Below are 57671 nucleotides of genomic sequence, written 5' to 3' on the forward strand. Positions count from 1 at the left end.
AAAAGCGGTGACGCAAGTGTTGCAGCAACACCCCAAGGTTCGACACCTGATTCACGGCCACACCCATCGCCCCGGGCATCACGCCGTAAAGGTCGGCGGCGAAAGCAAACATCGCTGGGTATTGGGCGATTGGCGGCCACAAACGCAGGTTTTAAGAATCGATCATGATCAGACGGTGCAGCTGGTTGTCTACCCAAACCCTGAACACTCGCCGCTTATTCTACCTCAAACAACAGAGGCCAATACTGAGAAACCCAACTAGGCCTCCAGCTTAAGAAACTTGAATTCAATCTCGGCATCATCACTCAAGGTGAAACGCACTTTTTCCGAAACCCTTCCCGCTTCCTGAGTGCCCGAACAGGTCCAGGCGATGTGCCAGCCATAAGAATAGTCGCATCGGTAAAGATTGTCTTTCAGGAACTTTACCTGATCGACCTTCATGTCCCCCGAAAAAACCGCGGCCTGGCTGATGTGAGAGAGATCCTGCACAAAGGCCTCCTGAAGTTCTGTGTCTTCAAGCTGTTTTTCAATGACCTGCTTCAAATCCGTAACCAATTCATCGCCATGTTGCAGATCGCGACCGATCCATTCCGTCAAAACCCGTTTCATTCTTTCCTTCTCAAAACCAGCAGGCCTGGTTAAAAGCATGCTTAGACAAACTGACCAGGCCTGTTCAAATTATTAATGGATTGCAAAACTTAAAAGTGCTTGGAAACCAATACATCCTTTTCGCCTTCGGACTTGGCGATGACCACCGCACCGACTGAATCGCTGAAAATATTCACTGCGGTTCGCATCATATCCAGAAGTCGATCCACCACCAATAGCAAACCGATCGCTTCGGCCGGCAAGCCGACCGCCACCAAAATAATACTGATGGCCACCAGGCTCGCAGATGGAATCCCGGCCACCCCAATCGAAGTCGTCAGGGCAATGACCACAATCAACAACTGGGTGGCGAAGTCCAAAGGCACGCCGAACAGTTGCGCGATAAAGACCGCCGCCACACACTCATATAAAGCCGTACCGTCCATATTCACCGTCGCCCCCAACGGTAACACGAAACTGGCGACCCTGTTGGAGACGCCGGCGCGTTTTTCCAGCGCGTTCATCGAGATCGGCAAGGTGGACGAAGACGAGCTGGTTGAAAACGCGGTCAACAAGGCCGGAGCCATGGCCTGAAAATGCAGCCATGGGTTTTTGACCCCACCGAAAAAACGTAAAATCAACGGCATCACCACCAACAGGTGAATCGCCAAAGCCAATACGACCGTGACAAAAAACAGCGCCAGATTGCCAAACTGGTCAAACCCGGTTTTGGCGACCGAAGCCGCCACCAAACCAAACACCCCCAAAGGCGCGAACTTCATAATCCAGGCGGTGATCAACATCATCACGTCAAACACCCCCTGCCAGAAATCCATCAAGGTCTCTCGCGGGGAGCCTTCAATCAATGTCATGAAATACCCGAACAGCAAACTGAAGAAGATCAAGCCCAGCATCTGTCCCTGAGCGGCGGCATCGACAATGTTGGTCGGCACCATGCGAAGGAACACATCCACCACGTCACCGGCGGATTTTCCCGCCACGGCTTGAGTGACCTGTTCATTGGCCTCAATGACCGGTGCCGGATTATCGGAAACGCCCGGCTGAATCACATTGACCAGTACCAACCCGATGAGAATGGCGATAAAACTGGTGGCCACATAATAAGTCAGCGTCTTGCCTCCCAAACGACCGAATCCACCTTGTGTGCCGATATTACCGATACCGGTGATGATGGCCGAGACCACCAACGGCACCACAATCATCTTCAAGGCGTTTAAAAACAGGGTTCCAATAAAGGTGTAAACCGCCAACCAGTGAATACCCAGAACCGTGCCTTCCGTGCCGGTCAGACTTCCCATGATCGCCGCCAAAGCCAGCGCAATTAAAATTTGCCAATGCAAAGCCATTTTCATATCGTTTCTTCTCTGTTAGTTCGACAAACGTTTTCTTATGCCGCCAGTCTATACAAAAAAAGCGCCTTAGGCGCTTTTAGTTACTATCACAATCCAGTCTAGATATCCGGGCATTGCTGCCAGGCCATAAAGGAGCCCAAGTTGTAGACTTCATCAAAACTCTGCGACAACAAAATCTGCATGGCCATGTGTGAACGCTGACCGGAACGACAGAACACGATTACAGGACGGTCTTTATCCAACATACTTTCGCCAACACGGTCAATGTCTTGCAATGGAATGTTGACGGCCCCTGGTAGCTTGCTCATGGCAAATTCTTCTGGGGTACGCACGTCAACCAACTGTGCATTTTTTTCTTTAATTAGACGCTTGGCGTCATCGCAAGGAATAAACATTTTCTACTCAAACTCCACTTGTTCTGTTTTTTATTATGGTGCGTAATATACCGCAAGGGTTTCAAAACAACCAATTCAAACTGATTGTCGTTGCCCAAATAAATCCTATGGCCATAATCGCGGCAAGGACATCGTCAAGCATGATGCCGAAACCGCTTGATACTTTCTCGTCCGCCCAACCAATCGGCCAGGGTTTGGCGATATCGAAAACCCGGAAAGCCACAAAGGCAAACAGCCAATAATGAAATGTCTGTTCAGGCAAACACAACAATACCAGCCAAATTCCGACAAACTCATCCCAAACAATCCCGCCATGGTCATGAACACCAAGAAGTTCGGATGCTCGCCCGCAAATCCACACACCCGCAATGGTCGAGACTGCTAACAGCGCCCATGCCAAGGGTTGACTCCACAGCAAAAGAGGCAAAAAGAGCAATAAACCAACCAGGGTGCCTGCGGTGCCCGGCCCTTTTGGAGCAAGACCCGAGCCAAAACCAAAACCCAGCAACAAGGCTGGGTTTTGGAAAAGCGCTCTGAACGTTGGCCGGGATTGTCCCATAAAACGGTTATTTAGACTGTGAACGTTTTTTTGCAGCCGTTCTTAGACGCAACGCATTCAGCTTGATAAAGCCTTCAGCATCCTTATGGTCATAGGCTCCACCGTCTTCTTCAAAGGTTGCGATGGCTTCGTCAAACAAACTGTTTTCAGACGTACGGCCCACCACAATGACATTGCCTTTATACAATTTAAGACGCACATTACCAGAAACATTGGCTTGCGACTGGTCAATCAAAGCCTGCAACATTTCCCTTTCTGGTGCAAACCAGAACCCGTTATAGATCATTTCTGCATATTTCGGCATCAATTCATCTTTAAGATGGGCCGCATTGCGATCCAAAGTCAAAGACTCCATCGCGCGGTGTGCTTTCAACATAATGGTTCCGGCCGGGGTTTCATAACAACCACGTGCTTTCATGCCGACAAAACGGTTTTCAACGATGTCATCACGCCCGATACCGTTTTCACCGCCCACTTTGTTCAAAAACTCCATTACGGTTGCCGGAGACATGGCTTCACCATTAATGGAGACGATGTCACCTTTTTCGTAGCCGATATCCAAGTAAGTCGGCTCATCCGGTGCGTTTTCCGGTGAAACGCTCCACAACCACATATCTTCTTCCGGTTCATTGGCCGGATCTTCGATAATGCCACCTTCATAGGAGATGTGCAGTAAGTTGGCATCCATTGAATAAGGTGACTTCTTGCCTTTTTTCTTCTCGATCGCAATGCCATGCTCTTCGGCGTAGGCCATCAGCTTTTCACGCGAAAGCAGATCCCACTCACGCCATGGCGCGATCACCTTGACATCCGGCATCAATGCATAGGCGTTCAATTCAAAACGAACCTGGTCATTGCCCTTACCGGTGGCGCCGTGAGAGATGGCATCGGCACCAGTTTCCTGGGCGATTTCTACCAAACGTTTGGAAATCAACGGACGGGCAATAGAGGTTCCAAGACGGTACTCGCCTTCATAGATGGCATTGGCGCGCATCATCGGAAAAACAAAATCACGTGCGAATTCTTCACGCAGGTCTTCGATATAGATCTCTTTAATGCCCATGGCTTCGGCTTTGGCGCGAGCCGGTTCAACTTCTTCACCCTGTCCGATATCAGCGGTAAAGGTCACCACTTCACACTGATATTCATCCTGTAACCACTTAGCAATAATTGAGGTATCCAAACCACCCGAATAAGCCAATACGACCTTTTTTACTTCAGACATAATTGTTTTCCTTAATGCGTTCTATTATTTGCGCGGATTATACATTAAAATCACCTTTTAAGATTAATAAAAAGATGGTTCATCATGAAGTTATTCGACTTTTTCAAGGTCGCTCCGCAATACCTGCTCCCTAAACATATGCTATCAGAAGGCATGCACTGGTTTATGCAGGTGGAAACCCCTTGGATCAAAAACAACACCATCAAACTGCTCAGCAAAGTCTATAAAATTGACGTCAGCGAAGCACTTGAAGAAGACATCACCGCCTACCCACATTTCAACGCTTTTTTCACCCGCGCATTAAAAGCCGACGCCCGACCGATTGACGAAGAAGCCAATAGCTGGGTGAGCCCGGCGGATGGCTTGATCAGCCAATCCAGCAGCATTGAAAACAACCGCATCATTCAGGCAAAATGCCATGACTATACGGTGGAGGCCTTGGTGGGCGGAGACATCGAATACGCCAAAAAATTCCATAACGGCGAAACCGCCGTCATTTACCTGTCTCCCAAAGATTATCACCGCGTTCACATGCCGGTTGATGCCAAACTGCTTTCGATGACTTATGTGCCCGGTGACCTGTTTGCCGTCAACCCGGCGACGGTGCGCAATATCGACGGTTTGTTTGCCCGCAACGAGCGTGTGGTGATCCGTTTTGAAAATGAACACGGCCCCTTCTGCCTGATTTTGGTTGGAGCGATTTTTGTGGGCAGTATGGAAACCGTCTGGGAAGGAAAAATCACCCCCGATTACGAGCCGTTGATCAAACATTGGGACTATGCCGAAAAAAATCTCACTTTCGACAAAGGCGATGAGATTGGGCGCTTTAACATGGGCTCAACCGTGGTATTATTAACCCCAAATGGTCAAGTGCCCGAACTCGGTCAGATTCGTCAAAACACGCCAATCAAGATGGGAGAGAGAATCGCATCCTACCCGTCTGACATGGTGTCTGCCGACTCTGCTGACAGTAACGACTTCAATTTTTCAACTGAGGAATAAATATGAAACAGATTACCGCAATCATTAAACCGTTTAAGTTAGACGATGTCCGTGATGCCCTGCACGAAATCGGCATCCACGGGATGACTGTAACCGAAGTAAAAGGCTACGGCCGTCAGAAAGGCCACACTGAGATGTACCGTGGTGCGGAATACGTGGTCGACTTTCTTCCTAAGTTGAAATTGGAAATTGCGATAGCGGAAAATGTGGTTGAACCGGCGATTGAAGCCATTATCAATGCGGCCCAAACCGGTAAAATCGGTGATGGTAAAATCTTTGTGACCAACATTGAACAGACCATCCGTATCCGTACTGGCGAAACGGGTGAGGAAGCGCTTTAATCTCAAGCGTCAAGATAATCCGTTATCGATATCAACGCCGCTTAAGCGGCGTTTTTTATGCTCGAAATCAATATTTCCCGACATTGAAACTTGCGAAAAATTCTCAGTGTTTTTTTCTTGAACGGCTCTTGTCCGAATTTTTCGACGCGGCATACTCTTCCTGCAACTGCGTCAACTTCTCCACTCTTTGCGCCACCTTGGCATTAAACGTATCTTGCGGATAATGACCTTTTTCATCGGCGACTCCAGCCTCTATGCCGCTTAACAGCGCCAGAACCTCATCAATGCGAGTGACCGCATAAACCGCGAACTCACCGCGCTCCACGGCCTGAACCACCGATGCCTTCAACATCAGGTGTTTAACATTCGAAGAAGGAATAATCACCCCCTGCTCGCCAGTCAATCCACGTGCTGAACAGATATCGAAAAACCCTTCGATCTTCTCATTCACTCCGCCAATCGCCTGAATCTCACCGTGCTGGTTTACCGAACCAGTTACCGCCAAACTCTGTTTCAAGGGCACCTCTGCCAAGGCGGAAAGCAAGGCACACAATTCAGCCGCCGATGCACTGTCTCCCTCGATCATGCCGTAGGACTGTTCAAACACCAAACTGGCTGACAGAGCCAAAGGACGCTCCTTAGCGTAACGATAAGCCAAGTAAGAGGAGAGAATCATCACCCCTTTGGAATGGGTGGGGCCGCCCAACTCCACTTCCCGCTCGATATCAATCACCTTACCACTTCCCAATCGAGCGGTGGCGGTGATTCGAGAGGGGCGCCCAAATGCATAATCATCGAGCTGAATGACACTCAAACCATTAACCTGCGCGACTTCTTCTCCGCTGGTGTTGACCAAATAGGTGCCACGCAAAATCGCTTCCTGAACCCTGTCTCGAATTTGATCCATGCGTTCAAGTCGGCTATCAATGACTTTTTGTACGTCCTCTCGTTGTACCTGGCTACGCCCCACTTCACGCGCCCAATAGTCGGCCTCTTTCAGCAAGTCTGCCAGATGTCCCATATGCAACGAGAGTTTTTCGGAGTCCTGAGCCATACGCGATGAGTGCTCAATCACTCGTTCAACCGCACTTTTGTCCAGCGACAACAAGTTGTTCTGTTTCTGCAGCGTGGCGATTAAACGCACATAAAGTCCCATTGACGAATCGTCACGCTCCATGTCTTCCGAGAAATCGACCGCCACCTTAAACAATAAATCAAATTCTTGGTCGTACTGTTTCAATAAATAGTAAAGCAGGCGACTTCCGGTCAGCACCACCTTGACATCCACCGGGATCGGTTCGGGCTGCAACGAGGTCGTGCTGGCCAGGCTCAACACTTGTTCAAGAGATTCGATTTTCACTTCTCGCGAACGCAATATACGCTTCAACCCTTCCCAAGCGTAAGGAGAAGTGAGCACTTTACGGGCATCCAAGACCAGATAACCGCCATTGGCGAGATGCACCGCACCGGGTTTGATCAGCGAGAAGTCGGTAATCAGGGTACCAAACTGGGCGATGTGCTCAATACGTCCAATCAAATTCTGATAAGTGGGGTTATCTTCGAAGATGACCGGCGCCCCTTCGGTCTGGCCATTGTCGACCAAGACATTTACCTGATAACCGGTAAACTCCTCCGGAAAATTGCTGGGAGTCTGGTTGCCCGCCTTTTTTTCCGCTCCGTATTTACGGAAGAGTTCAACGTTGTCGATAATATCTTGTTTGGATTTTTCTATGTAGGCCTTAACACTTTCAAGTTCCGCATAGTTGGCCTGCAGCTCTTCCGAAAAATGCGTGACCGTCGTGTGAGTGACTTCCCGGTTGAGTTGTTTGACTTTCTGACGGGTCTCTTTCTGCCAAACCGGAATCTTCAGCAGCAAACGCTTCAAATCGTCTTGCATCTCTTCCACGACTTGGGTGATTGCCTGCTTTTCCTCATCTGGGAGCTTTTGGAACTCTTCCGGCTGCATCGCTTTGCCGTCTTTGTTTTTAGGCCCAAGATTCCACCCGGTCGAGGTACGCAGCATGACAATATTATTGCTTTCGGCCTTTGCTGCAATCTCTTCAAGAGCGGAATCTTCACGGCGCACGTATTCGTCGTGAAGTGCCTGAAAGGCCGAATGGTACTCATCACTTTCAAACGCCGCCGGTATCGCGGCCAGGATATCCAGCACAAACTGTTGCATGTCTTGCTGTAATTTTCGGCCAATTCCCTTAGGCAATTTTAAAACCATGGGTTTATGCGGGTGCTCAAAGTTATTGACGTAACACCAGTCAAACGCGGCTTCGGCGTGTTTGGCTTGCTCCTCCAAGTGCTCTTTAACGGTGGTGTGCTTTCCCAGTCCGGTCGAGCCTAATGCAAATAGGTTATAACCTTCATGTTTTATGTCGACACCGAACTTCAAAGCCTTCATGGCGCGTGACTGCCCGATGTGTTCGGAAATTCCCTCAATTTCATCAGTGCTCGTAAACTTCAAGCCCGAAAGTTCACAGACATGATACAAATCGGCTGCAGTCACTGAAAGTTCATGCGTCTTTACTGTCTTGTTGTTTTTCATAACACTCCGGTTTCAGGCACAATTTTCAAAATTTGATGTCTCATGAATACAATTTAAACCGCTTTGACTGGCTTGTAAACACATCCAACCAAGCGTCTGTATTTAAGGGTTTATTGCAAAACCAACAGGCCTGTTAAAAACGCAGGAATAACGGCTTTGCAAATTCATGCAACCTACATTCAACCTAAGCGCTCTTAGAAAGTACGGCCAAAGAATAGAATAATCGCAACCGTGATGACTGCAATGACCAAGGTTTTCAACCCAGACCACAACCAGAAGGTCTGACTGATTTTCCCCAAGAAAACGCCCAGAACAAAAATACACATCAGCGCAACGGCAATTGAACTCAAAAACGGATTCATCGACCAGGCATAGAGAGAGTCGGCAAAGAACAACGGCATCAAAATAAGCAACGACAGTACAAAAGGCGAAAAGCCATTCACCAAAGCTACCAACACGGGTAAATAACGGCTCGCCTGGCCGTAATCACTCTGTTTAAGGTCCGTGACCAATGCTTGTTCCAAACCGTGTAATTCTTTTTCGCGCTCGGCTTTCTCACTCAAATAAGCACTGCTGATGCCGCTGATAAATAGGGCAATCGTCGCGCCCATGCATGCGCTCAAAGCCACCTCCAGATCCGTCATGCCGCTGATGAAGAACCCCGTCACCATCCCAAGAATCGTCAAGGCGCCGTCGAAACCATTAGTCACCATATAACGCCGTGCAATGCTTGTTGCACGTAGCAGATGCATTTTAAAATGGGGCTGTTTGGGGGCTTTCATAGACTTAAAACTCAATCATATTGAGAGCAAAAAAACTAGCCCTGTTCAGAACCGGTCACTTCGACTTCATCGATACTGTGGATGGAGCCCCCCATCCTTTCGATCGCCGCCGCCAGTTCTTCAAAACGGATGTCATCGCCTTCTATGGTGATGACAGTGGTCTCTGTTTTCTCGTCCATTTCGGTTACATCCAGGCTGACCCAGTAATCGGCAGAAAAATCCGCCAAGGTGGATGCAAACACGATAGCACTGGGTTGGTGGGGTTTGAGTACATCCAGTACTAATCTGCGAATGGTTGCCATGCTGTTCTCCTCGATTATTAAAAGCTGAGCCTGATAGACAGTCATTCAGCCTCTATCGGCAGTGCTCTATCAGCAATACTTTATCTGCAACAGGATCATCCGTCATTATACATAGCCCTCCACAAAAAAAACCGCGATTCAAAAATATTGAACAGGCCTGTTTATTTTGCTGGCGGAGCCTGGTGTGAATGGTTATGATGAATCAGCGGTAATAAATCAACCTTCCACCGACAAGTGAGCAGAGATGCACAAAACGCAAGATTTGATTGCAGAAATCAAACGACTCGAAGCCGAGTTACTTCTGGAAATTCAAAAACAGGAAGAGACGTTTTTTTATAAAACAAAAGGCCGCAAGATCGTGTTTGACGAGGCCACCGTAACAAAACAAAAGTCCGAAGCCACGGGGATGATCGCGTATCTCCTCGACGTGCCGATATTGAATTTTCTGACCTTTCCAATCATCTGGTTCGGCATTTTCCCAGCGATGTTTATGGATTTGGTCGTGAGCCTCTATCACTCGATCTGCTTTCGGGTTTATGGCATTCCGCTGGTCAAACGCAGCGACTATATCGTGATCGATCGCCATAGCTTGCGTTATCTTAACGTCATCGAGCGCCTTAACTGCATCTACTGCGGCTATTTCAACGGTTTAATGGCTTATGTGCAGGAAATTTCGGCCAGAACCGAACAGTACTGGTGCCCGATTAAACACGCCAGAAAACTCACAAGCATGCACAAGCATTATCATAAGTTTGTGGCATTTGGCGATTATGAGAACTACCAGAACAAACTGGTAAAAATTCGCAAGGATTTCGAGGGACTCCAAGCCAAACCCGAAAAGAAAAAGCATAAACCGACATAATTTATCAACTATGAAAGCTTGTTATTGACCTGAAGGAGGCTGACATGGCAACAAAACGCATTGTAATCATTCAGGGCCACCCCGACCCACAGAAATCCCATTACGGCCACGCCTTGGCCAAGGCTTATGCCACAGGCGCAGAAGCCGCCGGGCATAGTGTTGAATGGATATCCGTAGCGGAATTGGATTTTCCGCTACTACGCAGCGATGAGGAATTCAACCACGGTGAGACCCCAGAGGCAATTCGCGGAGCACAGGAAAAAATACATAAAGCGGACCATCTGGTTCTGTTCTATCCGCTTTGGCTGGGCACTATGCCGGCGCTGCTCAAAGGCTTTATCGAGCAGGTCTTTCGGCCCGGCTTTGCGTTCAGCTATGAGGGCAAACAAGGCTTTCCCAAAAAACAGCTCAAAGGGAAAAGCGCCCGAGTGGTCATCACCATGGGCATGCCGGGATTCTTCTATCGCTGGTTTTATTGCGCGCACAGTCTGAAAAACCTCAAACGCAACATTCTCGGGTTCTGCGGCATCGCACCGGTAAGAAATAGTTTAATTGGCATGGTTGAAGACATGAAACAGCCCCAACGCGAAAAATGGCTAAAAAAACTGCACGACTTGGGAAAAAAAGGGCTTTGAGGGATGGTCTTTACACACCGGCTTTGAGAAGAGTCTGAATCAAAGGATGGTGACACCGACCCGATGGATTTGACTGTAACGGTTCGAGGCTTCTCCGAGCGGCATTACCTGCCAATCCCATTCCTGTTGAATCACTGGTTGCGGCACATCCCACCAAGGATCAAATTCTTTGATTAGCTGACCCTCGCAATCAAATCGTTGCACCCAACGGTCAGCAATCAGGCACACCACCGTGTCTTTTTTGGCTTTGAATTTTTGCAGATATTGAAGATGCGAATTGATCAAATCCTGTCCCAACTTCTCGGTTTGATGTTCATTGAAGTTGCCATGGGACTCCAGCCATTTGACCGGCATCAATGGCAGTTGCGTAAGCAAGTTAAGCGAAACGACCAAATCAATTTCCGGGTCATCCAACCAATGCACGGGATCGCAAACTTTCAACGTACCGGCGTTAATATCGACTAGGGATTCACTGACATCGCGCTCCCTCAAACACACATTCGGATACAATGCCGCCTTGGATCGAGCAGCACTCAAAAAAACCAGGTCAACCAAGGTAATCCGCTCGAAGCGCTTGCTTAAGATATCCAGTGGGATATCTTGCAGGGAACCCGCCCCGAAGATCAGCAGATGGCGATGCCGAGGACACGCGTCTGCAGCCCGTAAAATCGAATTTCGGCAGGCCTGGTAATGCGGCGACCAGTGTTTTTGACAACGTTTGCCACGCGCGGCGGTAGCAATGACCTCTTTTAAGAATCCCATCGACTTCACATAAGGCAACGCAACAGGGGTGGTGGCATATTGCCAAACTTCCCAAATCATCTCTTACTCAATCAGGTTTGAGATTATGGGCAGGCCTGCCCAAATCAGTCATCCAATCCCAAAGCCTGGGTTTTTCGAGTCAGCGTATTGCGACCCCAGCCAAGCAGAATGGCGGCTTTTTGGCGATGATTGTGACTCATTTTCAAAGCTTCTTCAATCAACACCTTTTCAAACATCGGCTCGGCTACGGTGTGTAGCCCCTCTTTTCCGGTCAGCAAAAAAGCTTCCGCCCAACGGCGCAAAGGGGTTTGCCAGTCGTCACCTTCGCAACTCTCATCGCCAGCACTCAAGTTCGGTTCGCGCAGTTCCAAGGGCAGGTCTTCCATATGCACGACTTTATCGGGCGCCATAATGGTTAACCAGGCGCACAAACTTCTAAGCTGACGCACGTTACCGGGCCACGGCAAACTGCTCAGGAAACGTTCAACTTCCTTGCTGAGTTGTTTTTCTTCCAGATTGAGGATTTTGGATTCCTTGTCCAGATAAAAACGCAACAGCAATGGAATGTCTTCGCGACGCTCTCGCAGAGCTGGTACCTTGATGCGAATAATGTTCAAACGATACAGCAAATCCTCACGAAAACTTCCTTCACGAACCAGCTGCTCCATGTTCTGGTGGGTCGCTGCGACAATGCGCACATCGGTTTTAATGGGGTTCTTGCCCCCTACCCGATAAAAACTGCCGTCATTTAACACACGCAATAAGCGGGTCTGTAAATCCACCGGCATGTCGCCGATTTCGTCCAAAAACAAGGTTCCGCCGTTGGCTTGCTCAAAACGCCCGATCCGCTGGGAATGCGCACCGGTAAAGGCACCTTTTTCATGTCCAAACAGTTCCGATTCCAACAGTTCGCGCGGAATGGCGGCGGTGTTCAACGCCACAAATGGGCGATCGGCTCGCGGGCTGAGTTCATGCAGTGCTTGAGCCACTAACTCCTTACCTGTACCGGTTTCCCCATTGATGAGTACGGTCACGTCAAGTTGGGATACACGCCCCAAGACGCGAAACACTTCCTGCATGGCTGGCGCCACACCGATGATGTTCAAAGGCTGTTTATCAGCACTGCGTTTTCTGCGGCTTTTCTGCACGCCACCGGAGAGTTTGCGTTTGATGGCGCGTTCGATCAGAGTGGTGGCTTCATCGATATCAAACGGCTTTGGCAGATACTCAAACGCCTTGCTTTGATAGGATTTCACCGCCGTATCCAAGTCAGCATGGGCAGTCATAATAATGACCGGTACGTTCTTGTCTTTCTCATGAATCGCTTCCATAAAGGTCAAGCCATCCATATCCGGCATACGCACATCGCTGACAATCACCGATGGCGAATCCTCATCAAAAGATTTCAGTGCAAGCAGAGGCGAATCAAATGCCTTGACGACATAAGGTTTATCTTCCAAAGCGGTTTCCAACACCCATCGAATCGAAGCATCGTCATCGACAATCCAAACAATAGGGACTATTTCTTCTTCATTCTGCACTAATCTAATCCTCTGTATTTAAAGGCAAATACATATTGAATACGGTTTTGCCCGGCTCGCTCTCGGCCACAATCAAACCGCCATGCTGACGCAACACATTTTGCGCAACCGGCAAGCCCAATCCGGATCCCTCTTTCTTACTGCTGACCATCGGATAAAAAATAGAATCGAACACCTCTTCCGGAATGCCCTCACCTTCATCCATAATGCTGATGACCGCCACCAGCGGAAAGGTTTTGGTACCCAGGGTAAACTTACGTTCGACACGCGTTTTGATGGTCAGGATGCCACCATGTTTTTCCATCGCCTGTATGGCGTTTTTCACCAGGTTGAGCACCGCTTGAACCATGGCTTCAAAATCGATCTCGACTTCCGGAATACTGGGGTCGTAATCGAGTTTGATAAACACATTTTCAGGCTTTTCACCTTCGACAATCTGCAGTACATAACGGATCAATTCGTGGATGTTATGCGCTTCCTTATGTGCGGTTTGCTTGGGACCCAGCATACGATCCACCAAATTCTTCAGACGCGACACCTCTTTGGCGATAATGTCTAAAAACTCTTGTTCCTTATCGCCTTGCGCATAACGTCTCTGCAAAAGCTGGGTGGCGCCCAAAATGCCCGCCAAGGGGTTTTTGACCTCATGAGCCAGTGTTCTGACCAGCAGGTTCCCGGCTTCATATTGATGCCAGCGTTCATCCTCTTCCACAATACGGTGGTGGCGTTCGGTATTAAAAATCTCCATCAACCATCCCTGCTCATGGTCAATCTCATAAGGCGATAGAGTACAACTCACGCGAACTTTGGTAAAATCGGGCAGAACTAAAGAATATTCGTGAATGGTCAATCTCTGCTCATCGGCCTTATGCAAATCGTCCACCAGGTTCGGCATAATAACCGACCAATTCATCCCGATGATGCGGCTGGTGCTGGTCTGAAACAACTCGCCGGCGGCGATATTCATATAGCGGATTGTTTCATCACCTCTAATCCAAACGACTGCTGTGGTCAAACCCTCCAACAGTTCTTGAAACTTTTGACAATTCATTAAGACTCACTCACCATTAAAGCCAAGGCCAAGCGGTAATCAATCGCATGGCGCTCGTCACCATTTATTTCAACCAAAAGCGGCCCGTTCAACGGAGCCATATTTTTAATCGCTACGGAAACGCCTGTGGTCAGACCAATCGAAGCCAAATAACGCAACTCTTCCGGACTGCGATTTTTGATTCTTTTGACCTTGACTGCCTGATGAGGTGGAATGTCGGTCAAAGGCACCCAATCGTGCGTCGCCACCACTCCCTCAGCGGAAGGAATCGGAGATCCGTGCGGGTCATGCGTAGGCCGCCCTAAATCTTCCCACATGCGATCGACTAACTTGTCGGAGATGGAGTGCTCCAAGACTTCGGCCTCCTCATCCACCTCGTCCCACGAATAACCGAGCCGCTCCACCAAATACTGTTCCAAAACCCGATGTTTGCGCACCATATTCAACGCAATCTTGCGGCCGGACTCGGTCAGACTCACACCATAATAGGGTGCATACTCAATAAACCCTTGCTCGGCCAATTTCTTGATCATATTGGAAACCGACGCCTGTGAAATCGACAAACGTTCGGCAATCACCGAAGTCTGCACCCCTTTATCTTCGGCAGACTGGCCCTCTAATTTGTAAATGATCTTCAGATAATCTTCCAGCGCTTTTGAAACCATAAAACTCAACTTATTCCGCCATCATTTGACGAATCACGTCAGCTTCGGGAAAAGCAAATACATACAGAATCGTAAACAGGATCAAAAACACAAAACGCCCGACCCCCTGAAACTTCAGAACCGGGTGGCACAAAATCGCAAACGCCAAGGCCGACACCACCCCACCAATAGAACCGACGGTACCCGCCAGCATCGCCATCAAAGCACCAAAGGCCATGCCATAGTAATGCCATGTAAACTTTGCTTTTTGCTGATTCACTGCTAATATCCTGTGCTATCGAATTTAACGTATTTTATCAACAAATCGGCAGCAAAAGGAGCCTCTTTCCATTTTGGTGCAATAATTATTAAACGAGGTCAAACAGATGAACGATCCTATTATCGTAGTGGGTTTAGGTGAACTGGGCAGCGTCTTCGCCAGAGGTTTTTTAAAGACTGGGCATCCTGTCTACCCGGTAACACGCGACATGGACATCCACTCTTCGGCGCAGGCTTACCCTAACCCAAAAGCGGTGGTGATTGCGGTAGGCGAAGCGGACATTCACAGCGTGCTCGAAAATTGTCCGCAAAAGTGGAAAGACAAACTGGTTTTACTGCAAAACGAGCTGTTGCCGCGCGATTGGCAAAACGCCGGCATTTTAGAACCAACAGTGATCTCCGTCTGGTTTGAAAAGAAAAAAGGCATGGACAGCAAAGTGGTGCTGCCCTCCCCGATTTACGGCCCGAATGCACGCCAGGTCTTCAACGCCCTGGCGAGTTTGGACATTCCAAGCTATCTGGTCGATTCTGAAGAAGAGTTGGCCTATGAACTGGTACGCAAAAACCTATACATTCTCACCACCAATATCGCAGGGCTAGAAGTGGGCGGTAACGTCGAAAATTTAATGAAAAACCATTCTGCCATCATGCAAGCGGTTGCCGAGAATGTACTCGATATCCAGGACTGGCTCACAGGTCGGAAAAACAACCGTGATCGACTGATGGAAGGCTTGATTGAAGCGATTAACGGTGATTTGCAGCACGGCTGCATGGGACGTTCGGCTCCGGCACGTTTGACCCGGGCCTTGGGTTTTGCCGAACAGGCGAATCTGCCAGTGAGCACCTTAAAAGAGATCGCATCCAAGCACTTGAAAAGCTGAAACAACCTAAACGCTTAACAAAACAGGCAGGCCTGACGGGTTTGCCGGTTAAGCACGAATCCCTGAAAAACAAAAAAGCCCCGCAATGAGATGTCATTGCGGGGCTTTAAATGTAATGGTGGGTCGTGAGCGATTCGAACGCTCGACCAATTGGTTAAAAGCCAACTGCTCTACCAGCTGAGCTAACGACCCGAAACAGTTTTTGCCTCACCGTTTGGTGAAGCGAGTTTATGCGCCACTGGAATCTGGCATAAACGGGTTATTTGAAATGGATTAAATCCTTCAAACAACCGGGAATATGGTGGGTCGTGAGCGATTCGAACGCTCGACCAATTGGTTAAAAGCCAACTGCTCTACCGGCTGAGCTAACGACCCTTTCGGAATGGGGCGTATTATACAAGGCTGGCCAATCTGTGCAAGCCTTTTTTATCGACTTTTTACAGATTTCTTACATTCTATCTTTATTTCATTCGCTTACGACTGGTAGCGAGTTGGATCTTCAATCCCGGCCGCTTCAAAACCTTGCTTTCTTAGGCGACACGAATCGCACACACCACAAGCCCGGCCCTGACTGTCGGCCTGATAACAGGAAACCGTCAAACTGTAATCCACACCCAATTCGCTTCCGGTCTGAATGATCTGCGCCTTGGTCAAATCGATCAGAGGAGTACGCACATGCAGAACCTGCCCTTCCACCCCGACTTTGGTCGCCAGATTGGCCATTTTTTCAAAGGCATCAATAAACTCTGGACGGCAATCCGGGTAGCCCGAATAATCCACCGCATTGACCCCGATGAAAATATCGTTGGCCTGCAGCACCTCCGCCAGGGCCAGAGCATAAGACAAAAAAACCGTATTGCGTGCCGGCACATAAGTCACTGGAATCTGTCCACTCTCAACTCCGGAAATCGGGACATCAATACGTGTATCGGTCAAGGCAGAACCGCCAATCTGACTCATATCGACGCTAACCACTCGGTGAGAAGCCGCTTGTTGCTGCTTGGACAGTTTCTCCGCAAATTCCAGTTCGGCACGGTGACGTTGCCCATAGTCAAAACTGATCGTGTGACACTCATAGCCTTCGGATTGGGCAATGGCGAGAACGGTGGCCGAATCCAGACCACCGGAAAGTAAAATGACCGCTTTTTTGCGGTCTACTGTATTTTGCATGACGAAAAAACTTTATCGTTATTTTGTAGTTATAGAAGGTAGGGATGCTTTCGTTTTTATGGATTAAGGCGTTTGGCCGCGCTCTCGGCCGCCCTCGAATCCGGATAAGACTCAATCAACTTTTTATAGAGCTGGGTCGCCTTTTCATTCTTTTTCAACTGAATCAAACTGTCCGCCGCCCGCAACATGGCATCCGGCTCTTTGGACGAACCCGGGTATTGCAGCATAATGCGTTCAAAAGCGTTCAATGCCTTGTCATAATCCTTGAGAATCAAATAACCTTCCCCCGCCCAATAGCTGGCGTTACTCGCCAGACTGCTAGCGGGAGATTGCTTGATGAAAGCTTCAAATGCGGCAATCGATTCACGATATTGAGCCGCACGCATCAACGCAAAGGCTTTTTGATACTGTGCATTTTCATCAGCAGTAGCGGGATAGGTTGCAATGACTTGACTGACTTCTGAATCTGTAGCATGGCCTGAAGCGGGCGTGGTTACCGACTGAGCCGGTAGCGAGGGCGTGAGCGCGGGAACCGTGGCGCTCGAAACACCCGATTCATAAGATTTGAGTTTCGTTTCCAACGCACTGATACGCTGGTCGGTTTCCGCCTCACGTCCCTTGGCGCGTTCCAGAAAGTTGCTCTGTGCACGTTTCAGGCGATCAATCTCGTCATGCAGACGCTGAATTTCGCGCTGTTGCTCGCCCAGTCGTTGACTGAGTTGCAACAACACCGGATTGTCCGCCATGCGTTCCAACCTTAGAATCCTGTCTTCGATAGAACCGGCCGGTGCCGCATGGGCACTGCTGAATGACAACACGAGTGAACTGATGACGGCCAATTGAATTCGCTTTTTCATGCTCCAACCTGTTTGAATTAAACGTTTTTTAAAAGGTTTTGACGGACACCTATTGCGTCTCGCCATGACACCTGACAATTAATGGATCTTGATTTCAACCCGACGGTTTTTCAACCAGGCCTGCTCATTATGTTCGAAGGCTTGGGGTTGCTCTTCTCCAAAGCTGATCAACTCAATGCGGGATTCCTGAACACCAAACAACATCATCACCTGGGCAACCGATTTGGCGCGTCGCTCACCTAAAGCCAGGTTGTATTCCGGTGAACCTCTTTCATCGGTATGCCCGACCAAAGTCACGTTTTTCTCCGGTGCATCCACCAACACTTGGGCGTAATGTTTGACCAGTTCGGTATTGGCTTCACTCAAATCCGCCTGATCAAATTCAAAATAGACAATCGGCTCGTACAGTTTGACACCATCCGCCATACTGTCCTCCCCCAAGGCGCTTCCCGGGTAACGACCCTCTTCAACCTCAACCCCCATGATTTCGACGCCCAAATCCAGATCCTCACCGTTCTCCGTGGCACGCGGAGCGCCTTCCGGGCCATACTGCGGCTCTGCAAGCGGATCCAGATCCGTGTTCTGTGAACGATCGATTTCAGAGGTGGTGCTACAGGCTCCCAGCCCCAACAACATGACTAAGGCAAATACAGAAGTTAAACGTGTCATCAAAACTATCCTTTTTCTTAACTAAAAGAGAAAAATCGTGTTATTCATTTTACCGCAATCAGCGATTCAGGTAAGGCCCCCAGGCCGGTTCTCTAACTTGTCCATCACGCACACTCAAAGTTTGTGAGGTGGTGCCGTCCACCGATACCACTGCCAGCTTTCCAATCGATCCCTGGTTCATCGCATACAGGATCATCTCACCATTCGGGGAAAAAGTCGGCGACTCGTCCAGGAAGCTCTGAGTCAAAACATTAAACTGATTGGTCATCAAATCCAACAAGCCGATATGGAAGCCGCCCTGCCCATGCACCATTGCCAGATAGCGGCCATCCGGAGAAATTTCGGGATTGGCATTGTAGCGCCCCTCAAAGCTGACACGCTGAATCTCTCCTGTATCCAAAAATACCTGAAAAATTTGCGGCTGACCACGACGGTCGGAGTTGAAGAACAACGAACGGCCGTCTGCCGCCCAAGCCGCTTCAGTTTCAATCGACCAGTGGCGCGTCAAACGCTTGAGGCTACGATTTGCCATATCCATCACGTAGATGTCGGCACTGCCGTCTTTGGATAGCGTCAAGGCCATCTTCTGGCCATCCGGCGACCAGGCCGGCGCACCGTTGATGCCTTTGTAACTGGCAATGGTTTCGCGATATTTTCCATCCAAACTCTGCACGATAATGTGCGAGCGCCCTTTTTCAAAGGAGACATAAGCCAGTTTTTTACCATCCGGCGACCAGGATGGCGACATGATCGGTTGTGGTGAACGCAAAATCGGTTGAGGATTGAAGCCATCCGCATCGGCGACTTCTAGAGTGTATTTGCGTTTACCATCCCGTGTTTTCAAAGTCACATAGGCGATCTGGGTATTAAAAGCACCTTTAATTCCAGTCAGCTCCTGGTAAATCAAGTCGCTCATGATGTGTGCGATCTGGCGCAGCTGTTTGCCTGGAATATTGCTCCAACGTTTGCCAATGACCTGAACCTTACGCAACACATCCAAAAAACGCATTTCGATCATATAACGGTCATTACCTTGGTCGGTGATTTTTCCGATCAATAGATTATCCACATCCAACTGTCGCCATTGATCGAAGTTGACCTCTTCCACCAACGTCGGTCGAGCCGGCAATTGTGACAACTCCACCGGCTTGAATTTACCGCTGCGGCGCAGGTTATTGCGGATAATCTCAGAGAGGTCTTGCGGGGGCTGTTGCGTCTGTCCCTTCCAATCCAATGGCACAATCGCAATCGGCAAGGCATTCTCGTAACTCTCATTGATTTCGATCGTCAACTGAGCCTGAGCTGAAAACGGCATAACGAACAACACCGAAACCAGCAGGCCTGTCCAAAATGGAGCTTTATTGACGCACATCGCTGTTAGCTTTTTAAACATAAATCATCTCTAGGTGTTAGGGTTTGAATACAAACTTGATATTTCGTTCAAACAATTCTGGAACCGGCGGTTTCGGCAAAGGTTCTGAACGATACACCGCCTTTTCCGCAGCCTGCTTGAACTGCTCATTAGCAAATTGGTTGCAATTAAGCACCTTGACGCTGGTAACACTGCCATTTGGTGATTGAGTAATGTCCAATTCACACTGCGCCTGATCGGATATCCGCGCCGGCGTGCGCCAGTTATCCTTGACCTTGGCCGCTATTGAGGAAATATAGGTCTCTTTCAGAGTCAGCAACTGCTGACGTTTCTGACGCTCACGACGCGCGGCCTCTTCGGCCGCCATTTGTTTTTCCAAAGCCGCTTTCTGTTGTGCTTGTTCGCGTTCCAATTGAGCCTGCAAGGTGGCTTCCTGCAACTGTTGTTTTTCCACGGCCTTGCTGGCGATTTCCGCCTCCAAAGCTTTCTTGGCCTGCTCCTGCTCCTTACGCTGCGCTTCAGCCTTGGCTATCTGCGCTTTGGCTTCCTGTTTTTTCTTCTCGGCCAGCAAGGCTTCTTTCTGAGCTTTTTCTGCTTTAGCCTTTTCGGCGGCGGCGCGTTTCTTTTCCGCTTCCACGCGCTGCTTTTGAATGTCCGCTAAACGTTTGGCTTCTGCCGCCTTACGTTTTTCAGCATCCGCTTTGCGTTTTTGCTGTTCGGCCTGACGTTTTGCTTCCAGTGTTTTTTTCTGTTCCAGCTCTTGCTGTTTTTTAAGTTCGGCCAATTTACGGCGTTCTTTTTCGGAAAGCGCCGCCAAACGCTGCTGTTCTTTTTTCTTGGCCTCCTCCTCGGCTTTGATACGAGCAATCTTCTCCTGCACGCTTGCCGCATCCACCGCAAAGGTTTTCATCGGCTCCATCTGCCGAACCGCCTGGGTAGTCTCTGGCTGATTATCCGTACCGCTGATCTGAATGGCGTGCGGTGTCGACTGCCACTGCATGACGACAGCGGCCACCACTCCGATGTGAATAAACACCGCAATCAAAACCGAATAGGGATGTCTGAGTATGAACGCGATCATTGATCGACCTCCTGTTCCGGTTCGGTCATCAAGGAAACATTGCCCACTCCGTTGGCCTTGAGCAATGTAAACAGGTGCACGACCTTGCCATAAGGTGCGGCGCGGTCGCCCTGAATGTAAATGAGCTGGGCCTGATTCAGCTGGGTGCGCGCCACCACTTCGGCAACCAAATCGGCCAGGTCTTTATTGCTCAATACCAGATTGGGTTGTTCGGAAGTTTTATAGCGCCCTTCCTTGGTCACGGTAATCACAAACGGAGTGGGTTCATCCGCCTGCGAGGCCGTCGCTTTTTTATCGACTATCTCCGGGGTCTGAGGCAATTCTACGCTGACCGCCTGTTGCACAATCGGAGCTGTGACCATAAAAATGATCAACAACACCAAGGTGACATCAATGTAGGGCACCACATTGATTTCCGCCATTAAACGTTTTTTCTGTCGCTGACTTCTAAAACCGTTGTTCATGCTTGCAATCCACTCATATTTACGCGTTGTTTTGCCCGCTGGCTCCGGTTTCCAGGCTGTGCGCCTGTCTTTGCATAATGGTCAAAAAACCTTCTGCAAAATTTTCATATTCACCCAATAAACGATCCACCTGGTTGGTCAGACGGTTATAAGCGATGACGGCTGGAATAGCGGCAAATAGACCGATGGCGGTGGCGATCAAGGCCTCCGAAATCCCGGGGGCAACCGCCGCCAGAGTGGCATTTTGAACATTGCCCAAAGACTGAAAGGCGTGCATCACCCCCCAAACCGTTCCGAACAGTCCGATATAAGGTGCGGAAGAACCCACCGTGGCCAGCAGAGCCAGGCGGTTTTCCAATTGCTCGGACTCTTTTGAGTAAGCCACCTTCATCGCACGTTGCGTTCCGGCCATCAGATCCGAGGTGTGAGCCACGCCCTGCTTTTTGAGGCGTACAAACTCGCGAAAACCAGCTTCGAAAATCGAGGCCATGCCTTTGGGTTTCTCGCCACTTTGCACGACTTGATTGAACAATGAGGTCAACTCCTGCGTCTGCCAAAAGGTCTGGTCAAACTGTTTGGCCACTTTGCCGGCTTGACGAACCTGATAGGATTTTGAGATCGCCACCGACCAGGCCGCAATCGACATCAGCGCCAGAATCACCATCACAGCCTGTACGACCGGACTTGCCATTAATACCAGATCAATCAGTTCACTATTCATACTTAATTACCCTTTTGCGGATAGATTCTTCCTAAATGTTCATAAGCACGGCGCGAAGCCATACGCCCCCTGGGACTTCTAATCAAAAAGCCCTGCTGAACCAAAAATGGTTCAATCACATCCTCGATGGTGCCACGTTCTTCACCCAACGCAGTCGCCAAACTGTCAATGCCCACCGGACCGCCGTCAAACTTATCTATCAAGGTTTCAAGGTAGCGGCCGTCCATTTTATCCAATCCCAAGGGATCCACCTCAAGCAAATTCAGTGCGGCATCGGCAATGGTTGCGGTGATGATACCATCTCCTTTCACTTGGGCATAGTCACGCACCCGGCGCAACAAACGGTTGGCAATTCTGGGTGTACCGCGTGACCGTTTGGCGATTTCCAGGGCACCCGATAATTCAGAATGCATGCCCAGAATGTTCGACGAGCGACTGACGATTTGCGTCAACTCCTCATCGGTATAGAATTCCAGTCTTTGCACCAGGCCGAAACGATCTCGCAATGGCGAAGTCAGCAGGCCTGCCCGTGTTGTCGCTCCGACCAATGTAAAAGGCGGAATGTCGATTTTCACGCTCTGTGCAGCCGGACCGTCGCCGATGACAATGTCAATCTGGAAATCTTCCATCGCCGGATAAAGCACCTCTTCAACAATCGGGCTTAAACGGTGGATTTCATCCACAAACAAAACATCATGCGGCTCCAAACGAGTCAGAATCGCGGCCAAGTCACCGGGTTTTTCCAATACTGGCCCTGAAGTCTGTCTGAGCGTAACCCCCATTTCATGGGCGATGATATTCGACAAGGTGGTTTTTCCCAAGCCTGGTGGTCCATACAACAGGACATGGTCCAACTGCTCGGATCGCATTTTGGCGGCGTCCATCGACAGCTGCAACTGATCGCGCACCGCCTGTTGCCCGATATAGTCCCGAATCTGACTTGGACGCACGGACGGCGGTATATAGATGTCGTCCTCTTGTTCCTGATTGCCGATAATACGATCTGTTTCAATCATTTAGAGCTTAATTCCTTGAAGGGCGCGCTTAATCACTTCCTCGAGAGAAAGACTTTCATCAAACACGGATTGCACCATCTTTTCTGCCTGAGGCGGCTTGTAACCTAACGCCATCAGGGCATCACACGCCGATTGCTGAACTGTGCTCAATATCGGCGCGGCTTTTTGACCGGTCGCCGTCTGCCCACCTGAAACCGGTTCGTACTGCAACAACCCGGATTCCATAATCGGTTTTAAACGATCTCGCATCTCAATCTGAAGGCGTTCCGCCGTTTTTTTGCCCACACCGGGAATACGTGTCAAGGCCGTCACATCGGCCGCGTCCACATAAGAACAAAACTCGTTGACCGACATGGCCGATAAAATACCCAGCGCCATTTTTGCGCCCACACCGTTGACCTTAATCAAGGTCTTAAAGAGGATGCGTTCTGATTCCGAGGCAAACCCAAACAACAACATGGCGTCTTCGCGAACATGCATGTGCGTCAGGATGGTCACACTATCATCAGAGTTTTCCAGCTGGTAAAAAGTGGACATCGGCGCTTCGATTTCATAACCGACACCGTTTACGTCCAACACCAACATCGGCGGTTGCTTCTGGACCAGTGAACCTCTTAAAAATCCGATCATTCAGTTTCCTTAAAATTTGGTGCCCTTTGACAGGGTTTCCGGATCAATTCCCAGCGTCATATAACGGTCATGACATAAAGCGCACGCCAAGGCATCGGCGGCATCTTCTTGCGGCGATTCAGTCAGTTTGAGAAGGTTTTGAACCATGTACTGAACCTGCGATTTTCCAGCATGACCTTTACCGACGATGGTACTTTTAATCTGTGTAGGAGTATATTCCATTATAGGAACATTTTTAATGGCCGCAGCACATAATATCACGCCGCGCGCTTGACCCAGCTTAATCGCTGAATTGGGATTTTTGTAAACAAAGACCTTTTCGATCGCCATTACACTGGGCTGGTACTGATCGATGATCTGACAAACCGATTCAAAAATCATCTTGAGGCGTTCCGCTCCGGAATATTTCTCAACGCGAATCACCCCGCTGACCAGATAATTAGGGTAATAACGGCCCGATTCAATTAAGCCGAAACCGGTTTTTCGAGAACCCGGATCAATCCCTAATACACGTTTAATGGCGGTCAAAACACACCTCATTTTTAAAACCAGCAGGCCTGGTCATTTTATGCCTCAATCAACTGAACAGAGGCCCATTAAAATCAACTTTCAATCAGTCCGAGGCATCCTGATGTTTGCCAGACACCAGGCCATGTTCTCTTGAAAAGGTCAGCATGCGCTCCACCGATTGCAACGCTTTTTTCTGAACCGCAGGGTCGATGAGGATTTCTCCGCTCTGCTTTTCCAAACAATCGGCCAAGTTCTGCAAATTGTTCATAGCCATCCACGGACAATGCGCACAGCTGACGCATTGATGCTCACGGTCAGAGGTCGGCGCGACAATCAACTGCTTCTTGGGCGCGGCCTGCTGCATTTTGTAAAATAGCCCATAATCGGTCGCCACAATAAAAGTATCGTCCGGCAGACTGGTTATGGCGTTCAACATCACCTTGGTCGATCCCACGACATCAGCCAGGGCCACCACTTCAGCGGGGGACTCTGGGTGCACCAACACTTTCGCATCCGGGTGTTGCTTGATCAGCTGCTCAAGTTCATAGGCTTTGAACTCGTCATGTACAATGCAATGACCCTGCCAACGAATCATCTCGATACCGGTCTGTTTTTCAATCCAGTCGCCCAGATGACGGTCTGGTGCCCAAATGATCTTTTCGCCTTTTTCTTTAAGGTGGCTGACAATCTGCAATGCATTGCCGGACGTCACCACCCAATCGGCCACCGCTTTGACTTCAGCACTGGTATTAGCATAGACCACCACAGTGTGATCAGGATGCTGCGCACAAAACTCCGCAAACTCCTTGGCGGGACAGCCCACATCCAAAGAACAGGTCGCGTCCAGATCCGGCATCAGCACGGTTTTTTCAGGGCTCAACAACTTAGCCGTCTCCCCCATAAAACGCACTCCGCAGACCACCAATTCATCGGCATCCGAATGCGCGCCAAAATTGGCCATCTCCAAAGAGTCTGCAACAACCCCACCGGTCTCTTCAGCCAACGCCTGCAAATCATCGTCCACATAATAATGCGCAACCAATTGTGCATTATGCTGCTTCAAGAGTTGTTTGATTTTAGCTTTTAACGCTTCCTTCTCGGCTTGTTCAAGAGGCGGCAATATCGTCGCCTCTTGGGCAAGCGTGTTGATCCGGTTAACCAAACCAACGGGAATATCATAAGATTGTTCAGACATAGACAGGACTCTTAAGTTTTGTTTAAAAGAGTCCTCATCACAAAGACTCTTCCCAAAAGGCTTTCCAAATTTGGTTTATTGAGCGTTAGGATTTTTCTTCGGCAAACTTTCTGAAACGCAACGCCAGCTCGGCTAACTGCGCATCGTCAACCATTCCCGGTGCTTCCGTCAACGGACAGGCCGCAGATTGGGTTTTCGGGAAAGCGATAACGTCACGAATCGAATCGATTTTGCCCAGTATCATCACCAAACGATCCAAACCAAAAGCCATACCTGCATGCGGAGGGCAACCGTACTTTAAGGCATCCAACAAGAAACCGAACTTGTCTTGCGCTTCTTCATCGGAAATGCCCAATAATTTAAACACCGCCGCCTGCATATGCGTATCGTGGATACGCACCGAACCGCCACCGACTTCCAAACCATTGATGACCAAATCATAAGCCTTTGAAAGCATCTGATGCGGCTCATCATGGTTTAGAATTTCTTCCGTGCTCGCTTTCGGCTGAGTAAACGGATGGTGAATCGCAGTCATGCGAGCGGTCTTCTCATCTTCCTCGAACATTGGAAAATCAACGATCCAGACCGGCTTCCATTCGCCGTTCAACATGCCCAAATCTTCACCAATCTTGACACGCAAGGCGCCCAAAGCTTCATTAACGACTTTAGCACTATCAGCACCAAAGAAAACGATATCACCGTCTTGCGCACCGACTCGTTGCATGATCTCCATCACCTGATCGGGGAAGAACTTGACGATCGGCGACTGCAAACCATCGATACCGGCTGACAAGTCATTGACCTTGATGTACGCTAAACCTTTGGCCCCATAGATGCCAACAAATTTGGTGTATTCGTCGATCTCTTTACGACTCATGGAGCCCGCTCCCGGCACCTTCAACGCAGCAACGCGCCCTTTAGGGTCTTTAGCAGGTCCGGCAAACACCTTAAAGTCGATGTTTTGCAGAAGATCGGCAACGTCAACAAGTTGCATGTCGATACGCAGATCCGGACGGTCGATACCGTACTTTTGAATCGCTTCGGAATATGGCATGCGAGGGAAATCGTAATCAAACTCAACACCTATGGTTTCTTTGAACAGGGTTTTGGTCAATCCTTCCATCAGGTTCATTACCGCATCCTCTTCCATAAAAGAGGTCTCGATATCCAGCTGAGTGAATTCAGGCTGACGGTCGGCACGCAAATCTTCGTCACGGAAACAGCGGGTAATCTGATAATAACGGTCAAAACCGGACATCATCAGCAACTGCTTGAACAGCTGCGGTGACTGCGGCAAAGCGAAAAACTTGTTCTGATGGGTACGACTGGGCACCAGATAATCACGTGCACCTTCTGGAGTGGATTTGGTCAGAATTGGAGTTTCGATGTCCATGAACATATTGTCGTCAAGGTAACGACGCATGCTGCGCGTCACTTGATAACGAAGCATCAAAGTTTTCTGCATCTCTTCACGACGCAGGTCAATGTAACGATATTTCAAGCGTGTCTCTTCACCGACATTTTTCTCATCCAACTGAAACGGAATCGGCTCCGCCATGCTCAACACATCCAAATCGGTGGCGACCACTTCGATTTTACCGGTGGCCATATTCGGGTTGACGGTTGCTTCGGTTCGGGGAATCACTTTTCCGGTGATTTTCAGCACACATTCGGCACGCAAACGTTCCGCTTTGGCAAAAATCTCAGCGGTATCCGGATTGACCACAATCTGCACCAGCCCCTCACGGTCACGCAAATCGATGAAAATCACCCCACCGTGGTCACGACGGCGATGCACCCAGCCGGCTACCGTGACTTGCTGATCAATCAATGCTTCTGTTACCTGCCCACAATAATGTGTACGCATAATCTTTATTACCCTTTACTCTAAAATAACGTTTAACTGTCGGAAAACCAGGTTTTACCCTAGCCTCCCTTTAATTCTGTTTTGATTCGGTTTTGCCCTGATTCTCTGATGGTATATGCTCAAGGCCCTGTTCAGCCTCATGCGCTTTTTGTTGCTCTCTCAACTTATCCCAGGGCGGCACCACCACCCCGCCGGAAATGACCATCTTCAAAGCGTCGTCCACATTCAGGTCAAGTTCGATAATCTCGTTTCTGGAGGCCATAATAAAAAAACCAGACGTCGGATTGGGCGTGGTCGGCACAAACAAATTCACCACTTCATTGAGGCCGGTCCTGGCTTGCGCCTCACCCATCTGTGTGCTGGTCTGAAAGGCGATGGTCCACAATCCCACACGCGGGTACTGGACCATATAAGCTTTCTGAAAGGTCTGATCTCCGGAACCGAATACCGCCTCGGCAATCTGTTTAACCGCCAGATAAATCGATCTGACCAACGGAATTCTCGCCAAAAACGACTCCCATATGCGGATCATCTTAGACCCGAGGAAGTTGGCGACCAGCATCCCGGTCAACAGAATCATCGCTAATGAGAGCAAGATACCCAACCCAGGGATATTGAAACCCAACAGCGCCTCCGGACGATAATCCGCTGGCAACAATAACAAGCTCCGGTCAAAAAAGTTCACCAGAAAAATCAGCGCTGCAATCGTCACACCCAGAGGTAACCAGAGCAACAGCCCCGCAATCAGATACCGCTTAAAAATCGCCATTTGTCTTACCCATCCATAATCGCTTGCGCAGAACAACAAGACCAAACGCACTATTATAAATGAATTTAAAGGGAATTTGACAACGAAAGTAACGGAAAAAGGAAGAGATTCAAAAAGCAAACAGAGACATCAAAACCGGCAGGCCTGCCGGTTTTGATGAAGTTTGTATAAACAGGCGGGATGTCTAAGTAACGTTTACCAAACGAGCGATAAGGTGCTCATTACCCAAGGTATCGATCACCTTAAGGCGAATCAAATAGGTGCCGCTGACCGCAATCGGCAAAACGGTGGTGGCCGATTCGACCGTCAAACGGTAGATAGCCTCTTCCGCAACCTCTCCGCTAGTGCCGTCAAGCGGATAGACCTCCCAAATATAGTGGTCAGCCCCGGCAGCAATCGTGCTCGAGGAAGCGTCCACATCAATATTAACGGGGGCAGCACCCGAAACGGCGACGGAAAAATCGGCCACCAAAGCGGATCCCGTCCCTACCGAAAACATCTTTTCAGTGACGGCGGTATTATCTCCTTCATCCACGATGGTCAGACGCGCCACATAAATACCGTCCTGATTGACCGTCACATTAGTCGTCGGACTATTTGTAGGCCCTACGGTATCGACTAATGTTTCATCATTATCATCCTGCTTAAGTCGTATCTGCCAGGTATAAGTAGAGATATCCCCTGCCTCTCCCTTGGTAGAGGGGGTGGCGTCCAAAAATACATCAAACGAATTGGCCACGTCGCTTGAGGTGGTGAAGTTGAAATCCGCACTCAAGTACACACTATTGGCAAGCAACTGAGGAACTGCAATCAAAAACTTCTGATCTTCCGCCACCAAGGAGTTGGCATCAGTCGCGGTCAGCTTAATGCGATAGGCTCCCGCCCCACTAGCCAGCTGAAACTGCTTGGTACCGCAGCCCAGAATGGTATCCACCACTGCATCGTTATAAGACAAAGTGGTTGAGCAGGTGACACTGCTTCCCAATGAACCGACCGCACTGGCGTTGACCGTGACGATGGCGTCCTCTTCGTAATAACCTTGTGAATCGGCCACCGGCAAGGCACTCTGGATACTGACCGAAGCGGTGGGTTCCATCAAGTTGGTTGGCGCGCTGTCGCTGCCGCCGTCTGCACTGTTGGCCATATTACACCCAGACAAAAAAGCCGCAGCACTTAAACCCAGGACTACCCCACTTAAAAGCATTTTGTATTTCATTTTTATCCCAATCAACCTCACTGAATTCGATATAGATGCCAAGCAACATATATGCCGTTAAAATGCGAAACCTTATAAAATCGAACATTGGAGTTCAGCCTAATTTTAATTTAGACTAACCGCCAACCCAAACAAGCCCTAAAAGACAGCCTAACGACTATGAAATGTACACTTTTGCCACCCAGCCGCATCCTCATCACCGGCTGCTCAAGCGGAATCGGTCACCATACCGCACACACCCTAAACAAACTGGGCTATCAAGTCATTGCCACCTGCCGAAAAGCCGAAGACGTTGAGAAATTGCAGCAAGAGGGTCTAAGCTGTTTTCAACTGGATTTGGCCGACAGCGACTCGATTCGCATAGGCTTGGAAGCGATATTGCAGGCCACCGACGGTAAAATCGATGCTTTGTTCAATAACGGCGCCTTCGGATTGCCAGGGGCCGTGGAGGACTTGAGCCGGGAAGCCATGCTCCATCAATTCCAAACCAATGTCTTTGGCACCCAGGAGTTGACTAATGCGGTAGTCAAAATCATGCGCCAACAGGGGTACGGCAAAATCCTCTATAACAGTTCGATCCTAGGCTTTGCCGCCATGCAATATCGGGGAGCTTATAATGCCAGCAAATTTGCCATAGAAGGCTTTGCCGACACCTTAAGGCTGGAGGTGAAACAGGACAATATTCAGGTGAGTTTGATTGAACCGGGGCCGATCCTGTCCGATTTTAGAAAAAACGCCTATGCCCAGTTCAAAGATTGGATTACGGTAGAAGGCAGCGCCCATCAGGCCAACTACCAGGCAATGATTGAACGTCTTGAAACGGTTGGCCCAAGCGCGCCCTTCACCTTAGGGCCGGAAGCGGTCAGCGACTGCGTAATCCATGCCCTGCAAAAACCGCACGCTAAGATTCGTTATCGGGTCACTGTGCCAACCAAGGTGTTTGCGGTATTGAAACGGCTGCTGCCCAACCGCTGGCTGGACAGCCTTTTAATTAAAGCCGGAGGCGACGGCAAACGTTAAAAGTATCGTTCCTTTCAGTCAGAAAACACCATTGAATAGGGACGCGCCAAATCCTGCATGACTTTTTGCAGACTGAAGCTGCGCACTTCCTCAATAAAACGCTGGCCGGTAAAAAATACCTGCAACGTCGGCAAAGTAAACACCCCGTTTTGCGAACAGATGTCTGTGACCACATGGCAATCGACATACACCATTTTTACTTTCGGATAGTTTTCCTCAATCAATTCAATAAGTTTGGGTTTGATGGAGTGACACACATTGCACTCCTTGCCTCCAAACAAAACCAACAAAGCGTCTTGCGACTGTTTTAACTGATCCAACTCTTCAAGCGTTTCGATATTCTGCATCACACGGGTTCCAATCATTTATCTGTACGGGCTTAGAAAAGCGCCAAGCATACTGCGCTTGCAGGCTTTACACAAGCCTATTAATCATCGGTAATGGTGTCAGTTGGTTGGCATTTTTTTCGGCGGATATTGCGCCAACACCTTACCGACCACCGCATTCACCAAAGCGGTGGTTTTTTCGGGTGTCTCCTGCTCGACCAAATAGGTATTACTGGAACCACGCCACAGCAAATTACCTTGCCGATCAATGATGTCAATAATCAAGGTGCCGTCTTCATATTCGTAAATTTCGTGTGGAGTATGGAACATCACCCCGGTATGACGCCCCCAAAACCCGAAACCAACACTGGGACTGACGGGCTCGGAACGCAGCATGGTTTTCACCACCACATGATAGGTGATAAACGCGTCTGCCTGAGAGGGCAATAACTGCATGCCTTTGGCTCCCAGGCTGGAAGCGATGGCCTGATTGATTCGTTTGGCGATCAAGGGCTGCTGCTTGGCGAAATCACTGGCTTTAGGCGTCACCTGCTTAGTCTCCGGCAACCATTGGAGCGTTCGAATATGGGTAAAATCGGCATTAACATCATAATCCTGCTTTACCGGTATGCCGCTACAGCCACTCAGAACAAAACTGAACACCACTATGGAAAACCCCATAGCCCATTGATAAATAGCCCGCATAATTTTCCCCCAGCTAAAGAATTTTAATGCTTTAAGTGAATCTTTCATTTCATTTTAGACTTTTTGTGCGCGCTTGTACAAACCGTTGCCTGACTAAGTACTGGAAACACTTCTGTATGATGGTTTCAAAAAGCACATAAGCGGGCATTCAAATTAATAAAACCGTTGCCTGAATTTCAAATCTGATAGCATCAGATAAACCGTGCACAACTTGGTAACAATGACTAAAATGTGAATTGCAAACAATGTGATTGGCTTGGGCGAAAACAAATTTATCCTCCATCTCAACAGGCCTGCTCATTTTCAAAAGCGAGTTTTATTTATGCATCAGCCAAATACACCAGCGGGACTGATCCACGCTTTTCTACTTGACGGTCAAGGCAGTGGACGCTATTTAAATTGGGACGAAGTTCAACAATGGACTGCGGATTCGGGTCGGCTCTGGTTGCACTTTGACTATACCGAAGCCTTTGCCATAAACTGGATAAACAACCAAAGCGGCTTGGATGATTTGATTACCGAAGCGCTTCTGACCGAAGAGACGCGACCACGTGCGGTCAGTATTGGTGACGGCTTATTGATGGCTTTGCGTGGGGTCAACAAAAACCCGGACTCCGACCCGGAGGACATGGTTTCCTTACGCATCTGGGTCGATGACAACCGGATTATCAGCACCCGCAAGCGCACGCTTATTTCAGTTCAGGATCTCTTGAATCAATTGCAGGCAGGAAAAGGGCCGGTCAATTCTGCGGAATTCGTGGTCAACCTGGCTGATAGACTGGTTTGGCGTATGGGCGATACCGTCGACCAGTTTGAGGATCGTATCGGCGAACTGGAAGACAACGCCCTCTCTGAGGATCGTTCCACCCTGCGTTTTGATCTGGCTACCCTGCGTCGCCAAACCATTACCTTAAGGCGCTATCTAGCGCCGCAACGCGAGGCGTTTTCACGGTTAATGGTCGAAAAAGTCAGCTGGTTCGATGATAATGACCGCATGCGTATGCGCGAAGTCAGCGATCGTCTAATTCGGCACATCGAAGACATCGATGCGGTCCGGGAACGTGCGGCCGTCACCCATGAAGAGCTCATCAGTCGAATGTCGGAACAACTCAATGAACGCATGTATGTGTTGTCTATCGTCGCGGCCGTTTTTCTACCGCTTGGATTTTTTACCGGGCTGCTCGGCATCAATGTGGGCGGCATCCCCGGAGCGGAAAACCCCCAAGCCTTCCTGGTTTTCAGTGCTATCCTGATTATCGTGGTAATCATGCAGATTGCCTTTTTCAAATGGAAAAAGTGGCTATAACCGTGCTCTCGAAAGATGTATTTTCAGCTCCTGCAACCATTGGCAGTAATCGGCTTCCAATCCCACCTCCTTTTCATCGTAGGCTTTCATCGTGCTAAACACGGATTTCATTGATTTACTCAAGGCACTGGTACGACAGCCTAGTGTGGTCGGTGCCGAGCACTCCTTTTTCAGGGTTCTTCAGCGAGAACTGGAAGAACGCGGCGCTAAAGTCACTTGGTATGAAGGATTGTTGGTTGCTCAGGGCAGCGATCCCTTCAGCACCATGTTTTCAGCCCACATTGATCGCCACGGCCTGGTGTGCACCGGACCCAATGAATTTCAATATGCGGCCTTCATCTCCGCCAACCGAACCGACCTGCTGGACAGTGCCGTATCGGAGGAACTGATGTCCAAAATCACCGAACGTTTTCAATCGGTTCCGGTATTTGCCTACGAGCCTTGGTCAGGCAGTTATCGCGGTAAAGGCTTCATCAAGAACTCTTACATTTGTGAATTCCGCAACAACCTGATTTTTGAAATCGATGGCCTTGACAGCGTTGTCGCGGGAACTCCGGTCGCGTTTGAAGACAAACTCAAAATCAACGGCGACCGACTGGAAGGTCAACTTGATAATGTGCTGACGGCCGCGGCCATTGTGCACCTATTCAGTCAGGGCTTTCAGGGCACCGCCTTTTTCACAGCCCAGGAGGAAGCGGGCAAAAGCTGGCGTTACCTACTGGAATGGTTCCGTCGTTTTGGAGGTTCCACCAATAAGCTGTTTGTGGTCGATACCAGCCCTTTTCCGACAGTCGAAGCCGCCAATAATCAGTTGATTATTCTGCGTGAAAAAGACGCCAATGCGGCTTTTAATGCACAATCGACTCAATTGGTTGCCGAACTCTGCCAGCAGCATGATTTGAGTTATCTCTACAAAGACCATTATGTTGAAAAGCAAAATGCCCAACTGATGCAAACCGGTAAAACACCCCGCTCACTGGGAAGTACGGAGATGGGTCGTATCATCGCAGCATCCAATGGTTTGGTCGATGGCACCACCATACAGGTTCCAACCACCGGCTACCACACCATGGCCGAATCGGCTTCCATCGAATCAGTTGAGGCGTTTCTTAAGTTACTGAGAATTCTGGCCGATGAGTTTGCATAATTAAGCATCGGCCCTTTATTAGGAGTCACTTCCGATAAAAATCTCGTGTTTGCACCCCAGACTGGGGTAAATTGAACACTTAGGCGCAAAATCACATTAAAAGGAGCTTTTCATGTCACACTTCACCCAAGAAATGCTTGACGAGCATTTAATCAGCGATCATTACAGCCATCGCATGGGCTGGTTACGAGCGGCGGTGCTGGGCGCCAATGATGGCATCATTTCAGTCGTCAGTTTGCTGGTTGGGGTCATCGCCTCAGGTGCCGGAAAAGAAGATATCCTGCTGGTCGCGGTGGCCGCCCTCGTGGCCGGTGCCCTATCGATGGCGGCCGGAGAATATGTATCCGTGAGCTCTCAGGCCGACACCGAAGCGGCTGACCTGGCGCTTGAGAAAAAAGCGCTGGAAGAAGACTGGGACACCGAACATGCTGAATTGGCTCGTATCTATATCCAGCGCGGCGTGAGCGAGGAAACCGCACATCAAGTGGCTTTGGAATTGATGGAGCATGACGCCTTAGGTGCACATGCGCATGACGAACTTGGTTTGACCGAAGTGCACTCGGCCCGCCCGTTGCAAGCCGCTTTCGCCTCGGCAGCCTCATTCGTGTCCGGCGCTTCGATTCCGGTGATCTTGGTGGCGGTTCTGCCAATGGAGAACCTTGGTTATATTGTGGCAGCAAGTTCCTTGTTATTACTGGCAATTCTCGGCGCGTTGGCGGCCAGAACGGGGGGTGCCAATATGTTCAAGGGGGCTATGCGCATGCTTTTATGGGGCTTCATCGCCATGGCCTTAACCACTTATGTGGGATTGATGTTCGGCACACACGCATAGTTAACTGGGTGCCGTCCGATTTGGCGCCCTTCACATCCGACCGCCCAGACCATGCCCACTTCCTTGCAAGCATAACAAATTCCATTAAAAATCAATCAATTAAAACCATTTAAAAACCGACTTTCCTTGCAAACACTCACCCAACAGTGCTTTACTACTGAGTAACAGTCTTGTTTTACAAGACTCCAGCATGGAGGTCTTATGCCAAGCTTATCTGAGCATTCCAGCCCAGCTCATACACACCAGAGCACGAGTGCAAAACACTCGCACACACACTCGGAACATCACCAGATGATGATTCATGATTTCCGAAGACGCTTCCGAATATCTGTGTTGATCAGCCTTCCCATTTTGCTTTTATCCCCTATGATCCAAGAATTATTGGGATTCAGCATTCGCTTCCCTGGTGATCAATACGTTTTGCTCGGGTTTTCCAGCCTGATTTATTTCTACGGCGGCTGGCCATTTTTAACAGGCCTGGTAAGCGAATTGTACAATCGGCAACCGGGCATGATGACCTTGATTTCGGTGGCGATCAGTGTTGCTTTCGGCTACAGCGTTGCCACTACCCTAGGACTGGACGGTAAAACCTTTTTCTGGGAACTGGCGACACTGATCGACATTATGTTGTTGGGGCACTGGATCGAAATGAAATCCGTGCTCAAGGCTTCTGATTCATTGCAAAAACTGGCGGAAATGATGCCTACCGAGGCCAACCGACTGCATCACGGAAAAGCCCAGAAGGTGGGCATAGACGAACTCAACAAGGGTGACCAAGTTTTGGTGCATCCCGGGGAAAAAGTTCCGGTTGACGGTAAGATTATTGACGGAGTGAGCACTCTTAACGAAGCGATGGTAACCGGCGAGTCCAAACCGGTTAAGAAGTCCACGGGAGATCCCGTCATCGGCGGCACCCTCAACGGCAATGGTTCCATCACCATCCGCGTTGAACAGCTTGGCGAAAACGCCTATCTGAATAAAGTCATTCACATGGTTGAGCAGGCTCAATCTGAAAAATCCAAAACTCAGAACCTGGCAGATCGGATCGCCTTCTGGCTGACACTCACCGCTCTCACTGTCGGCTTTTCCACCCTGTTCACATGGTTGATTTTAGGCACCCCCTTTGTATTTGCTCTGGAGCGCATGGTCAGTGTAATGGTCATCACCTGCCCGCATGCGCTGGGACTCGCCGTTCCTTTAGTGGTGGCGATCTCCACCTCCAGCTCTGCTCAAAGAGGCTTGTTGATTCGCAACCGTAGCGCTTTTGAAAATGCCCGTAAAGTCACTTCGGTGGTCTTTGACAAAACCGGAACCCTAACCCTGGGAAACTTCGGTGTCACGCATGTTGTCTCATTTGACAAGCGTTTTTCAGATCAACAGATATTAAGCATGGCCGCATCCTTAGAAGCACATTCCGAACATCCTCTGGCTCAGGGGATTCTGCAAAAGGCCGACACCGAACATATAGAAATTCAGATGGTGCAGGATTTCAAAGCAATGACCGGAAAAGGTATCCGCGCCCAGCTCGGCAAACATCAAATAAAAATAGTCGGTGGAGGTTATCTACTGGCACATGATTTTCACCCTCCCGAAACAGCCGTTAATGACAAGGAGGCAACACTGGTGTATCTGCTTGTCGATGACAAACTTGCCGGCTATATAACACTCGCCGATGAAATACGGCCGGAGTCTTATGAAGCCGTCCAGACTTTGCAAGCTTTGGGGCTTAAAGTCTACATGATGACCGGCGATAATGAATCGGTTTCCCAAAGTGTTGCCCAAAAACTTGGTTTAGATGGCTATTATGCGAACCTGTTGCCCGAACATAAATGCGAGAAGATAAGACAATTACAACACCAAGGTGAAATAGTCGCCATGGTGGGTGACGGGATCAATGATGCACCGGCACTGGCGACTGCCGAGGTGGGAATTGCAATAGGTTCAGGAACCGATGTCGCCGCCGAAACCGCCGACATCATATTGGTCAACAGCAATCCAAAGGACATCGTCTATCTAATGAGGGCGGGACGACAAACCTATCGAAAGATGATTCAGAATTTCGTTTGGGCTAGCGGCTACAATGTGGTTGCCATACCGCTGGCAACCGGCATTTTCCTACCTTGGGGTTGGGTCATCAACCCCGCGATGGGGGCGGTGCTGATGAGTCTCAGCACAGTGATCGTGGCCATTAACGCGCAACTGTTGAAATACACACTGCGCCACTAGTCCGTCACCACCATCTGCTGTTTAATCTGCTTGGCCGCCATCGCGTAACCGCCTTCGGCGCTGTCGACAAAATGCACATGTTCCACACCGGTTTTGGAGACCAAACAGGTAATCACCGCCGAATGGGTCTGATGGCAGCCGTAATACCAGCGTCCTTGCTGGTAACCTTCCTCCAACCATTGCAGAAGTTGCGTTACCGCGTTGCGATCACCCGCCATGACCGTTCGATACATATCATCCAGTTTCAGGTAATCCGAGTTTTCCACCAAATCCGCTTTGTAACGCCCCCAGTCCACATTGATTGCACGCTTGCCAAAAGCCATCCAATAGCTTCCAATCACATTCTGCAATCGAATCACTTGCCGGGTTCGCCAACGCCGAAACCGACCAAGATGCAGACTTTTTGTCGCGACTTCGGCCTGAAGTTTGTCAGCGTTAAAAGAGAGCGATAAGCCCCCCATATTCAACGGATGATGCTGCTGTACATCGCCCATCAGGCTGAGCAGACGTTGCTGTACACTCCGGTATAGCTCCAGACAGGCCTGCTGATTTTGCTCACGCGCCTTCACCAGCAAACTGAAGGTGACCTCCCTACCGCTGGGAACCTGGTTCCAGCGGCACTCAAAACCGGAAAAATCCGCCTCAGCGTCGACCTGTTCAGACAAATGATAGCGGCTATCCAGCTTGACCAGCTGATCCGCCTCTTCCATGCCGCCGCCCATAAAAAAATACTGCACCAAATTGGGAGCGCCTTGATAACGACAGACTTTAATCGGCCTAGAGAGTTCAGCATAAGGCACTAACCCCACCCGCAAATCAAAACCCAAACCCTCACTGGCAAGTTCCTGACAACCACCAAGCGCTTTCTTGACCGCAGGCAAAGCATCCGGCGGGACGCAAAACGAAGCGCCGTCTCCACCAAACACATAAGGTACCTGCCGAGGTTTTAGGGCATTCAACACGGCGGCGATGGTACCACCGCCAACCGCATTAATATCTCGATAACGGCCTTGCTGAATGGCTTGCGTAGAGTCTCTGACATCGGCAATCACCACCCACCAGTCGGCCGGCAGCTCGGTATAGACCGCAGAATTAAAGGTTTCTTGCAGATCCTCAAAACAAGGTATATTATCTTCAAAAGCGACTGACACCCTCTCTCCCCATAAAAAGCTGGTTAATAATGTTTACAGGCAATTCACACTCTTACCTAACCCTAAAGTACCGCCTAAACCCTGACAAATAAAACCAAAAGCCGTCTTACGACGGCTTTTTCTGATTTAAAAGATTTTAAAGGCGTTTCAAGCGATTAAAACTCGGCCCACTCTTCTTCGCTCTGAACAGGCTTAGTAGCCTCTTTCGACTTGGCAGTCTGAGTGGGGGTCGAATGTGATTTCGACCCGGCACGAGCTGATTCAACCCTGGATTCACGCGAATCGGCTTGTTCATTTTTATGCGCTTTTGTCACCGCTTTCAGCTGAGTTCTTTTAAAAACTTCTTGTTCATCCGCCTTGGAAGTAGCCGTTGGTTTCTGCTCAGGTGTTGGCAGCGCCACTTTATTCTGCTGGGCCTGCGCCTTAACTTGATCAACAAAACGTTCGGAAATTCGGAACTGCTGAATACGATCAACCAAATGTTCGGATTGATTGGAGATTGACTCCACTGTTGCCGCAGACAGTTCAACCAAATGGGCATTTTCTTGAGTGTTTTTATCCAATGACACCATAGCCTGATTAAGTTGCTCTATGCCTTGTGACTGTTGCAAAGAAGACGCCGCAATCTCACTGACCATTTCGGTGACTTGGCTGATAGATTGGCTGATTTCACTCAAAGAAGCGCCCGATTCTTCAGCCAGTTTGGTTCCCTCTTCTACTTGGGTGACAGAACGGTCAATCAGACCTTTAATCTCTTTGGCCGCATCCGCCGACTTACCGGCGAGATTGCGCACTTCACCAGCCACTACGGCAAAACCGCGTCCATGTTCGCCCGCTCTAGCCGCTTCCACCGCCGCGTTCAAAGCCAATAAGTTGGTCTGGAAAGCAATTGAATCGATCAAACCGATAATCTGCTCAATCTGATCACTGGATTCTTTAATCCCTTGCATCGCCTGAATGGTCTGCTTCATGATCTCAGCACCCTGACGGGTGGTCTGGCTTGCCTGAACCGTCAGATCGTTAGCCTGTTGGGCATTGTCGGCATTGTTGCGCACCGCAGCGGTCATCTGCTCCATCGTCGCCGCCGTCTCTTCGATAGACGCCGCCTGTTGCTGAATGCGGCTGGAAAGGTTAGCGTTGCGTTCGGTCGTGGCATGAATATCGACCGCAATATCCTGAATGGCGACATTCACCTCCGCCATGATGGCAGACAAGTTATCCATAGAACTGTTGATGGCGTCTTTCATCGCCCCCAAATCGGCTTCGTAATCGCCTTCAACCCGATGGGTCAAATCCCCTTTTGCCAGCGACTGAATCACATTGGAAATCTTATCATTGGCCTCATGAATGGCTCTTGACATAAAATTGATTTGTTCGCCTAGGTCATGCACAAAGCCATCCAGCTGTGACACATCGATTTGCGCTCCGATATGGCCTTTAGCGGCCTTTTCGACCATCACTTTCAGATTTTCCTCAACCGCAATCTGCATCTCCTCGAGTTTGGCGCTCTGGGTCACGTCTTTCCATTCGGTCACAAAGCCGGTGCGTTTTCCCGCTTTATCCCAAACTGGATTGACGATGATCTGCAAATGCAATTCACCCAGTTTCAAATTAGCGGTATAAGTATCCGTCAATTCAGCCAACAGCTTGCGCTGGTGTTCGGGATGAACGTGGAAAATATCGATATTCTTACCAATCAATTCTTGGGTCGAAAAATGCGGCAACATTTTTTGAATGTCTTTTTCCACGGATTTCAGGGTTTGAATAATCGCTTCATTCATATAAGTGATGTTCAAGTCGTCATCCGCCAGCATCACATTTGAGCTGCTTTGGTCGACCACGGTTTTCACCGAATTCAGCTGGTCGACCTGATCATGGATTCGACACAACATTCTTTGTAGCAAAAGTTCCAGTTGCTTGATTTCACGAGCGCCTTCAATCGGCACCTCCGTACTCCAATCGATATTGTTCGGATCGGTACAGATGCGATTCAACCAGGATTGCAGATGGATGACCGGTTTGATCACTGCCCGGCGAATGAAAAATTCAAAGGCCAGCAAACTCACCATCAAAGCAACCAAAAACACCACCAACACATTGATGATCTCTGCCTGAAAAAGCTCCTCGTTCAATTGCCGGGTTTTTTCCGTCGAACTGACTGTTAAATAGTCATACCATTTTACAAAAGCATCCATTGCGGCGCGGTCATCCACCACCACGGCAGCGTCCATTTCAGGAACGCTCACGCCAGACATTCTAAGCTGGGTCACCTTATCAAGCATCGTAAGATATTGATTGACGACATTCTGAATGGTATTCAAGCCTTCTGTTTCAATCGGATTGAGCTGTTCAAACTGACGATAACGCTCAATATTACTGAGGATATTTTCACCATTCTTTTTCAATTTGGCCGAATAACTTTGGGTTCGATAGTCGCTTTCACCGCGAATGACATAGTTTTTGAAATTATGAATGAAATGCCCGTAACCCATTTCAAATTGGATGTCATTGAGTAAGCGCTCTTTTTCATCAAGTTGCATTTTCAATGTATTAAACTTGGCTTCGTATTCCGACTCCAAATTCAGATAAGTGGCAAAGCCAATCCCACTGATAACAATCAAAGACAGAAAATAAATACCGATATTCTGCATCAGCGTTCTGCCGACAACCAATTCACTGTTCACTCCAGTACCCTCAACACTCATTATTTTTATATTTAAAAAAGCAAAATGTAATTCAACCGTGCGGCCATTTGGATAAACCACATTATTAAAATGGTTAATGGCACCTGGTTAATTACTTATGGCTCAAGTATATCCCACCTAAATAAAGGCGCTATCAAATTATTATGTTCACCCCAAAAGAAACCGAATATTCTCCGCTCACAGCCAGCGACTTTAAAAACAAATAAACATGCAACAATAACAGGAATGCGTCGAGTTTTAATGAACGTTAAAAGTCAGAGCGCCAAGGAGGCACTGATACAGAATAAGATTTAAAGCCCGCCAAGAATCAGCAGGCCTGTATGACCGCTCAAAAGAGTAAGAACAGTCTGGAGTTATTCCCAAGATAGGGATAGTAAAAGCCAGAATAAAAAAACCATGGTATCGAGCAATGTCGATTATTTTTGGTTGCCGCCCTCACTGTTGCGTCGGCTTCGATTGCCTGCTCGCCCGCCTGAACGCCAAGGACCCGCACCCGTTGGCCTTTTAGTGCCACCCGCTTTATGACCTTGGGCATTTTCACCGGATCTTTGTCCGTCCTTATGCTCAACGCGAGGTTTTTTAGGCTTCTTCGGCTTTTTCGGTTTAATTGGTCGGGTATCCAGACGTGAAGCCGGAACATCATGATCCGGTTCAAATCCATCCATGACCTTGCGCGGCAACAGGTTGCCGATCAAACGCTCGATATCAAATAACAGTTTGGCTTCATCGGCACTGACCAATGAGATCGCTTCACCGGTGGCACCGGCTCTTCCGGTTCTGCCGATACGGTGCACATAATCTTCGGCGACATTCGGCAAATCAAAGTTGACGACATGCGGTAATTGATCGATATCCAATCCGCGTGCCGCGATATCGGTTGCCACCAACACTCTCACTGCGCCTTTTTTGAACTCCGCCAAGGCACGGGTACGCGCACCCTGACTTTTATTGCCGTGAATGGCGGCGGCTTTAATGCCGGATTTTTCCAGCTGCTGAGTCAGGCGGTTGGCGCCATGTTTGGTTTTGGTAAACACCAGCACCTGCTCCCAGCGGTTGTCGGCAATCAACTGCGTCAATAAGGCCGATTTCTGTTTTTTATCGACCGGACAAATCCACTGTTCTACCGATTTTGCGGTGGTGTTGCGCGGCGCGACTGAAATCTCCACCGGGTCATTGACCAGACCTTTGGCCAGTCTGCGAATGTCTTCGGAGAAGGTTGCTGAGAACAATAGGTTCTGACGATTCTTGGGCAGCAACGCCATGATTTTTTTCAAATCGTGGATGAAGCCCATGTCCAGCATGCGATCGGCTTCATCCAATACCAACACTTCCAGTTGATTGAATTTCACGGCGTTCTGGTTGTATAAATCCAATAAACGCCCCGGTGTGGCGACCAGGACATCCACACCTTGACGCAAACGCATCATCTGCGGGTTGATCTTAACGCCGCCGAATACCACTGTGGATTTCAGTGGCAATTTTTTACCATAAAGTTCCACACTTTCCGCCACCTGTGCCGCCAGTTCGCGGGTAGGGGTTAAAATCAAAGCACGCGCCTGATTGGCTTTGGGGCGTTCGCCTTTGGAAAGCCGTTCTAAAATCGGCAAGGTAAAACCGGCGGTCTTACCTGTTCCAGTCTGGGCGGCAGCCATCACATCTTTGCCTTGAATGATCGCCGGAATGGCTTGGGTTTGAATCGGGGATGGGGTTTCGTAGCCCTGCTCGGCTACAGCTTCAAGAATCGGGGCGGATAACCCCAGGGAGGCAAAGCTCATAAATGTGGTGTCTCTTAATAAAAAATAGGATCGTGATCGTGTTTTGCTTTAGGACTCGGAACGCCTAGGCGGCATTCGAACAAAATGGGGTATAGCTTACAGTAAGTGGTTGTAAATTACTATCATTTGCGCATCTAATTGGCAAACAGTCAGCCTACATTCATGATTAATGGTCATTCCTCGCTTTTTTATTGTTAAGATTGCTTATACCAGTCTATTTTGTAAAATTGGGCAAGAAAAACCTCTGACGTATTGCCCGCGTTGATTTTCTAAATTGTTGATATACAAAGGCATAAATTCCCTTATGAAACTTCCACTTCAGCCCACACCCTCAGTTCATCGAGCACGCAATAAGACATTAGGGGTGCCTGAGCTCATCGCCATTGCGCTCGGCGGAATGGTCGGCGGCGGAATTTTCACCATTCTGGGCATCTCGGTCGCCATGATCGGTGTCTACACACCACTTGCCATCGCCTTGGGAGGGCTGGTCGCGGCTATGGCTGCGTATTCCTACATCAAACTCGGCGTCTACTATAAGGATGAAGGCGCAACCTACGCCTTTTATAAAAAAACCTTTCCAAAATCCCCCTTTGCGGCCTCTTTGATCGGCTGGTGTGTGGTGTTTGGATACATCAGCACCCTGGCACTCTATTCTTACACCTTCGCATCCTATGCCATCAGTGGGTTCGCCTTTGCCGACAGCGACTGGATCCGCAAACTGGTAGCCGGTTCCATCATCGGCCTATTCACCTTAATCAATGTTCTGAGCGTCAAAGGGATGGGAAAAATCGAGGACCTGATGGTCTACACCAAGCTCGTCATATTGGTGGTTATCTCATTTGTTTTGATCAACCACAGCAACACCACCTTGCCGACTTTACTGGAAAGCAATGGCGACACCACCGTTCTGGACATCTTAATCGTAGCCTCAATTACCTTTGTCGCCTATGAGGGGTTTCAATTGGTCATCAATGCAGTCAATGAAATGGAACAACCGGAAAAAAACATCCCACGCGCCATCTACTCGGCCATCTTCCTGGCGGTTCTGATTTATCTGGTCATTTCCTTAGGCGCGATCCTGTCCATACCGTTTGATGACATTATTCAAAACAAAGAGTACGCCCTGGCTTCAGGAGCCGACAAAGTATTAGGGCATCTGGGGACCGAATTGGTCATTATTGGAGCACTATTGGCGACCAGCAGCGCAATCAGTGGAACCGTTTTCGGTGCCTCCCGACAGATGGCGGCCATTGCCGATGACCATTATCTGCCGGCCTTTTTAAGCAATCGCTCCGAACGCATTCCGGTCAACGCCATACTGGTCATGTCCTCCTTGGCCTTTTTACTGGTGCTCTCAGGCAGTCTGGAAGTGATTCTTAAGTTCGGCAGTGTCACCTTCCTGATTGTCTCACTGCTGATGGCTTATGCCAACTTTACAATCCGCGATAAAACCCACTCTTCGCCCTTGATTACGCTCGGCTCATTGTTTGGTCTTGGCATGGCAACCTTAATGATTTTCTACTATGAAATTTCCGAACAACCTGATCAGATGGTTTTCATTGTGGTCATTTACATTTTATTAACCCTGGGAGCCTGGTTATATGCAAGGAATCAACATCGCAAAAAGCGACTGTCTTTATTAAATTAAGCGGCACTCTCAAGTGGCTTCCGCCCCACTCAACTTAGATAGTAAAATGAACAGGCCTGCTCATTTTCGATTTTGAATGCCAAGCCGATATAACGCAAAAATGCTATGCTGTAGCCAATTTTAAAATGTAAAGAACTCTGAAATGAAAATATGGGTAGACGCCGACGCTTGTCCGGTAGTGATTAAGGAAATTCTATTCCGAGCGGCCAACCGCTCACAGGTAAGCACCACGCTCGTAGCCAATCACAACTTGCGCATTCCGCCCTCGAAGTTTATTCACTTTCTGCAAGTCAACCACGGATTTGATGTCGCCGACAATGCCATTGTGCAACGTTTAACCCCCGGCGACCTGGTGATTACCGCCGACATTCCATTGGCTGCGGAAGTCATTGAAAAAGGTGGGATCGCCCTGAACCCGCGCGGAGATTTATATACGTCAAGCAATATCCGCGCGCGCCTCAATATGCGTGATTTCATGGAGAGCTTGCGTTCCAGTGGAGTCGAGACCGGCGGCCCAGCCTCATTGAACCAAGGAGATCGCCAGGCTTTTGCCAACCAACTGGACCGTTTATTGACCGAACAGGTCAAAAATTCAAGTCACGCGGAATTGAATGGTAAGACGGAATGAAACAGAGCCCTCAAGAAAAACTGGAACACGAACACCGGCCCGAAGTCATTGCCGAACGTTTGAGCCAACCACCCAAATCGCAAAACGTTTCGGATGCGGTATTGGGCGGAATAGATGGCTGCGTCACCACCTTTGCGGTGGTGTCCGGTGCCTTTGGCGCCGGATTTTCACCAACGGTTGCTTTGGTATTGGGCTTTGCCAATCTCTTCGCGGACGGTTTTAGCATGGGAGTCAGCAACTATGAGGCGAACAAAGCCCAACAGGAATTTACCGACAACCTTCGCCGTATTGAAAAAGAGCATATCGAACAGATTCCACAAGGCGAACGTGAAGAGATTCGACAGATTTTCCAGAATAAAGGCTTTAGCGGAACCGTGCTTGAGGAAATTGTAGACACCATCAGCCAAGACAAAAACTTATGGATTGATACCATGCTGACTGAAGAGCATGGCCTTCAAAAAGGATCACCCAATGCGGTTCGAGCAGCCCTGACCACCTTTATTGCATTTGTATTGGTCGGTGCGATCCCTTTAATACCCTTTTTGGTACCGGCTATGGAAATGAACACTCAATTCCTGTTCAGTGCCATTTTGGCCGGTATCATGTTCTTTTTGATCGGCAGCCTGAAAAGCCTGTTTCTATTCAAACCCATTTTACGCTCTGGTTTCAGCACGCTTTTAACCGGAGGGGCTGCTGCCAGTCTGGCCTTTTTAACGGGTTACATTCTACGCGAACTGTTTGGCATCGCTTGAGACATGGCAAAGCTTTACCAGTGAAGCGCGCGCATATGGGTATGGCTTTTGAACTGATGCGCTTCCATGCGTTGCAGAACGCCACTTAATATCTCAACGGCCGTTGCAATATAAGGCCCCTTATTCAGCATCACGCATTCGGCTCTTTGTGCCATGGCCGCATCGCTGATTTCAGGCCGGGAAATGGTGCCCCTCTTCGCCAAGGATTCCAATACTTGGGTAGCCCAAACCACGGGTACATGAGCCGCCTCGCATAATCTTAAAATTTCATCCTGAATCTCGGCCATCCGCACGCTGCCCAATTCCACCGCCAGATCTCCCCGGGCAATCATGATGCCGATATCGATATTATGAGCCAGCGCCTGAACAATGATTTGCGGCAGTTGGCGCACCGCATCTGCAGTCTCTATTTTCGCTACAATCGGGAGTTCTTTCCTGCCCAAAAAAGAAAGTTTCTCTCTTAAATTCAAGACATCTTCTGGACTTTCGGTAAAGGACAGTCCCACCAGATCGGCATACTGACTGACAAACTGCACATCCTGAAGGTCTTTTTCACTCAAGGTTGGAAGATTCAAAACTGTTTCCGGAAAATTCAGGCCTTTTTCTTCTTTGAGGCGCACCCCTTTAGGTCCGACTTGGGTCACTTGCAACAATAACGCCTGTTCTGATTTTTGTTTAATGATGGTTCCGATTTTTCCATCATCAATCCATAGGCTCTGCCCTACCTCTACCAAGTCAATCACATCGGGATAGGTACAAGTAGCAGCCACCCCAACCGGCACATCAAACTCCTCAAAAAAGCGTTTCGGATTATCGGTTTCCTTGCACAAAACCAGCCAATCCAGATCATGCAATCGCGGAAACTTTTTGGCTGATTGCGCTTTTTTCACGTTTTTTTTACCCGGCATGTAAACCTGACCAGTGCGTATTTTATGCCCGGCCAAATCCATTAGGATTGGGCACTTTCTGTTGTGTTTTTCAGCTACTTGGCGGATGTTGGCGATCATCTGCGTCCACACGGTTTCGTCATCATGCGCACAGTTAATGCGGGCCGCGTCCATGCCCGCCTCCATTAAACTTTCAACCAGGCTGATATCCTCGGCGGCTTCTGTCGGCATGGTCACCATAATGTATTCAGAACGCAGGGAATGAGGCGGGCCGAATAATCTTTGTGCCCGCTGTTTAAGCATGCGATAACCACCATCATAGTCGACACATTGAGAGGCTTCCAAGCTCTCATAATCCGTACAGGAAACCGCTTTAGAAAGGACATCCAACACCGCATCGATATTGTTCATCACATGGGGTTCAACCCGCCCCAAAGAAGAAAGGCCGGCTTGCGCCAAACGCGATTGCAAAGAGTGCAACGCCTCTCGACGCATCACCACATAGTTCAGGACATTCATGATGCTGTACAGTGCATCCTGATGGGTTGATTCTAACGACAGATTTTGAAGTTCACTTTCGGTCCCAGCAATGATCCGTTGCTTCATTTGCATCAAGTCTCGGAACAGCTCGGGAAGAGAGTGACAGCGATAAGGTATATTTTCAGACATGACAACAACCGACTCTAATAAGAATAGAATTCGATTATAGAACCCATAACTCAAGGCTAGTTTGACGCTTTTGTGAAAGACTCATTCAGCTTAGTCACATTTTCCGACAACCCATTAATTTGAATCGCCTTAGAGCCAGGCAGCACCTCGCACGCCACTTGAATCTCCGTATTTTGGAGGAAGCAGTCGGGTACTGACCTCATCACTGAATACCCAGTCCCCCCATAATTCGGGCACCTCGGAATATAGCCGTTTGATGTTCGACATACCGCCACCCAGGACGATCACATCTGGATCCAGCAGGTTGATGACACTCGCCAGCCCTTTCGCCAGCCATAACGAATAATCCCGCATCAGCTTTTCGGCCACCGCATCTCCTTGCTGGCTCAACGCCTCAATTTGCTGTACGGTTTTGGACAGGCCTGTGCGTTTTTGATAATGTGCCTGAACACCGCTGCCGGACAAAAAGGTTTCATTGCAGCCTTTAAGACCGCAATAACACTCCATGAGTTCATCTTCGGCTCTGGTCCACGGTAGCGGATTATGCCCCCACTCGCCGCCTATGGCGTTGATGCCGTTCACAACTTGGCGATTGACGACCACACCGCCGCCGCAACCGGTTCCGATGATCACGCCAAATACCACTTCCGCACCTTTTGCAGCCCCATCAACGGCTTCGGACAAGGCAAAACAGTTGGCGTCATTCGCCAGCCTGACTTCCCGCCTTAAGGCGGTTTGCAAATCGCCCTGCAAATCCTGCCCAATCAACCAGGTGGAATTGGCATTTTTGATTTTCCCCGTCTTATGCGAAACCGAACCGGGAATGCCGACCCCTAGCGATCCTTGTTGCCCCAAAACCTGCTCGGCTTTCTCCACCAGTCGGCAGATGGCGGCGACGGTCGCCGGATAATCACCTCTGGGAGTCGGAACCCGTTTCTGCAATAAGACCTGTCCAGTCTCATCCATAGCGATAATCTCAATTTTAGTTCCGCCTAAATCGATTCCGATACGCATCGGCTTTTCGCCCTCTATCACGACTTGTATAAATACACCGTAAAATCATTGTCCAAATAACCGTCGACCCAGCTGACCCTGTGCGCAAACGACTGACAGTACTCAACTATCTCATTGGGCAAAAAACTTTGCAAATCAGGCCGACTTTGCACCCAAGGATGGCGGCCATCCAATAGATTAAACGCCACACCTTGTCGGCATGCTCTATACATTTGGGCGATCACCGCTTTGGCATAACGCCCTTTATGCTCAGCGGTTCCTTCAATGTCGGTTTCCACCACTTCATTAAGCGCACCGGATAAAAACACATAGTCATAGGCATTTTCAGCGGGATTCAAATCAAATAGGTCACCGGTCTGAACCTGAATGCCCGGATGCTGAAAACGCGCACTCTGCACCATGTCCTCGCTCAAATCGATGCCAAGATAGTCGACATCAAAGCCCTGCTGTTGCAAATAGGTGTTTAAATCGCCAAAGCCGCAACCCACATCCAAAACCGAACAGGCCTGCTGGTTTTGTTTTGAGGATAAAATCTCACACAACTTATGAAAACGGATTTGCTGAATTTCGCGGCTGCTCCAAAACAACGCCTGAGGCTGATAACCGTATTGCTCAATGGAGGCCTTATGACGGGTCTGGATTCTTAAACGTTGTTTGGCGGTTAAATATGGTTCCATCAGACAGTCCATTACAGGGTTTTAAGCCAGGCGATCTCTTCGTCGGAAAAGCCGGCTTCAGATCGCGCCTCGTAATTGAAAGGGCCACGCAGATCGCCGTGAAAATAATGCTCGACGATATGCTGAAATTGGGCAAACGGATTCAAGTCTTGTTGCGCGCACAAATAACGGAACCAGCGTGTCCCCACTTCTACATGACCAATTTCATCACGCAGCAGGATTTTTAGAATTTCAACACCGCGTTTATCGCCGATTGCACGCAACTTCTGAATCATCGGCGGCGTCACATCCAACCCTCTGGCCTCAAGCGTTCTCGGCACCAACGCCATACGAATCAACGGATCATGATCGGTTTCATAAGTGGTCAACCACAAGCCATTATGCGCGGGCATATCGCCGTACTCAAAGCCAAGGTGATTCAGGTGCTCACGGATCATCTGGAAGTGATAGGACTCCTCTCCGGCCACGCCCAACCAGTCGCGGTAGTATTCATAAGGCAAATCTTGAAATCGATAGAGTGCGTCCAAAGCCAGATTGACGGCATTGAATTCAATATGGGCAATGGAATGCATCAAGGAAGCATGCCCTTCTAAAGTTCCCAAACCTCGGCGCGGGAGTTCCTTAGGGGAAACCAAATCAGGCTTCTCGGGACGGCCTGGATCCGGGATACGAACCACCTCATCAGTCGGCGTGAAATCAAATCGGTCTTCGGACCAATCAACCTGCAACTGAGCCAATTTCTGAACTTTCTGATTAAGGTCTTTTTCCATCAGGCAGTCAAAGGCCGCTTCAAATAAATTTTTTTTCATATCGGTATCCAGGGAGAGACGCAGCATTAGCCAAAATGAGGGGCATAAAACTAAAAAAGCCGGTAAAAACCGGCTTTTTATAACTGTACTGGCTGTACAAAATTAACGGTAATAAGCCGCCATGTTGTAACGAGTACCAGTGAATTTTTTAGCATCGATCGCATCAAACAATTTTGCCCATTTTGCACGATCTTCTGGAGTCATCACTGAAGAAGGGTTTAGCCCTTTAGTTTTGTCACCATATTTAGCTTCGATTGCTGCCAACTCTGCCTTACATTCGTCAACAGTTGTCTTTTGCTCGATTTCGCGAGCAGCAGGACCACCGTCTTTCTTAGCTGTAGCAATAACATTTTCTGCATCTGCAACGCACTGGCCATAGGTGTCAGCTGCTTGAACGTTCAAAGATAGTGCTGCGAAAGCAGAAATAAATAAAGCTTTAAGTGTTAAGTTTTTCATTAATAAACTCCGGATTGGTTTGTCTCTATAACGGGTTAATTCTGACGGCATTTAGACTAAATTGCAACCTAAAAAGAGTTAGAAAATAATTAAATGCTTATAAACTTTTTTTATCATTTGATTAAGTTCGATCAAGCAAGCTATTGAGGTTACGTATCGACCAAACAACAAGCAGGAGTATCAGGCTTAAAAACAGCAGTTGGTACAGGCCATGCCACATCATGAACTCTCGCCACTGGGCGCTGGAATGAACCAGTTCGTAGCCAACCGACTCCTTAATCGACTGCATCTTTGGACTCAGGCCAAAATGACTGATCGCCGTGAACATAAACGCCACAACCAGCATCCACAGAGAGTGCAGCCCTCGATACCCGATCCATTTGATCACGAGCAAAACCAGCAGGCCTGTCAACACCACCCAGTTTGCCGAGTGCAATAGCTGCCCAACCAATTTACCGGCTTCCTGATCAGACAGGGTATCAAACAGAAGTGGCGCAACCACATAACCGATCACCGCCAAATAAACCGATAATAGCAAACCCACCGAACAAACTAACAGGCTCAGGCTTCGTTTGAAACGGTATGTGATTGTCATGCCCACTCTCCATAAAACAAAAGCCTGCAAATAAATCATTTACAGGCTTTAGAAACGGCTTAATGTTTATTGAAAACGCAAAACCAGATACCTAGATATATTCAATCTCGACGATTTCATAATCAATATTTCCGCTGGGCGCGGCAACGATGACTTCATCGCCCTCTTCCTTGCCAATCAAGGCACGAGCGATCGGAGAGTTGATTGAAATCTTGTTGGCCGACACGTCCGCCTCTTCATGGCCGACAATCTTATAGGTCACCTCAGCCTCGGTATCCAAATTAAGCACCGTGACGGTGGCACCAAAAACGATTTTTCCATTTGGATTCAACTTGGTCACATCAATGACTTGTGCATGTGCCAGCGTTGCTTCAATCTGCTTGATGCGCGCTTCAACCAAACCCTGCTGTTCACGTGCCGCATGGTATTCGGCATTTTCTTTCAAATCCCCATGTTCACGCGCATCGGCAATGGCTTCCGTAATACGCGGACGTTCTTCTTTTTTCAGTCGGTTTAATTCAACCTGAAGCGCTTCTGCGCCTTCTTTTGTCATGGGATGCTTATCCATACATCTTCTTCCTTAAATAACCTATCTCTAAAAGATCTTTGCATGAACCAAGTTCTTGAACAAAAACCCCTCAAAATAAAACACAAACGCCAAAGCCCATTCTATCCGGACTTTGGCGTCATAAAAAGTTGAAAAGACTTTATTGCAGATCTTGCAGGCGCGTCACCGGCTGATCTTCAAGGAAATCCATGGCCGCCACCATCGCAAACGCACCCGCCATGGTGGTGGTGTAACAGGTTTTGTGCATCAATGCTTCACGACGGATGCTCGATGAATCCTGAATGCTCACGGATCCGTCCGAGGTGTTGACGATCAAAGCGATCTCTTCGTTGACGATGGAATCGACAATGTTAGGACGCCCTTCCGTTACCTTATTGACCACTTCACACTCGACACCCGCTTCTTTGAGCGAACTTGCAGTTCCGCGAGTCGCAACCACCTTGAAACCTTTTGCATTCAAAATCTTGGCTAACTCGATCACGCGCTGTCGATCCGCCTTACGCACACTCAAGAAGGCTGTACCGGACTGAGGCAAGACCGTACCGGCAGCCAATTGGGCTTTTGAATAGGCCTGTGCAAAACTGGCTCCAATCCCCATCACCTCACCGGTCGACTTCATCTCAGGCCCAAGAATCGGATCCACACCCAAGAACTTGATAAACGGGAACACCGCTTCTTTGACCGAATAGTAGCTTGGCGTGACTTCGCTGGTAAAGTCTTGGTCTTCCAGTTTTTGACCGACCATGCAACGTGCAGCAATCTTGGCTAGAGGCTTGCCAATGGCTTTGGATACAAACGGCACGGTACGCGAGGCACGCGGATTGACTTCCAAAACGTAAATCTCATCGCCTTTGATAGCAAACTGGGTATTCATCAAACCGACCACACCCAAGGCTTTGGCCATCTTCTCGACCTGAACGCGAATCTGATCCTGGATCTCTTTGGAGATGCTGTATGGCGGCAAGGAACAAGCCGAATCACCGGAGTGGATACCGGCTTGCTCGATGTGCTCCATAATGCCACCAATGACCACGGATTCGCCGTCGCAAATCGCATCCACATCCAACTCAACCGCGTCGTCCAAGAAACGATCCAGTAGAACCGGTGAGTCGTTGGAAACTTTCACCGCTTCGGTCATATAACGCGACAAGTCGGCATCAGAATAGACGATTTCCATCGCACGTCCACCCAATACGTAAGAAGGGCGCACTACCAACGGATAACCGATCTCGTTCGCCAAAACCAAAGCCTGATCTTCACTGCGTGCAGTACGGTTAGGCGGCTGCTGTAAATCCAGGTTTTGCAGCAACTGCTGGAAACGCTCACGGTCTTCCGCCAAATCAATTGACTCAGGTGATGTCCCCACAATCGGCACCCCGGCCTCTTCCAAAGCTTCGGCCAATTTCAGAGGCGTTTGGCCACCGTACTGAACAATCACCCCTTTAGGTTTCTCGACTTCGACAATCTCCAACACATCTTCCAGCGTCAAAGGCTCAAAATACAGACGATCCGAAGTGTCGTAGTCGGTCGATACGGTTTCCGGATTACAGTTGACCATAATGGTTTCATAACCGTCATCATGCATGGCCATCGCCGCATGCACACAACAATAATCGAATTCGATCCCTTGTCCGATACGGTTCGGTCCGCCACCCAAAACCATGATCTTATCGCGATCGGTCGGGTTGGCTTCGCACTCTTCATCATAGGTCGAATACATATAGGCCGTTGATGTCTCGAATTCAGCGGCACAAGTATCCACACGTTTATAAACCGGGCGGATGTTCAAAGTATGGCGGAATTTGCGAATGAAAGCCGCGTCGGTATTCAGTAGCTGGGCGATACGGTTGTCTGAGAAGCCTTTACGTTTCAACTGACGTAAAGACACCTCATCCAACGCATCCAGACCGCGCTGTTTGACATCGTCTTCCATATCAATCAATTCTTTGATCTGAGCCAGGAACCAAGGGTCGATTTTGGAGCTGTCGAACACATCTTCCAAACTCCAGCCCGCACGGAATGCATCGGCCACATACCACAAACGTTCCGGACCCGGGTTGCGTAATTCTTGACGCAACACATCCTTAACCTCTTTTTCATCCATGGTCGCCAACGGCATGATTTCATCAAAACCGTTCTTGTCGGTTTCCAAACCACGCAAGGCTTTCTGAATCGACTCCTGGAAGTTACGGCCCATTGCCATCACCTCACCCACCGATTTCATTTGGGTGGAGAGACGTTGCTGGGCTTGCGGGAATTTCTCGAACGTAAAACGCGGGATTTTGGTGACCACGTAATCGATGGTCGGCTCAAAAGACGCCGGAGTCGCACCGTTGGTGATGTCGTTCTGCAACTCATCCAGCGTATAACCGACCGCCAGTTTCGCCGCCACCTTAGCGATTGGGAAACCGGTTGCTTTGGAAGCCAAAGCCGAAGAGCGCGACACACGAGGATTCATCTCGATAATGATCATGCGTCCCGTTTCCGGGTTGATGGAGAACTGCACATTGGAACCGCCAGTTTCCACCCCGATTTCACGCAACACCGCCAAAGAGGCGTTACGCATGATCTGATACTCTTTATCGGTTAAGGTTTGCGCCGGCGCAACAGTGATCGAATCACCGGTATGCACCCCCATTGGATCCAGGTTTTCAATGGAACAGACAATAATGGAATTATCATTTTTGTCACGTACCACTTCCATTTCATACTCTTTCCAACCCAGAATCGATTCTTCAATCAACAACTCTTTGGTTGGGGAAAGGTCCAAACCGAATTTACAGATCTGCTCGAATTCATCTTTGTTGTAAGCAATCCCGCCACCTGAGCCTCCGAGAGTAAAGGAAGGACGGATGACCGTCGGGTATCCAACTTGTTTCTGAATTTCCCAAGCCTCTTCCATATTATGCGCGACGGCGGAAACCGGCATGTCCAAACCGATTTTATTCATCGCCTGACGGAAACGGTCACGGTTTTCGGCTTTGTCGATGGCATCAGCATCGGCACCGATCAACTCGACGTTGTATTTCTCAAGAATCCCTTTGTCATGCAGATCCAACGCACAGTTCAATGCGGTCTGCCCGCCCATGGTCGGTAGAATCGCATCCGGACGTTCTTTGGCGATGATGGTTTCAACCGTTTTCCACTCGATGGGTTCGATGTAGGTGGCGTCTGCCAATTCCGGATCGGTCATAATAGTCGCCGGATTGGAGTTCACCAGAATAACGCGGTAACCTTCTTCTTTCAGAGCCTTACAAGCCTGCACCCCAGAATAATCGAATTCGCAGGCCTGACCGATAATAATAGGGCCGGCACCAATGATGAGAATACTTTGAATATCACTTCTTTTTGGCATTTCTAACTTCTTCCTATCTATTATCGTTAAGCTTTTTTATAAGCTTGAATATTGGCTATAAACTGATCAAACAATGGAGCCACGTCATGCGGCCCTGGGCTCGCTTCCGGATGTCCCTGGAAGCTGAATGCCGCTTTATCGGTACGTTGAATCCCTTGCAGAGATCCGTCAAACAAAGATTTGTGGGTTGCACTCAAGTTGGCCGGCAGACTCGATTCGTCAACCGCAAACCCGTGGTTCTGGGAAGTGATCATCACCTTCTTGCTGTCCATATCCTGAACCGGGTGGTTGGCTCCATGATGTCCGAATTTCATTTTCACCGTCTGTGCGCCACTGGCCAAAGCCAACAACTGATGCCCCAGACAAATTCCAAACACTGGGATGTCGGTCTTCAGAATCTCCTGAATGGCTTCGATGGCATAGTCACAGGGTTGCGGATCTCCAGGGCCATTAGACAGAAAAACACCATCTGGATTCAGTGCCAACACCTCTTGGGCTGAGGTTTTGGCAGGCACGACCGTCAGTTTACAACCACGGTCGGCGAGCATGCGCAGGATATTGCGTTTGACGCCATAGTCGAAAGCCACTACATGATAATCCTGGTTTGAGGAGCAATCCTTATGGCCTTCGCCTAATGCCCAGGTACCTTCGGTCCATACATAGGTTTCCGAAGTGGTCACCTCTTTAGCCAGATCCAATCCCTTCAGTCCGCTGAACGCCTTGGCTTTGGCAACCGCATCATCGGCATCGATGTTCTCACCGGCCACGATGACACCCGACTGAGCCCCTTTGTCACGCAGAATGCGCGTCAACTTTCGGGTATCGATGTCGGCGATCGCCACCACGTTCTGTTCTTTCAGGTATTCGGGCAAGCTCTTTTGCGCTCTGAAGTTACTCATCAGTGCCGGACAATCTTTCACCACCAAGCCTTGCGCCATAATGCTCGGCGACTCTTCATCTTCAGCATTAACCCCGACATTACCGATATGCGGGTAAGTCAAAGTCACAATCTGTTTGAAATAGGAAGGATCGGTGAGAATTTCCTGATAACCGGTCAAAGAGGTGTTAAACACCACTTCCCCAACGGTCTCCCCTTCTGCACCCAGTGATGTCCCCCAAAATAGGGTTCCGTCTTCTAAAGCCAGTAAAGCCTGTGTCATGTAATGTGTCCGCCCAAGATAGAATGTCTGTTTTCAAAACCAAAATTCGAAGTAGCTAGCCGCCAGGTAAAAATCGCACATAAAAAAACGGAGCCAGCCCCCTTGCAGGGACTCACTCCGTTTTCTAGTTTGCTAAATGACTTTCAGTCATCTCTGCGAAATACCTCGTAAACAACCACTAAACCGTTAATTTTAGTCGTAGATTTGAATTAGGCGGATTTTACTCGATTAGCGCTTTAATGTCTAGGCTGAAATCAGTCTAAATTCGAACTCTTGAGCCGGATTTGCGTTCTGCCTTTCGAGCACGCCTGCACGTTATTCAAAATTCGATTCATATCGCATGACAAGCATGAGTGATGCCCTCTTTTAGAAGCAAATAGAGAAACTTACCGATTTACACGTTTTTTAGATTCCAAACCGACTTCTATATTAAAAAGTGCTGTCTCTGAGGCAATGAGTTCTTGAACGGATTGACGCATTCCCCTAAAACCAAAAAGCGCCCACATTGGGCGCCTTTTGTATAACAAAAGTATCGAACTTAACGCAGGTTCAATACATCCTGCATATCAAAAAGACCTTTTTTCTTATCTTGAATCCACAAACAGGATCGCGCCGCACCTTTGGCAAACGTCATGCGACTGGACGCTTTGTGGGTGATCTCAACACGTTCTCCTTCCGTGGCAAACAATACCGTATGATCTCCAACAATATCACCGGCACGTACGGTGGCAAACCCGATGGTATTTGGGTCACGTTCGCCGGTAATGCCTTCTCGACCGTAAACCGCACACTCTTTCAAGTTGCGTCCCAAGGTATCGGCGACCACTTCTCCCATTCTCAACGCAGTTCCAGATGGTGCATCCACCTTATGACGATGATGCCCTTCGATCACTTCGATATCGTAACCGTCATTCAGCACTTCAGCCGCTTGCTTCAAAAGCTTCAAACAAAGATTCACGCCCACACTGAAATTGGCTGCAAAAATCACAGCAATTTTTTCTGCCGCTTGATCAATGGCCGCCAATCCGGACTCATCAAAACCGGTTGTACCAATGACAATTTTTTTAGCATTGCGTGCGCACACATCCAAGTTACGGACAGTGGTGGCCGGGGTGGTGAAATCGATCAACACATCAAACTCATCCACCACCGATTCCAAATCACCGACAATGGCCACGCCCAGCTTACCTATTCCCGCCAGTTCCCCTGCATCCGCACCAATCAAGCTGCTCTCGGGACGTTCAATTGCAGCGCTCACCGTCAAACCTTCGACCTGCTCAACTGCAGCAATCAAGTTTTTTCCCATACGTCCGGATGCACCGATAATGGCCACTCTGTATTCACTTTTCACTCTATCATCCTTTCTCTTTTAGTCGGGCAATTAACCGTTCCAAGGGCCATTATCATCTTTTTTGGAAGATTTATCACCCTCGTCATCACCCGTGAAAAAAGATTTCACCGAATCAAAGAAAGAGTGCGATTTGGGGCTGTGCTGTTTGTAATGCTTGCCTTGCAGACTTTCATCAAACTCCTGCAACAACTCTTTCTGGCGTGCCGTCAGCTTCACCGGCGTTTCGATATTCACCTGAACGATCAAATCGCCCACATAAGAGGAACGAACCGACTTCACCCCTTTGCCGCTCAGTTTAAAACGTTGTCCAGATTGCGTCCCTGCCGGCACCTTAAGGCTGGCCTTGCCGCCTAGCGTCGGAACCTCGACCGAACCACCCAATGCCGCGGTAGCGAAACTCAATGGCAACTCGCAGTATAAGCTGTTTCCGTCGCGTTCGAAAATAGGATGCTTTTTAACTCGAATCCGTACATACAAATCGCCACGCGGAGCACCCGGCTCACCAGCCTCACCTTCTCCCTGAAGACGAATACGGTCACCGGTATCGACGCCAGCCGGTATCTTGACCGACAAGGTCTTATTACTATGGGTAAAGC

Annotated in this window: 57 protein-coding genes and 2 tRNA genes (2 of these 59 running past the window's edge); 14 read left to right on the forward strand and 45 right to left on the reverse strand. The window is 49.0% G+C overall.

Features of this window, described 5'->3' with window-relative positions; all coding sequences use genetic code 11:
• Positions 1 to 262, forward strand: the end of a protein-coding gene (locus B076_RS12415; protein ID WP_084205728.1) for a UDP-2,3-diacylglucosamine diphosphatase. 536 nt of this gene lie to the left of the window's left edge; the window shows 262 of its 798 coding nt (coding positions 537-798); the start codon falls outside the window, past its left edge; its stop codon occupies positions 260 to 262.
• Here the strand turns inward: B076_RS12415 and B076_RS0107345 are convergent.
• From B076_RS0107345 to B076_RS0107365, 5 genes are all read right to left on the reverse strand, one after another.
• Positions 259 to 609, reverse strand: coding sequence for a hypothetical protein (locus tag B076_RS0107345; RefSeq protein WP_028486738.1), 351 nt, complete (start codon positions 607 to 609; stop codon positions 259 to 261). The two genes, B076_RS12415 and B076_RS0107345, sit on opposite strands and share 4 nt — an antisense overlap.
• A gap of 89 nt (positions 610 to 698) precedes the next feature.
• Complete coding sequence (locus tag B076_RS0107350; RefSeq protein WP_028486739.1) at positions 699 to 1961, reverse strand: dicarboxylate/amino acid:cation symporter; 1263 nt, start codon at positions 1959 to 1961, stop codon at positions 699 to 701.
• Between the two features lie 98 nt (positions 1962 to 2059).
• Positions 2060 to 2356 (reverse strand): rhodanese-like domain-containing protein, encoded by a 297-nt coding sequence (locus B076_RS0107355; RefSeq protein ID WP_028486740.1) that lies wholly within the window; start codon positions 2354 to 2356, stop codon positions 2060 to 2062.
• Between the two features lie 61 nt (positions 2357 to 2417).
• The gene (locus B076_RS0107360; RefSeq protein ID WP_028486741.1) at positions 2418 to 2915 is read right to left on the reverse strand and encodes a phosphatidylglycerophosphatase A family protein; all 498 of its coding nucleotides are present in this window, start codon (positions 2913 to 2915) and stop codon (positions 2418 to 2420) included.
• Positions 2916 to 2922: 7 nt separating this feature from the next.
• Complete coding sequence (locus B076_RS0107365) at positions 2923 to 4140, reverse strand: argininosuccinate synthase (protein WP_028486742.1); 1218 nt, start codon at positions 4138 to 4140, stop codon at positions 2923 to 2925.
• 84 nt (positions 4141 to 4224) lie between these two features.
• On the opposite strand from B076_RS0107365, the gene asd reads away from it, so the two are divergent.
• Entirely contained in the window at positions 4225 to 5142 is a 918-nt protein-coding gene (gene asd, locus B076_RS12420; RefSeq protein ID WP_038150480.1) for an archaetidylserine decarboxylase, read from the forward strand.
• A 2-nt stretch (positions 5143 to 5144) separates the two neighbouring features.
• The gene (locus B076_RS0107375; RefSeq protein ID WP_028486743.1) at positions 5145 to 5483 is read left to right on the forward strand and encodes a P-II family nitrogen regulator; all 339 of its coding nucleotides are present in this window, start codon (positions 5145 to 5147) and stop codon (positions 5481 to 5483) included.
• Positions 5484 to 5586: 103 nt separating this feature from the next.
• Here the strand turns inward: B076_RS0107375 and B076_RS0107380 are convergent, their stop codons facing one another.
• The 3 genes from B076_RS0107380 to B076_RS0107390 all read right to left on the reverse strand — a co-directional run bounded on the left by B076_RS0107380 (position 5587) and on the right by B076_RS0107390 (position 9121).
• On the reverse strand, positions 5587 to 8037 hold the full coding sequence (locus B076_RS0107380; protein WP_028486744.1) for a Lon protease family protein: 2451 nt from the start codon (positions 8035 to 8037) through the stop codon (positions 5587 to 5589).
• Between the two features lie 194 nt (positions 8038 to 8231).
• A complete protein-coding gene (locus tag B076_RS0107385) occupies positions 8232 to 8819 on the reverse strand; it encodes a VIT1/CCC1 transporter family protein (protein ID WP_038150481.1) in 588 nt (195 codons plus the stop codon).
• Positions 8820 to 8854: 35 nt separating this feature from the next.
• A complete protein-coding gene (locus B076_RS0107390) occupies positions 8855 to 9121 on the reverse strand; it encodes a DUF211 domain-containing protein (protein WP_028486746.1) in 267 nt (88 codons plus the stop codon).
• Positions 9122 to 9365: 244 nt separating this feature from the next.
• On the opposite strand from B076_RS0107390, the gene B076_RS0107395 reads away from it, so the two are divergent.
• Both B076_RS0107395 and B076_RS0107400 read left to right on the forward strand, forming a co-directional pair.
• Positions 9366 to 9983, forward strand: a complete 618-nt coding sequence (locus B076_RS0107395) for a hypothetical protein (protein ID WP_028486747.1) — start codon at positions 9366 to 9368, stop codon at positions 9981 to 9983.
• Positions 9984 to 10027: 44 nt separating this feature from the next.
• Positions 10028 to 10618, forward strand: a complete 591-nt coding sequence (locus B076_RS0107400) for an NAD(P)H-dependent oxidoreductase (RefSeq protein WP_028486748.1) — start codon at positions 10028 to 10030, stop codon at positions 10616 to 10618.
• A 39-nt stretch (positions 10619 to 10657) separates the two neighbouring features.
• On the opposite strand, the gene B076_RS0107405 is transcribed toward B076_RS0107400, so the two are convergent.
• From B076_RS0107405 to B076_RS0107425, 5 genes are read right to left on the reverse strand one after another with little or no spacing between them, the layout of a single operon-like run.
• Positions 10658 to 11440, reverse strand: coding sequence for a hypothetical protein (locus B076_RS0107405; RefSeq protein ID WP_028486749.1), 783 nt, complete (start codon positions 11438 to 11440; stop codon positions 10658 to 10660).
• A 44-nt stretch (positions 11441 to 11484) separates the two neighbouring features.
• Positions 11485 to 12921: a nitrogen regulation protein NR(I) gene (gene ntrC, locus B076_RS0107410; protein WP_028486750.1), complete on the reverse strand. Its 1437-nt coding sequence runs from the start codon at positions 12919 to 12921 to the stop codon at positions 11485 to 11487.
• 4 nt (positions 12922 to 12925) lie between these two features.
• Positions 12926 to 13972 (reverse strand): nitrogen regulation protein NR(II), encoded by a 1047-nt coding sequence (glnL, locus tag B076_RS0107415; RefSeq protein WP_028486751.1) that lies wholly within the window; start codon positions 13970 to 13972, stop codon positions 12926 to 12928.
• On the reverse strand, positions 13972 to 14637 hold the full coding sequence (locus B076_RS0107420) for a metal-dependent transcriptional regulator (protein ID WP_028486752.1): 666 nt from the start codon (positions 14635 to 14637) through the stop codon (positions 13972 to 13974). Before B076_RS0107420 ends, glnL begins: the two co-directional genes overlap by 1 nt.
• A 10-nt stretch (positions 14638 to 14647) precedes the next feature.
• A complete protein-coding gene (locus tag B076_RS0107425; RefSeq protein ID WP_028486753.1) occupies positions 14648 to 14896 on the reverse strand; it encodes a hypothetical protein in 249 nt (82 codons plus the stop codon).
• Between the two features lie 106 nt (positions 14897 to 15002).
• Here B076_RS0107425 and B076_RS0107430 point away from each other — a divergent pair, with 106 nt between their 5' ends.
• Complete coding sequence (locus tag B076_RS0107430; RefSeq protein WP_028486754.1) at positions 15003 to 15776, forward strand: hypothetical protein; 774 nt, start codon at positions 15003 to 15005, stop codon at positions 15774 to 15776.
• Positions 15777 to 15892: 116 nt separating this feature from the next.
• Here B076_RS0107430 and B076_RS0107435 read toward each other — a convergent pair.
• The 16 genes from B076_RS0107435 to B076_RS0107510 all read right to left on the reverse strand — a co-directional run bounded on the left by B076_RS0107435 (position 15893) and on the right by B076_RS0107510 (position 29313).
• Positions 15893 to 15968: transfer RNA gene (locus B076_RS0107435), tRNA-Lys, on the reverse strand.
• 107 nt (positions 15969 to 16075) lie between these two features.
• Positions 16076 to 16151 (reverse strand) — tRNA-Lys (locus B076_RS0107440).
• 99 nt (positions 16152 to 16250) lie between these two features.
• Positions 16251 to 16946, reverse strand: coding sequence for a 7-cyano-7-deazaguanine synthase QueC (gene queC, locus B076_RS0107445; protein WP_028486755.1), 696 nt, complete (start codon positions 16944 to 16946; stop codon positions 16251 to 16253).
• 56 nt (positions 16947 to 17002) lie between these two features.
• A complete protein-coding gene (ybgF, locus tag B076_RS0107450; RefSeq protein ID WP_028486756.1) occupies positions 17003 to 17803 on the reverse strand; it encodes a tol-pal system protein YbgF in 801 nt (266 codons plus the stop codon).
• A gap of 78 nt (positions 17804 to 17881) precedes the next feature.
• Entirely contained in the window at positions 17882 to 18472 is a 591-nt protein-coding gene (gene pal, locus B076_RS13025) for a peptidoglycan-associated lipoprotein Pal (protein ID WP_051347240.1), read from the reverse strand.
• Positions 18473 to 18530: 58 nt separating this feature from the next.
• The gene (gene tolB, locus B076_RS0107460) at positions 18531 to 19865 is read right to left on the reverse strand and encodes a Tol-Pal system beta propeller repeat protein TolB (protein ID WP_245566335.1); all 1335 of its coding nucleotides are present in this window, start codon (positions 19863 to 19865) and stop codon (positions 18531 to 18533) included.
• A 16-nt stretch (positions 19866 to 19881) separates the two neighbouring features.
• Complete coding sequence (gene tolA / locus B076_RS0107465; protein WP_028486758.1) at positions 19882 to 20925, reverse strand: cell envelope integrity protein TolA; 1044 nt, start codon at positions 20923 to 20925, stop codon at positions 19882 to 19884.
• A complete protein-coding gene (locus B076_RS0107470; RefSeq protein WP_028486759.1) occupies positions 20922 to 21389 on the reverse strand; it encodes an ExbD/TolR family protein in 468 nt (155 codons plus the stop codon). Before B076_RS0107470 ends, tolA begins: the two co-directional genes overlap by 4 nt.
• A gap of 19 nt (positions 21390 to 21408) precedes the next feature.
• Entirely contained in the window at positions 21409 to 22110 is a 702-nt protein-coding gene (tolQ, locus tag B076_RS0107475; RefSeq protein WP_028486760.1) for a protein TolQ, read from the reverse strand.
• Positions 22111 to 22112: 2 nt separating this feature from the next.
• On the reverse strand, positions 22113 to 23126 hold the full coding sequence (gene ruvB, locus B076_RS0107480) for a Holliday junction branch migration DNA helicase RuvB (protein ID WP_028486761.1): 1014 nt from the start codon (positions 23124 to 23126) through the stop codon (positions 22113 to 22115).
• Positions 23127 to 23756 carry a Holliday junction branch migration protein RuvA gene (gene ruvA, locus B076_RS0107485; protein WP_028486762.1) on the reverse strand — a complete coding sequence of 210 codons (630 nt, stop codon included), beginning with the start codon at positions 23754 to 23756 and terminating at the stop codon, positions 23127 to 23129. It lies immediately after the preceding gene.
• Between the two features lie 9 nt (positions 23757 to 23765).
• Entirely contained in the window at positions 23766 to 24275 is a 510-nt protein-coding gene (ruvC, locus tag B076_RS0107490) for a crossover junction endodeoxyribonuclease RuvC (protein WP_028486763.1), read from the reverse strand.
• Positions 24276 to 24369: 94 nt separating this feature from the next.
• A complete protein-coding gene (gene nadA, locus B076_RS0107495) occupies positions 24370 to 25461 on the reverse strand; it encodes a quinolinate synthase NadA (protein WP_028486764.1) in 1092 nt (363 codons plus the stop codon).
• An 85-nt stretch (positions 25462 to 25546) separates the two neighbouring features.
• Positions 25547 to 27328 carry an aspartate--tRNA ligase gene (aspS, locus tag B076_RS0107500; protein WP_028486765.1) on the reverse strand — a complete coding sequence of 594 codons (1782 nt, stop codon included), beginning with the start codon at positions 27326 to 27328 and terminating at the stop codon, positions 25547 to 25549.
• A 70-nt stretch (positions 27329 to 27398) separates the two neighbouring features.
• Entirely contained in the window at positions 27399 to 28097 is a 699-nt protein-coding gene (locus B076_RS12430) for a DUF502 domain-containing protein (protein WP_038150482.1), read from the reverse strand.
• A 184-nt stretch (positions 28098 to 28281) separates the two neighbouring features.
• Entirely contained in the window at positions 28282 to 29313 is a 1032-nt protein-coding gene (locus B076_RS0107510; protein WP_157753535.1) for a hypothetical protein, read from the reverse strand.
• 159 nt (positions 29314 to 29472) lie between these two features.
• Here B076_RS0107510 and B076_RS0107520 point away from each other — a divergent pair, with 159 nt between their 5' ends.
• Positions 29473 to 30333, forward strand: a complete 861-nt coding sequence (locus B076_RS0107520; RefSeq protein ID WP_028486767.1) for an SDR family NAD(P)-dependent oxidoreductase — start codon at positions 29473 to 29475, stop codon at positions 30331 to 30333.
• Positions 30334 to 30347: 14 nt separating this feature from the next.
• Here B076_RS0107520 and B076_RS0107525 read toward each other — a convergent pair whose 3' ends face one another.
• A complete protein-coding gene (locus B076_RS0107525; protein WP_245566336.1) occupies positions 30348 to 30698 on the reverse strand; it encodes a thioredoxin family protein in 351 nt (116 codons plus the stop codon).
• Positions 30699 to 30779: 81 nt separating this feature from the next.
• Positions 30780 to 31364, reverse strand: a complete 585-nt coding sequence (locus B076_RS0107530; RefSeq protein ID WP_157753536.1) for a DUF4136 domain-containing protein — start codon at positions 31362 to 31364, stop codon at positions 30780 to 30782.
• A 322-nt stretch (positions 31365 to 31686) separates the two neighbouring features.
• Between B076_RS0107530 and zntB the strand changes: the two genes are divergently transcribed.
• From zntB to B076_RS0107560, 4 genes are all read left to right on the forward strand, one after another.
• Entirely contained in the window at positions 31687 to 32670 is a 984-nt protein-coding gene (gene zntB, locus B076_RS0107540) for a zinc transporter ZntB (protein ID WP_028486770.1), read from the forward strand.
• Positions 32671 to 32761: 91 nt separating this feature from the next.
• Positions 32762 to 33817, forward strand: a complete 1056-nt coding sequence (locus B076_RS0107550) for a peptidase M42 (RefSeq protein WP_028486771.1) — start codon at positions 32762 to 32764, stop codon at positions 33815 to 33817.
• A 112-nt stretch (positions 33818 to 33929) separates the two neighbouring features.
• Positions 33930 to 34649, forward strand: coding sequence for a VIT1/CCC1 transporter family protein (locus B076_RS0107555; protein ID WP_084205731.1), 720 nt, complete (start codon positions 33930 to 33932; stop codon positions 34647 to 34649).
• Between the two features lie 201 nt (positions 34650 to 34850).
• Positions 34851 to 36875 carry a copper-translocating P-type ATPase gene (locus B076_RS0107560; protein WP_028486773.1) on the forward strand — a complete coding sequence of 675 codons (2025 nt, stop codon included), beginning with the start codon at positions 34851 to 34853 and terminating at the stop codon, positions 36873 to 36875.
• Here B076_RS0107560 and B076_RS0107565 read toward each other — a convergent pair.
• From B076_RS0107565 to B076_RS0107575, 3 genes are all read right to left on the reverse strand, one after another.
• The gene (locus B076_RS0107565; RefSeq protein ID WP_245566337.1) at positions 36872 to 38026 is read right to left on the reverse strand and encodes a DUF3095 domain-containing protein; all 1155 of its coding nucleotides are present in this window, start codon (positions 38024 to 38026) and stop codon (positions 36872 to 36874) included. The genes B076_RS0107560 and B076_RS0107565 overlap by 4 nt on opposite strands.
• A 155-nt stretch (positions 38027 to 38181) precedes the next feature.
• Positions 38182 to 40710, reverse strand: a complete 2529-nt coding sequence (locus B076_RS13030) for a methyl-accepting chemotaxis protein (RefSeq protein WP_157753537.1) — start codon at positions 40708 to 40710, stop codon at positions 38182 to 38184.
• A gap of 437 nt (positions 40711 to 41147) precedes the next feature.
• The gene (locus tag B076_RS0107575) at positions 41148 to 42506 is read right to left on the reverse strand and encodes a DEAD/DEAH box helicase (RefSeq protein ID WP_028486775.1); all 1359 of its coding nucleotides are present in this window, start codon (positions 42504 to 42506) and stop codon (positions 41148 to 41150) included.
• A gap of 304 nt (positions 42507 to 42810) precedes the next feature.
• Between B076_RS0107575 and B076_RS0107580 the strand changes: the two genes are divergently transcribed.
• From B076_RS0107580 to B076_RS0107590, 3 genes are all read left to right on the forward strand, one after another.
• Positions 42811 to 44154 (forward strand): APC family permease, encoded by a 1344-nt coding sequence (locus B076_RS0107580; RefSeq protein ID WP_028486776.1) that lies wholly within the window; start codon positions 42811 to 42813, stop codon positions 44152 to 44154.
• 142 nt (positions 44155 to 44296) lie between these two features.
• Positions 44297 to 44782: a YaiI/YqxD family protein gene (locus tag B076_RS12440; RefSeq protein ID WP_051347244.1), complete on the forward strand. Its 486-nt coding sequence runs from the start codon at positions 44297 to 44299 to the stop codon at positions 44780 to 44782.
• A complete protein-coding gene (locus B076_RS0107590) occupies positions 44779 to 45534 on the forward strand; it encodes a VIT1/CCC1 transporter family protein (RefSeq protein ID WP_028486777.1) in 756 nt (251 codons plus the stop codon). The genes B076_RS12440 and B076_RS0107590 overlap by 4 nt, the downstream gene beginning before the upstream one ends.
• Before the next feature lie 14 nt (positions 45535 to 45548).
• Here B076_RS0107590 and B076_RS0107595 read toward each other — a convergent pair whose 3' ends face one another.
• The 11 genes from B076_RS0107595 to dnaJ all read right to left on the reverse strand — a co-directional run.
• On the reverse strand, positions 45549 to 47090 hold the full coding sequence (locus B076_RS0107595; RefSeq protein ID WP_051347245.1) for a pyruvate kinase: 1542 nt from the start codon (positions 47088 to 47090) through the stop codon (positions 45549 to 45551).
• A 129-nt stretch (positions 47091 to 47219) separates the two neighbouring features.
• Complete coding sequence (locus B076_RS0107600) at positions 47220 to 48104, reverse strand: ROK family protein (protein ID WP_028486779.1); 885 nt, start codon at positions 48102 to 48104, stop codon at positions 47220 to 47222.
• A 17-nt stretch (positions 48105 to 48121) separates the two neighbouring features.
• Positions 48122 to 48781, reverse strand: a complete 660-nt coding sequence (locus tag B076_RS0107605) for a class I SAM-dependent methyltransferase (protein ID WP_038150953.1) — start codon at positions 48779 to 48781, stop codon at positions 48122 to 48124.
• A gap of 11 nt (positions 48782 to 48792) precedes the next feature.
• Positions 48793 to 49551: a ferritin-like domain-containing protein gene (locus B076_RS0107610; protein ID WP_038150955.1), complete on the reverse strand. Its 759-nt coding sequence runs from the start codon at positions 49549 to 49551 to the stop codon at positions 48793 to 48795.
• A gap of 141 nt (positions 49552 to 49692) precedes the next feature.
• Positions 49693 to 50046 (reverse strand): hypothetical protein, encoded by a 354-nt coding sequence (locus B076_RS0107615; RefSeq protein ID WP_028486782.1) that lies wholly within the window; start codon positions 50044 to 50046, stop codon positions 49693 to 49695.
• A 121-nt stretch (positions 50047 to 50167) separates the two neighbouring features.
• Complete coding sequence (locus B076_RS0107620; RefSeq protein WP_157753538.1) at positions 50168 to 50641, reverse strand: DUF4149 domain-containing protein; 474 nt, start codon at positions 50639 to 50641, stop codon at positions 50168 to 50170.
• Positions 50642 to 50732: 91 nt separating this feature from the next.
• Positions 50733 to 51209, reverse strand: coding sequence for a transcription elongation factor GreA (gene greA, locus B076_RS0107625; protein ID WP_028486784.1), 477 nt, complete (start codon positions 51207 to 51209; stop codon positions 50733 to 50735).
• 139 nt (positions 51210 to 51348) lie between these two features.
• Positions 51349 to 54564, reverse strand: a complete 3216-nt coding sequence (gene carB / locus B076_RS0107630; RefSeq protein WP_028486785.1) for a carbamoyl-phosphate synthase large subunit — start codon at positions 54562 to 54564, stop codon at positions 51349 to 51351.
• A 26-nt stretch (positions 54565 to 54590) separates the two neighbouring features.
• A complete protein-coding gene (carA, locus tag B076_RS0107635) occupies positions 54591 to 55724 on the reverse strand; it encodes a glutamine-hydrolyzing carbamoyl-phosphate synthase small subunit (protein WP_028486786.1) in 1134 nt (377 codons plus the stop codon).
• A 538-nt stretch (positions 55725 to 56262) separates the two neighbouring features.
• Entirely contained in the window at positions 56263 to 57075 is an 813-nt protein-coding gene (dapB, locus tag B076_RS0107640; protein ID WP_028486787.1) for a 4-hydroxy-tetrahydrodipicolinate reductase, read from the reverse strand.
• Positions 57076 to 57105: 30 nt separating this feature from the next.
• A protein-coding gene (gene dnaJ, locus B076_RS0107645; protein ID WP_028486788.1) for a molecular chaperone DnaJ crosses the window boundary here: on the reverse strand, positions 57106 to 57671 show its final stretch. It continues 610 nt past the right edge of the window; 566 of the gene's 1176 nt are visible here — the last part of the coding sequence; its start codon lies beyond the right edge, outside the window — the gene reads right to left on this strand; it ends in the stop codon at positions 57106 to 57108.

It is taken from the genome of Thiomicrorhabdus chilensis DSM 12352, assembly GCF_000483485.1.
Classification (GTDB): Bacteria; Pseudomonadota; Gammaproteobacteria; order Thiomicrospirales; family Thiomicrospiraceae; genus Thiomicrorhabdus; species Thiomicrorhabdus chilensis.

What these genes read in the sequence shown, in the direction of transcription:
- B076_RS0107345 (WP_028486738.1), bottom strand. Translation starts at nt 609, where the DNA reads ATGAAACGGGTTTTGACGGAATGGATCGGTCGCGATCTGCAACATGGC.
- B076_RS0107350 (WP_028486739.1), bottom strand. Translation starts at nt 1,961, where the DNA reads ATGAAAATGGCTTTGCATTGGCAAATTTTAATTGCGCTGGCTTTGGCG.
- B076_RS0107355 (WP_028486740.1), bottom strand. Translation starts at nt 2,356, where the DNA reads ATGTTTATTCCTTGCGATGACGCCAAGCGTCTAATTAAAGAAAAAAAT.
- B076_RS0107360 (WP_028486741.1), bottom strand. Translation starts at nt 2,915, where the DNA reads ATGGGACAATCCCGGCCAACGTTCAGAGCGCTTTTCCAAAACCCAGCC.
- B076_RS0107365 (WP_028486742.1), bottom strand. Translation starts at nt 4,140, where the DNA reads ATGTCTGAAGTAAAAAAGGTCGTATTGGCTTATTCGGGTGGTTTGGAT.
- asd (WP_038150480.1), top strand. Translation starts at nt 4,225, where the DNA reads ATGAAGTTATTCGACTTTTTCAAGGTCGCTCCGCAATACCTGCTCCCT.
- B076_RS0107375 (WP_028486743.1), top strand. Translation starts at nt 5,145, where the DNA reads ATGAAACAGATTACCGCAATCATTAAACCGTTTAAGTTAGACGATGTC.
- B076_RS0107380 (WP_028486744.1), bottom strand. Translation starts at nt 8,037, where the DNA reads ATGAAAAACAACAAGACAGTAAAGACGCATGAACTTTCAGTGACTGCA.
- B076_RS0107385 (WP_038150481.1), bottom strand. Translation starts at nt 8,819, where the DNA reads ATGAAAGCCCCCAAACAGCCCCATTTTAAAATGCATCTGCTACGTGCA.
- B076_RS0107390 (WP_028486746.1), bottom strand. Translation starts at nt 9,121, where the DNA reads ATGGCAACCATTCGCAGATTAGTACTGGATGTACTCAAACCCCACCAA.
- B076_RS0107395 (WP_028486747.1), top strand. Translation starts at nt 9,366, where the DNA reads ATGCACAAAACGCAAGATTTGATTGCAGAAATCAAACGACTCGAAGCC.
- B076_RS0107400 (WP_028486748.1), top strand. Translation starts at nt 10,028, where the DNA reads ATGGCAACAAAACGCATTGTAATCATTCAGGGCCACCCCGACCCACAG.
- B076_RS0107405 (WP_028486749.1), bottom strand. Translation starts at nt 11,440, where the DNA reads ATGATTTGGGAAGTTTGGCAATATGCCACCACCCCTGTTGCGTTGCCT.
- glnL (WP_028486751.1), bottom strand. Translation starts at nt 13,972, where the DNA reads ATGAATTGTCAAAAGTTTCAAGAACTGTTGGAGGGTTTGACCACAGCA.
- B076_RS0107420 (WP_028486752.1), bottom strand. Translation starts at nt 14,637, where the DNA reads ATGGTTTCAAAAGCGCTGGAAGATTATCTGAAGATCATTTACAAATTA.
- B076_RS0107430 (WP_028486754.1), top strand. Translation starts at nt 15,003, where the DNA reads ATGAACGATCCTATTATCGTAGTGGGTTTAGGTGAACTGGGCAGCGTC.
- queC (WP_028486755.1), bottom strand. Translation starts at nt 16,946, where the DNA reads ATGCAAAATACAGTAGACCGCAAAAAAGCGGTCATTTTACTTTCCGGT.
- ybgF (WP_028486756.1), bottom strand. Translation starts at nt 17,803, where the DNA reads ATGAAAAAGCGAATTCAATTGGCCGTCATCAGTTCACTCGTGTTGTCA.
- pal (WP_051347240.1), bottom strand. Translation starts at nt 18,472, where the DNA reads ATGACACGTTTAACTTCTGTATTTGCCTTAGTCATGTTGTTGGGGCTG.
- tolB (WP_245566335.1), bottom strand. Translation starts at nt 19,865, where the DNA reads ATGTTTAAAAAGCTAACAGCGATGTGCGTCAATAAAGCTCCATTTTGG.
- tolA (WP_028486758.1), bottom strand. Translation starts at nt 20,925, where the DNA reads ATGATCGCGTTCATACTCAGACATCCCTATTCGGTTTTGATTGCGGTG.
- B076_RS0107470 (WP_028486759.1), bottom strand. Translation starts at nt 21,389, where the DNA reads ATGAACAACGGTTTTAGAAGTCAGCGACAGAAAAAACGTTTAATGGCG.
- tolQ (WP_028486760.1), bottom strand. Translation starts at nt 22,110, where the DNA reads ATGAATAGTGAACTGATTGATCTGGTATTAATGGCAAGTCCGGTCGTA.
- ruvB (WP_028486761.1), bottom strand. Translation starts at nt 23,126, where the DNA reads ATGATTGAAACAGATCGTATTATCGGCAATCAGGAACAAGAGGACGAC.
- ruvA (WP_028486762.1), bottom strand. Translation starts at nt 23,756, where the DNA reads ATGATCGGATTTTTAAGAGGTTCACTGGTCCAGAAGCAACCGCCGATG.
- nadA (WP_028486764.1), bottom strand. Translation starts at nt 25,461, where the DNA reads ATGTCTGAACAATCTTATGATATTCCCGTTGGTTTGGTTAACCGGATC.
- aspS (WP_028486765.1), bottom strand. Translation starts at nt 27,328, where the DNA reads ATGCGTACACATTATTGTGGGCAGGTAACAGAAGCATTGATTGATCAG.
- B076_RS12430 (WP_038150482.1), bottom strand. Translation starts at nt 28,097, where the DNA reads ATGGCGATTTTTAAGCGGTATCTGATTGCGGGGCTGTTGCTCTGGTTA.
- B076_RS0107510 (WP_157753535.1), bottom strand. Translation starts at nt 29,313, where the DNA reads ATGAAATACAAAATGCTTTTAAGTGGGGTAGTCCTGGGTTTAAGTGCT.
- B076_RS0107520 (WP_028486767.1), top strand. Translation starts at nt 29,473, where the DNA reads ATGAAATGTACACTTTTGCCACCCAGCCGCATCCTCATCACCGGCTGC.
- B076_RS0107525 (WP_245566336.1), bottom strand. Translation starts at nt 30,698, where the DNA reads ATGATTGGAACCCGTGTGATGCAGAATATCGAAACGCTTGAAGAGTTG.
- B076_RS0107530 (WP_157753536.1), bottom strand. Translation starts at nt 31,364, where the DNA reads ATGCGGGCTATTTATCAATGGGCTATGGGGTTTTCCATAGTGGTGTTC.
- zntB (WP_028486770.1), top strand. Translation starts at nt 31,687, where the DNA reads ATGCATCAGCCAAATACACCAGCGGGACTGATCCACGCTTTTCTACTT.
- B076_RS0107555 (WP_084205731.1), top strand. Translation starts at nt 33,930, where the DNA reads ATGTCACACTTCACCCAAGAAATGCTTGACGAGCATTTAATCAGCGAT.
- B076_RS0107560 (WP_028486773.1), top strand. Translation starts at nt 34,851, where the DNA reads ATGCCAAGCTTATCTGAGCATTCCAGCCCAGCTCATACACACCAGAGC.
- B076_RS0107575 (WP_028486775.1), bottom strand. Translation starts at nt 42,506, where the DNA reads ATGAGCTTTGCCTCCCTGGGGTTATCCGCCCCGATTCTTGAAGCTGTA.
- B076_RS0107580 (WP_028486776.1), top strand. Translation starts at nt 42,811, where the DNA reads ATGAAACTTCCACTTCAGCCCACACCCTCAGTTCATCGAGCACGCAAT.
- B076_RS12440 (WP_051347244.1), top strand. Translation starts at nt 44,297, where the DNA reads ATGAAAATATGGGTAGACGCCGACGCTTGTCCGGTAGTGATTAAGGAA.
- B076_RS0107590 (WP_028486777.1), top strand. Translation starts at nt 44,779, where the DNA reads ATGAAACAGAGCCCTCAAGAAAAACTGGAACACGAACACCGGCCCGAA.
- B076_RS0107595 (WP_051347245.1), bottom strand. Translation starts at nt 47,090, where the DNA reads ATGTCTGAAAATATACCTTATCGCTGTCACTCTCTTCCCGAGCTGTTC.
- B076_RS0107600 (WP_028486779.1), bottom strand. Translation starts at nt 48,104, where the DNA reads ATGCGTATCGGAATCGATTTAGGCGGAACTAAAATTGAGATTATCGCT.
- B076_RS0107605 (WP_038150953.1), bottom strand. Translation starts at nt 48,781, where the DNA reads ATGGAACCATATTTAACCGCCAAACAACGTTTAAGAATCCAGACCCGT.
- B076_RS0107610 (WP_038150955.1), bottom strand. Translation starts at nt 49,551, where the DNA reads ATGGAAAAAGACCTTAATCAGAAAGTTCAGAAATTGGCTCAGTTGCAG.
- B076_RS0107615 (WP_028486782.1), bottom strand. Translation starts at nt 50,046, where the DNA reads ATGAAAAACTTAACACTTAAAGCTTTATTTATTTCTGCTTTCGCAGCA.
- B076_RS0107620 (WP_157753538.1), bottom strand. Translation starts at nt 50,641, where the DNA reads ATGACAATCACATACCGTTTCAAACGAAGCCTGAGCCTGTTAGTTTGT.
- greA (WP_028486784.1), bottom strand. Translation starts at nt 51,209, where the DNA reads ATGGATAAGCATCCCATGACAAAAGAAGGCGCAGAAGCGCTTCAGGTT.
- carB (WP_028486785.1), bottom strand. Translation starts at nt 54,564, where the DNA reads ATGCCAAAAAGAAGTGATATTCAAAGTATTCTCATCATTGGTGCCGGC.
- carA (WP_028486786.1), bottom strand. Translation starts at nt 55,724, where the DNA reads ATGACACAGGCTTTACTGGCTTTAGAAGACGGAACCCTATTTTGGGGG.